Here is a 57,671-nt window from a genome sequence, read left to right as displayed (position 1 = left end):
CGGTATTCTTAGTCATTATCATGTCGATTATTGTGATGCCGTTGGGTGTGATTGCGGCCATTTATCTACACGAATACGCGAAAAATAACGCATTGACTCGAATCATCCGCATTGCAGTGATAAACCTTGCGGGGGTGCCGTCAATTGTTTATGGCGTATTTGGTTTGGGCTTTTTTGTTTACACGATCGGTGCGTCAATCGACAATGTTTTCTATGCGGAACGCTTACCTGCGCCGACATTTGGTACGCCAGGTTTATTGTGGTCAGCATTAACGCTTGCGGTATTAACATTACCTGTTGTGATTGTGACGACAGAGGAAGGCTTAACTCGTATTCCAAGCTCCGTGCGACATGGCTCTTTGGCGTTGGGAGCGACACAGTTTGAAACCCTCTGGCGGGTGGTATTGCCGATGGCAACCCCAGCCATCATTACCGGTTTAATTTTGGCGATAGCGCGTGCTGCAGGAGAGGTTGCGCCATTGATGCTGGTAGGCGTGGTAAAATTGGCGTCAAGTTTGCCGGTTGACGGACAATTTCCTTACGTGCATTTAGACAGAAAGTTTATGCATTTAGGCTTTCATATTTATGATGTCGGCTTTCAGACATCGAATATCGAGGCCGCGAGACCCTTGGTTTACGCAACGTCTTTCTTACTCGTGACCGTCATTGTCGGACTAAACTTAACAGCAATCAGTATTCGAAATAATCTGCGCGAGAAATACAGAACATTAGGACAAGATTAAGCATGTTTAACTTTGATAATACATTGGGTTACGAGCCGCCATTAGATGTGCACAACCTAACGAATGAACAAACGGCGATCTCGATTGAGAATCTTAATCTTTTCTATGGTCAGACACAGGCATTGTTCGATATTTCCATGCGTATTCCTAAAGGCAGGGTGACTGCATTTATCGGTCCGTCGGGTTGTGGTAAATCGACATTGCTACGCTGCATAAATCGTATGAACGACTTAGTGGAGGGGTGTAAAGTTACGGGGAAGGTGCGTTTGCATGGCCAGAACGTTTACGATCCAAGTGTCGATGTGGCAACCCTAAGGCGCCGCGTTGGAATGGTATTCCAGAGACCCAATCCTTTTCCTAAGTCTATCTATGAAAATGTCGTGTATGGTTTACGCTTACAAGGCGTAAAAAATAGGCGAACCTTAGACGATGCAGTAGAACGTTCGTTACGCGCAGCGGCACTTTGGGATGAGGTAAAAGATCGTCTACATGAAAATGCCTTTGGCTTATCAGGGGGTCAACAGCAACGTTTGGTGATTGCACGAGCAATTGCGATCGAGCCAGAAGTGTTATTGTTAGATGAGCCGACATCGGCTTTGGATCCGATATCAACTTTGACCATTGAGGAGCTTATCAATGAGCTCAAGACCCAATATACTGTCGTGATCGTTACCCATAACATGCAACAGGCAGCAAGAGTTAGTGACCATACCGCTTTTATTCATATGGGAAAATTGATTGAATATTCCGATGCGGATTCGATCTTTACGTCACCAATGAAGAAACAAACCGAAGATTACATTACCGGTCGTTATGGTTAAGTCTCGACCTTGCGCAAAATAAAGGACAAACATGCATTTTGGACGCCATATTTCTGGGCAATTTAACGTAGAACTAGAGTCGATTCGTACCCATGTATTAACCATGGGGGGCTTGGTTGAGCAGCAACTATCGTATGCCATTCAAGCTTTGAATAAGGAAGATGTCGAACTGGCGCGTAAAGTGGTGCGTGATGATCACAAAGTGAATGCTATGGAAGTGTCCATTGATGATGCCTGCACGCGTATCATTGCTAAGCGACAACCGACGGCGAAAGATTTACGTTTGATTATGGCAATCATTAAGACCATTACTGACTTAGAACGCATTGGTGATGTGGCGACTCGTATTGCCAGAGTGGCGATTGAGAGCCCAGCCTCAAAAGAACGCCAATTTCAAGTATCACTAGAACCATTATGCCGTCAAGCGATTCAGATGCTACACCAAGTGCTCGATGCGTTTGCACGTATGGATGTGGAAGCGGCTGCGGAAGTGCATAAATTGGATGACAAGCTGGATGCCGAATATGAAGCGGTAGTTCGTCAATTGATGACTTATATGATGGAAGACCCGAAAAATATTCCACACATTCTGCAAGTTATGTGGTCTGCACGCGCTATCGAACGTGTTGGCGATCGATGCCAGAATATTTGTGAGTACATTATTTACTTTGTGAAAGGTAAAGATGTGCGCCATCTTGGCGATCAAAGCATTGATGATGCATTAAAATAGTATTAAACACAGCGTTTGACATTTTAGTATTACAGACGAAGACCAAAACCCACAGAGAACTGTACGGCAGTGTCGGTAAAGGTGTGGGTTTTATCGTCTTTAAAGATATCGAGATCTGCACCAGCTCTTACCGAGAGAATCGAATTGACTTGATACACATACGCGCCACCAATACTCAATCCTGTCGTATCTCTTTGTTCCTCCCTGTATTTTCCATCATAAACCGCAGTGCCTATACTGGCTTGAAACCCCATCAGAGGTCGATGATCAAACCAATGTTGAAAGCCGACGCGGTATGCATCAATGGTTTCATCAAAGTTACCGCTTTTATAAGTGACTTGTGAGTAGTCAAAGTACAAGGCATCAAAACCCGCGATATCATTGGTTCCGAGTTGGATACCTGCCCCACGAAATGAGCCAATTTTGACTTCTGGCGATATAAATAATCCAGCAGAGTGAGCGGAAATGGGCGCGAGAATAAGCGTGAGTAAAGAGAGAGTGTGTTTCATATATCTACCTAGATTACGCCATCCTTGGCAGTGGACTTCTTTATTAGACTCTTATTTGAATGTGAATTGTACACCGACACCGCCAGCCATTTCAGACGATGAATATTTACCAGAAGACTCGTAATGGAACGTGCCAGATAAGCTCACTTGATCGGTTAAGCCATACGCACCACCTAAAGCTACCGCTTCTTTACTGCCTGCGAAACCAATGCCAGCGCCAATAGCGAGTTCACCATTTGTCGCATACGGGCGAGCATTGGTAACCGCATGCAAACTTGCACGAATCCCATCCATTTGCTCGGCTTGTTGATTCAAACGGTAATCGTACTCCACTGCTAGATTTTCAAGATTGTGTAAGCGATCGTCCGTAGGATTGTTCTCAATTGGGTTTGATGGCAACTGAGGGGTTGGGCGATCCGGAATACTCGGAATACCGTTATCTTTTTCCGGCAGTGTTGGTTGCTCTGGGGCCGCTTCGACTGGTGGCGTTGGTGGCATGTCTGGACGTGGACGATCAGGCACTCCAGGAACACCGTTGTCAACCTCAGGAAGAACAGGTTGTTCAGGTACCCCTTGAATAGGATTTGTTGGGATACCTGGATTCGGGCGGTCAGGAATAACCGCAGAAAACGAACCAAATGAAGCAAGTAGGGTGCAAGCCGCGGTTAACTTAGCAATCTTGTTTGTCATGTCTGATCTCTCAATAAGTAAACGAGGAACAGCATCCATACTGTAAGCAATCGCTTTTCTATCTCCCTTTTGAAGTAGGGCTATCTTATTGAAAAGTTTGATTTATGGCTAAGTGGCAATTGTTATCTTGGTGATAATTAAATCTTATCAGTTTGTAGTTGTAGACCTTGCTGAATAAGCTCTGCTAACCACTTTACAAGAGGATTGTTGCGGTTTCGAACGTGCATGTGGCAATGCACAGACTTCGTTTGTAATTGATCATCGATAATTACGTCTAACGCTCTTAAACCAGGAAATTGATCGATTGGAAATAAGTTGGAGTGGGGCAAATACATGTCGGTATGTTTGATTACATCAATGATTGCCATAACGAACTCTGAGCGAAAACCAACCGTATGCTCTATATCCATTTGAGTGAGTAGGTGAGAAGCATAGCTGAACTTGTCGTTCCATCCTGGAGAAATTAACGACGCGATGGGATAGCCAGTTAAGTCTTTAGGTTCGACGTGTGACTTGGTGATTGGGTGACCTTCACGAACAAAAATTCGTCCTTTCAAATCGAGTATTTTAGGCGCATAAATTTCTTTGTTAGTAAGGAGTAACTCGTAGTTTACTCCCATGAGGGTTTCCCCCTTTAAGATTTCATCCACAGTGCTGTTTGACCAGCCGACCAGTTCAAGTTGGGCATTTGGGGCGAGGGTTCGCATCTGTTCGAAGAGAAAGCCGGGCAGGCAAGTCATCGTAATAGGGGCTAGTGCGATACGGATTTTATTATCGACTTCTGCTGGTTCAAACTGATGAGAACGGTTAACCGCCGCCGCTAAACCATCAATATGAGGGGTAATAGTATTCGCAAGAGATTCTGCAAAAGAGGTTGGCTCAAGACCTGTTTTTACTTTCACAAACAGCTCGTCATCGAAGTGATTACGCAGTTTTTGTAATGCTTGACTGATCGCGGGTTGAGAGACGAACAGACGCTGCGAAGCTTTACGCATATTTCGTTCTTGCATTAATACCAAAAAGGTTTTGAGTAGATTTAGGTCAAGGTTAATAAACAGGTCTTTTGCCATGGTTAATCTCTAATATTTATCCGGAACAAGCATCTGATCCCCGATAGGTGCTCTAATGTAACCTTCTTTATTTAATTCTGGTAACTCTATCTGAGAGTATTTGATTTCTTGGTAATCAATTTGACTGAGTAAATGACTGATGCAGTTTAATCGAGCTTTCTTTTTATCGTCAGAGGGAACGACCCACCAAGGGCTGTTTTTGGTGTCTGTGTAAGCAAACATTCTGTCTTTGGCTTCGGAGTATTCCGCCCAGCGGTTACGAGATTCTAAGTCCATTGGGCTGAACTTCCAGCGCTTGATCGGGGTATGAATGCGTTCTAAGAAGCGTTTTTCCTGCTCTTCATCTGATACTGAGAACCAATATTTTATGAGGATGATGCCAGAGCGTAACAACATGCGCTCAAACTCAGGACAAGAGCGGAGAAATTCTTCGTATTGATCGTGAGTACAAAAACCCATGACTTTCTCTACTCCAGCACGGTTGTACCAACTGCGGTCAAATAGCACGATTTCACCTGCCGCAGGCAAATGGGCGACATAGCGCTGAAAGTACCACTGTGTTTTTTCTTTTTCTGTGGGGGCGGGCAGTGCAGCAATGCGGCAAACACGAGGGTTAAGTTTCTCAGTAATGCGTTTAATGACACCACCTTTGCCTGCAGCATCTCGCCCTTCGAATAGAACCACGACTTTGAGTCCTTTGTGTTTGACCCACTCTTGCAGTTTCACCAGTTCAATTTGCAGCGCTTCGAGTTCTTCTTCGTATTCCTTTTTCTTTAGCTTTGGCATAGTCCCTCCCGTCCTTAGTTATCAATATGTTAGCATTCGATAACTAAAAACGGGATTTGAACGCCTTTAATTGAGAGCGGTTACCGTTTTTGCGATAGCTTCAGTGCTGGTAATTGGAATCGTAAAGTCATCCATATCAGCAGCGCCCATCTTGCTTTGTTCGGCGATAAAGATCATGTGGCTTGGTCGTGTTGTTTTTCCGGAAAGATGGATTTCACCCACGCCAGTTTGCTTAATTAATGAAGTAACATTATTGGCATTGACACCCGCACCGGCCATGATCGCAATGCGCCCTTGTGCTTGTGTAACCAGCGCTTGGATAATCTTAACACCCTGCGGCGCAGAAGGTGCTAAACCAGAAGTCAGAATGCGTTCACAGCCTAAGCTAATCACTTTTTCTAAAGCTTTTTCAGCGTCACGACACTGGTCAAAGGCACGATGGAAGGTCACGCCTAAACCAAGCGCTTGAGCAAATTCACACAGCGCTGTGGCATAAGGCATATGGATATCACCGTCTTGAGTCAACACACCGAGTACGACACCGTTCAAGCCTGCTTGTTTGACGGCTTCAATATCCCAACGCATCATTTCGACTTCTTCCTCACTGTAGAAGAAGTCGCCTTGGCGTGGGCGAATCATCGCGTAAACCGGAATGGTAGAGCGTCTAGCAGCTTGCTGCATAAAGCCGTAGCTTGGGGTTAAGCCACCTAAAGCGAGAGAAGAGCAGAGTTCGATGCGGGTTGCACCGCCAGTAATCGCATTGTGAAGAGATTCAATGTTATCAATACAGACTTCAAGTTGAGTGTTCACGAGGCTGTCCTGAATTGTTGTAATTACAGCAAATACTAGCAGGACGTAAAGGGGGAATCTGCACTGAGACAGAGGGAAATAGAGGTAAAATTTTTGCGTGAGGCTTGCCTCTTTTGCTGTTAAAAAACGCAGATAAAAAGAAAGCCCAGAGCGACTCTGGGCTTTTTTATGACTTTACTTAGACTGATTGGCGTTTGCGATTTTTCCGCGATAGCTTTTGCTTTATATACATCCAACCAACACGCCCGTTGAGCTTGGGCTGTGTAGTCTATTACTTACTTAGGTCGCTTGCGTACTCAGATAGGAACGCTGCAACACCTTCTGGAGATGCGTTCATACCAGCTTTACCTTCTTCCCATTGTGCTGGGCATACTTCGCCGTGCTTCTGGTGGAAGTTTAGTGCATCAACCATGCGTAGCATTTCATCGATGTTACGGCCTAGTGGTAGGTCGTTTACGACTTGATGACGCACAAGACCATCTTCGTCGATTAGGAAAGAACCACGGAAAGCAACGCCTGCTTCTGGGTGCTCAACATCGTATGCTTTACAGATTTCGTGCTTAACGTCAGCAACTAGAGGGTATTGAACTTGACCGATACCGCCATCTTCGATAGCAGTGTTACGCCATGCGTTGTGAGAGAACTGAGAATCGATAGAAATACCGATTACTTCAACACCTTTAGCTTGGAAATCAGCTAGACGGTTGTCGAATGCGATTAGCTCAGATGGGCAAACGAACGTGAAATCTAGTGGGTAGAAGAATACTACTGCTTTCTTACCTTTAGTGAATTCTGCAAAGTTGAAGTTATCAACGATTTCGCCGTTACCTAGAACAGCTGCAGCAGTAAAGTCAGGGGCTTGACGACCTACTAGTACCATTTTTTGCTCCTAAAAATTTTGGTTAGCTTCAAACCTAATTCAGTTATTTAGGTTTAGTCCGTGTTTGTACGGGACAAACTATAGTACAGATTGTACTATTGAAAAAAGCGAAATAAATAGATTAAGTTAATCGAAAAAAGCGATAATAACAAAACTATTACCTCGATCACTGAAACAGCATTAGATACAAATAGAATTATGAATAAATGGCCTAGCTTGAAGCAGTTACACTACTTGGTCACTTTGCATGAAACACGTCATTTTAGCGATGCCGCTGAGCGTTGTTTTGTCAGTCAATCTACGTTGAGTAAAGGGATTCAAAACCTTGAAGAGTTGATTGGTTGCCCGCTATATGAAAAGAAAGACAAAAAAAGCCCACTGGTTTTTACGCAAGCTGGAGAAATGGTGGTTCAGCAAGGTCGAGAGTTATTGGCAAAAGGTCAAGACTTGGTTGAACTGGGGCTTTTATGTCAAGGTGGCGATATGGAGGGGCAACTTAAGGTGGGCTGTATTCCGACTATCGCACCTTTCTTATTGTGCGATCTCGTTCAAGAGGTGAACTACCGTTTCCCACAACTGAACCTTCTATTAAGAGAAGATACGACGACAAACTTATTAAAAGCTCTACGTCATGGTGAATTGGATGTGTTGATTCTTGCGCTTCCTGTCGAAATTGAGGGCATGGAAAGTCGAGTGGTAGGTCAAGACCCATTTCGTATGGTGATCAGTGCGAATCATGTGGATTCGGTTCCTGTGCCGATTAGCTATGCGGACTTGCCCAATGAATCGGTGTTTCTTTTAGAGAAAGAGCACTGCTTAACGGAACACGCGGTTTCTGCGTGTAAGTTGACTGAAAAAGACAAAATTAATCCGTTTACGGCAACCAGCCTTCATACTTTGGTACAAATGGTGGCAAATGGTCTGGGTACAACGTTTATCCCGCAAATGGCCATCGATCACGGTTTGCTTCATAACCAAAATTTGGTGGTGATTGATCCCCCAGGTCAGCAAGCGTATCGCGATATTGGTTTGGTGTGGCGTCCAAGCTCGTCACGAACAAATACTTTCAAGCAATTGGCAGAAGTCGTCTCTGAACTGCTTTAGCTATTAGTATTAGCCTACAATATCCGATTCAATATCTAAAAGTGCACTATAAATAGTGCGTTTTTTAGCATTTTGTTCTGCATGCAAACTTTGACTTGTAAAATTTCACAGACGAACTTTCATGAAGCTTTCATAAAATAGTGAAATTTTACAATGTTCATTTTACACAACTACTTGTATAGCGCGTTTAAGTTGCGTTTCACTTCCTCCTTCTAGCCCTTGTGAATACAAGGATTTTTCTCTCACCTTACTATTCATACGCTTGTTTGAATTCAAAAATAACCTGTAAAATTAATGTAATTAAATTACGTAATAACTTACAAATTAAGTTGAAAAATCAAACGCTTGTTTGATACCGGATAAAACTTTGAATTTAATGTTTTGTTTACTTAAGGGGTTTCGCTTAACCCTTTGTTGAGTTAGCTTAATTAAAGGCTTGTAAGACTTATGTCTAGATTGAAAAAGCAATTCAGGTTGCGCAAGATATAGACACAATGAAGCGAAGTGAACACCAAATCAATGGATGTAATTTGTTGTTCATAACTTACAAATGTAGCTTTAGGCTTGACTGCCAAGATGGATAAAGCACGTTAAGGATGAATGATTATGCTTGCTCAGACAGAACAAAAAACACAACAACTAATGCAAACCCAAGGCATGCTTGAGGTGATTGGAATCGTTGCTCCTGAACATCAAGCAATTTTCCCTGTTGAAGCCCAAACCTTTTTATCTCTACTGTGTGAAAAATTTGCCGGACGTGTTGAACAGTTGCTAGAAGCGCGAGAAGAGAAGCAAGCACGCATCGATGCTGGTGAGCTGCCAGATTTTCTACCGGAGACACAAGACATTCGCGAGGGAAGTTGGAAGATCCTTGGAATCCCGCAAGATCTGCAAGATCGCCGAGTGGAGATTACTGGACCAACCGATCGCAAGATGGTGATTAACGCACTGAATGCGAATGTTAAAGTGTTCATGGCAGACTTCGAAGACTCAATGTCTCCGGCGTGGAGTAAAGTTCTGGATGGACAAATTAACCTGCGTGATGCCGTCAATGGCACCATCAGTTACACCCATCCTAGCAATGGCAAACACTATCAGCTGACAGAAGACCCAGCGGTGTTGATCTGCCGCGTTCGCGGGCTGCATCTAAAGGAAAAACACGTCACGTGGCACGGTCAGATCATTCCAGGTGCGCTATTCGACTTTGCTCTGTACTTCTACAATAACTACAAAGCGCTATTGAAAAAGGGAAGCGGTCCTTATTTCTACATTCCAAAGCTGCAATCGCATCATGAAGCGAAGTGGTGGAGTGAAGTGTTCCATTTCACTGAAGAGTATTTCGGTTTGGATACCGGAACCATTAAAGCTACCGTACTGATTGAAACGTTGCCTGCGGTATTTGAAATGGACGAGATTCTGTTCTCACTCAAAGAGCACATTGTCGGTCTCAACTGCGGTCGTTGGGATTACATCTTTAGCTACATCAAAACACTGAAAAATCATCCAGATCGCGTTCTACCTGATCGCCAAGTGGTGACTATGGATAAGCCATTCCTCAACGCTTACTCAAGATTGTTGGTGCGTACTTGTCATAAGCGCGGTGCATTTGCGATGGGCGGCATGGCAGCCTTTATTCCAGCCAAAGACCCACAAGAAAACCAAAAAGTGCTGGATAAGATTCACAAGGATAAATCACTGGAAGCGAACAACGGACACGACGGTACTTGGGTTGCACACCCTGGTCTGGCGGACACTGCAATGGAAGTGTTTAGCGCAACACTCGGTCAGCGCACCAACCAACTGGATGTGAGCCGCTCGGAAGATGCGCTAATCACCGCCGAAGAGTTGCTTGAACCATGCGAAGGTGAACGCTCAGAAGAAGGCATGCGCCACAACATCCGCGTCGCGTTGCAATACATTGAAGCTTGGATCTCTGGCAATGGATGTGTGCCGATTTACGGACTGATGGAAGACGCAGCAACCGCAGAAATTTCCCGTGCTTCTATTTGGCAGTGGATTCAACACGGTAAGTCGCTCGATAACGGTTTGATAGTCACTAAGGAGCTGCTCGAGTTGTATCTGAAAGAAGAGATTGAAGTCGTGAAGCAAGAAATTGGTGAACAGCGCTACCAAGCAGGTCGATTTGAGGAAGCGGCTGACTTGATGGCAAGGCTCACTACGAGCGATGAACTGACCAACTTTTTAACCATTCCAGGTTACGACTACTTGGATTAACCCAATAATTTCAATAACCAACTTTATTTAACCAATACGTGAAGGATTCGAGGCAGATAAGGATGTACTGCCTGAGAACGGAAAACTCAACGCACATGCACAAGTGCACATTATTAGAGGGATAGATCAATGACTAACTTAACTCGCCGCCAACAAATTGATGCACTGGAAAAAGATTGGGCAACCAACCCACGCTGGAAAAACGTAAAGCGTACTTACACAGCGGAAGAAGTGGTAGAACTACGCGGTTCTATGGTGCCTGCGAACACAATCGCACAACGTGGTGCTGACAAACTTTGGTCACTGGTTAACGGTAGCTCAAAGAAAGGCTACGTAAACTGTCTTGGTGCACTGACGGGAGGTCAAGCCGTACAGCAAGCAAAAGCGGGTATTGAAGCTATTTACCTCTCGGGCTGGCAGGTAGCGGCGGACAACAACACCGCTTCGACTATGTACCCAGACCAATCCCTTTACCCAGTAGACTCTGTACCGTCAGTAGTAAAACGCATCAATAACTCATTCCGTCGCGCAGACCAAATCCAGTGGTCAGCAGGTAAGTCGCCAGAAGACGAAGGTGGTATTGATTACTTCCTACCAATCGTAGCGGATGCAGAAGCAGGTTTTGGTGGCGTTCTTAATGCGTACGAGCTAATGAAATCAATGATCGACGCAGGTGCGGCGGGTGTTCACTTTGAAGACCAGCTGGCATCAGTGAAGAAGTGTGGTCACATGGGCGGTAAAGTATTGGTTCCAACTCAAGAAGCAGTACAGAAACTGGTCGCAGCTCGTCTAGCAGCAGACGTTGCAGGCACTACAACACTCGTAATCGCACGTACCGATGCAAACGCAGCAGACCTGCTAACGTCTGATTGCGACCCATATGACAAGGACTTTATTCAAGGAGAGCGCACACCAGAAGGTTTCTACCGTGTTCGTGCAGGTATCGACCAAGCAATCTCTCGTGGTCTAGCTTACGCACCATACGCGGATTTGATCTGGTGTGAGACGGCAACGCCATGTCTAGAAGAAGCGCGTAAGTTTGCAGAAGCGATTCACGCAGAGTACCCAGACCAACTGTTGGCATATAACTGTTCGCCTTCATTCAACTGGGAGAAGAACCTAGACGCTGAAACCATTGCTAAGTTTCAACAAGAGCTGGCTGATATGGGCTACAAATATCAGTTCATCACGCTAGCGGGTATCCACAACATGTGGTTCAATATGTTCGAACTGGCACATGCTTACGCACAAGGCGAAGGTATGCGCCATTACGTTGAGAAAGTACAGCGTCCTGAGTTTGAAGCGGCAGAAAAAGGTTACACTTTTGTGGCGCATCAACAAGAAGTTGGTACGGGCTACTTTGATAGAATGACCAATACCATTCAAGGTGGTAACTCATCAGTGACAGCACTGACTGGTTCTACCGAAGAAGATCAATTCTAACAAACGTAGAGTCCACAATTACGACGAGAGTCATGACATCTTTGAGCGGCGATTGGGCCGCTCTTTTTTTGTTTGTGCCATTGGTTGAGCAAAATGACCACATATCCAGAAAGGTTTAGTCTTCTGACTCTATTTCCTCGGGCTCAACCTCTTCTTGCAGTTCCAGTAAGTTAATTGCGATCGTGACAAAATCTGAATCAGTGATAATGCCGACTAAATGACCGTGGTTCACCACTGGCAAGCAACCTACTTTATGCTTCTGCATATAGATAGCACTTTCTTTTAATCCAGCCCTTGGTTCCGCCGTCATGATGTTAGTGTGCATCATTTTATGAAGTGGCGTATCGAAAGTGAAAGATTGTTCAGTCTCATCAGGGTGCAAACTGGATTCTTGAGCAGCAAGAATATCTCGATGTGTCACTAAACCTTGTAGATGGTCATTGGCATCTACAACCGGAATATGTCTAATATCGAGCGCTTCCATCATGTCTCGAGCCTCACGCAATGTGTTGCTACTAAAAAGGGTATGAGGATTGCGAGTCATCATGTCTTCAACTTTGATCATAGAGACCTCCAAAGGCGTTGTCCTTTTCCTAAATATAGAGAATATTTTGCCCTTTATCTGGGAGCTAACTCGTTTTTCACTAATAAATTAATGCAATTAGATGAAGATCAATCAGGGGAGGGAATAGGTTGGTCATTTACATAAAGCCGTCTACTAAAAGAGAAGGTGATCCTGCATTGTAAGATGGGAGTGAAACATGTAAGCGCTATCATGAATGACCAAAGCTAAGGCAGTATAGCCTTAGCTTTGGTTACTCTTAACTTTGTCTATAATGGACACAGATCAGACCATATGCTTTGGCATCAACACAGCTACCAATGTAACTTTTATTAGGCAGATTAACTGCGCACAAGTGCGGTACTTGCTTCAGCTTACATGCATCTTGTAACGTTTTTAACGTCTCTTGTTCAGAGCTTGCTAACGTATTAGCAGAAAAAGAAATAATGGCGGCGCTGAATAGCGTAATTAACATCTTCATACTTACCTCAAAAGTTCGAACATAGAGCAAGTTGCTCATTGTCAATATAGTCTAAAAGTGAACTTATTGAGTGATTTGATAATAACGAAGCATGCCGATGTATATCTATACGTCGTGGAACAATACGCTCTTCATGTCTTATTACATTCTTAGTGGACGCTTTTGCCATCAATCGAAAGGGATTTGCTTGCTATTGCAGCATGTAAACATATACTAGTCTGCTGCGAAAAACTCGTCGCAATTTTATCGTCGTCTTTGACGTGATTTGACCAATATATAAGACAAGTAACATGCAAGTATCAGATTTCCATTTCGACCTTCCAGATGAACTCATCGCTCGTTACCCTCAGCCAGAGCGTACCGCTAGCCGACTACTGCAAATGGACGGTAATACTGGCGAGCTAGTGGATGGCACATTTACCGATGTGTTGGACCATGTTCAAGCCGGTGACCTCGTGGTTTTCAATAATACCCGCGTTATCCCTGCCCGTATGTTTGGTCGTAAAGAATCAGGCGGTAAGTTAGAAGTACTAGTGGAGCGCATGCTCGACGACAAGAGCATTTTGGCTCACGTACGCTGCTCAAAATCGCCAAAACCAGGCTCCACCGTTATTGTTGGCGAAAATGATGAATACTCAGCAGAGATGGTGGCTCGTCATGATGCATTGTTTGAGCTGAAATTTAATTCTGATAAGACGGTGCTAGAAATTCTGGAACAGATCGGTCATATGCCACTTCCACCCTATATTGACCGCCCAGATGAAGACGCAGATAAAGAGCGTTACCAAACGGTTTACAGCCAAAAACCGGGTGCGGTAGCCGCGCCAACCGCAGGCTTACATTTTGATGATGTTCTGCTAGAGAAAATCAAAGCGAAAGGCGCCGAATTTGCTTATGTGACGCTGCACGTCGGTGCGGGTACATTTCAACCGGTAAAAGTGGATGATATTAACGATCACCACATGCACGCGGAATACGTTGAAGTGCCACAAGACGTGGTTGACGCTATTCATGCCACCAAGGCCCGTGGCGGTAGAATCATTGCCGTTGGTACAACATCGGTTCGTTCACTGGAAAGTGCAGCGCAAGACGCGTTGAAGAAAGGCACAGAATTGGTTCCATTCTTTGGCGATACCGAAATCTTTATCTACCCTGGTTACGAGTACCAGTTGGTGGACTGCTTGATCACCAACTTCCACTTGCCAGAATCAACACTGATTATGTTGGTGAGTGCGTTTGCAGGTTATGAGAACACCATGAATGCATACCAGCATGCGGTTGAGAACAACTACCGTTTTTTCTCTTATGGTGATTCAATGTTCATCAAGAAGAAAACGGCATAAACCCCTCCCTAACCCTCCTCTTAAAAAGGTGAGGGAATAAAAGCGCTGAGGCGTGGGTTTCTCCCCCCTTTCTAAGGGAGAGGCTAGGAGGGGGCAACGATTTACGAGTGCTAGCAGTAAGCTAGGAAACAGAGCAGAACCACTGCTTTGTCTCTCGCACGGAAAGCGACCACTCCTTAAAGTGGGGGTTACCCCTAAAAAACATTGTCAGACTGTTTCTCTGACACTCGGAGGCATCGTGAAATTATCATTCGATCTTAAGAAGAAAAACGGCAATGCGCGTCGTGGTCAATTGACCTTCGAACGTGGCACTGTTCAAACGCCAGCGTTCATGCCGGTAGGTACTTACGGTACCGTTAAAGGCATGACACCAGAAGAAGTAAAAGGCACGGGCGCAGAAATCCTGCTCGGTAACACTTTCCACCTATGGCTGCGTCCAGGCCAAGAAGTGATGAAAATGCACGGTGACCTGCACGACTTCATGAACTGGCATGGTCCGATCCTTACCGATTCAGGCGGTTTCCAAGTATTCAGCCTGGGTAAAATGCGTACTATTACAGAGCAAGGTGTACATTTCCGCAACCCAGTAAACGGTGACAAAATTTTCATGGACGCAGAGAAGTCGATGGAAATCCAAAAAGACTTAGGCTCTGACATCGTTATGATTTTCGACGAGTGTACGCCATACCCAGCGACACACGATGAAGCGAAAAAATCGATGGAAATGTCACTACGTTGGGCGCAGCGCTCGCGTGATCACTTCGATAAACTAGAAAACCCGAACAACCTATTTGGTATCGTTCAAGGTGGTGTATACGAAGACCTACGAGATGTATCGGTAAAAGGTCTAACTGACATTGGCTTTGACGGTTATGCGGTGGGTGGTCTTGCCGTCGGTGAACCGAAAGAAGACATGCATCGCATTCTTGAGCACACGTGCCCACAACTTCCAGAAGATAAACCACGTTACTTGATGGGTGTTGGCAAGCCAGAAGACTTGGTCGAAGGTGTTCGCCGTGGTATCGACATGTTTGACTGTGTAATGCCAACCCGTAACGCGCGTAACGGCCACCTATTTGTGACTGGTGGTGTGATCAAGATCCGTAATGCGAAACACAAAACGGATACAACACCGTTAGATCCGCACTGTGACTGTTACACTTGTCAGAACTACAGCAAGTCGTACCTTCACCACCTAGAGCGTTGTAACGAAATCCTAGGTGCGCGCCTGAATACTATCCATAACCTACGTTACTACCAACGTTTGATGGAAAGCATTCGTAAGGCGATTGATGAAGATCGTTTCGATGAGTTTGTTCAAGAGTTTTACGCTCGTCGTGACCGCGAAGTGCCACCACTAGGTAAAGCATAAAAAATTAAAGCCTTTGGCATGTCGCCAGAGGCTTTTGCTAATAAAGTAGGCAAAAGCATATTATTTTTGAGAGAGTGATCTCTATTAGTCACATTCAGACTTGAATCTAAATTGCGAAAGCCCAACTTTTTGGATTATTAATAAAATATAATGAGGATGTTTTAATGTTTATTTCTCAAGCTCACGCAGCAGCAGAAGGCGCACCAGCAGGTGGCGGTTTTGAAATGCTAATCATGCTAGGCATGTTCGCAGTGATCTTCTACTTCATGATCTATCGCCCACAAGCAAAGCGTGTAAAAGAACACAAGAGCCTGATGTCTTCGATGGGCAAAGGTGACGAAGTACTAACAAGCGGTGGTCTAGTAGGTAAAATCACTAAGATCAGTGAAGAGAACGACTACATTTCAATTGAGCTAAATGCAAACAATGAAGTTGTGATCAAGAAAGACTTCGTAACGGCAGTGCTACCAAAAGGTACGCTTAAGTCTCTATAAAACAGCTAAAGGATCCTCGCTGTGCTAAACCGTTATCCGTTATGGAAGTATTTGATGGTATTCTTCGCCATCATCACCGCTGCGTTGTACGCACTTCCAAATATCTACGGTGAAGATCCGGCTGTTCAAATTACAGGGGCGCGTGGCGCCTCTGTTGATATGTCAACGCTGGATGCTGTCACTAACGCTCTTGATAAAGAGCACCTTTCTTATAAAACCATTGCTCTCGAAAATGGTTCAATCCTTGTTCGTTTCAATGATACTGATACTCAGATCAGTGCGCGCGATATTATCAGCGAAGCGCTTGGCAAAGATAAAATTGTCGCTCTCAACCTAGCGCCATCTACGCCAGACTGGCTAGAAGCCATTGGTGCGTCACCACTTAAACTGGGTCTTGACCTGCGTGGTGGTGTTCACTTCTTGATGGAAGTGGATATGGACGCGGCAATGGAAAAGCTAGTTGGTCAACAAGAAGAAGCGTTCCGTAGTGAGCTTCGTGAAGCCAAAGTTCGCTACCGTGCAATTCGTCCTTCTGGTAAAGAGGGAGTCGAAGTATTGCTACGTAATGAAGAACAACTGGCGGAAGCGAAGGCGACGCTAGAGAAGAATCACCCTGACATGAACTTTGTCGACTCTGATTCGAATGGCCGTTACGCTTTGATTGCCACCTTTACTGAGCAACGTTTACAAGAGATCCGTAACTACGCTGTAGAACAAAACATCACGATTCTACGTAACCGTGTAAACGAGCTGGGTGTTGCTGAACCATTGGTGCAACGTCAAGGTGCTAGTCGCATCGTCGTTGAGCTTCCCGGTGTTCAAGATACCGCTCGTGCGAAGGAAATCCTAGGTGCAACGGCAACGCTAGAGTTCCGCGAAGTCGATGATAAAGCGGACCTATCAGCCGCGGCAAGTGGTCGTGCGCCAGCAGGTAGCGAAATCAAGATGGATCGTGATGGTCGCCCTGTTGTATTGAAGAAGCGCGTTATTCTTGGTGGTCAAAGTATCACGGATGCAAGCTCAAGTGTTGATGAATACGGTCGTCCGCAAGTGAACATCTCGCTAGACAGCGAGGGTGGTAACAAGATGTCAGCGTTCTCTAAAAAGAACATCGGCAAGCTAATGGCAACCGTGTTTGCAGAATACAAAGACAGTGGTCGTCGTACGCCAGAAGGCAAAGTGATCCTTGATAAACACGAAGAAGTCATTAACCAAGCAACGATTCAATCGGCTCTTGGCCGTAACTTCCGTATCACAGGTATCGACTCTGCGGCAGAAGCGCACAACCTAGCACTTCTACTACGTGCTGGTGCACTTATCGCCCCTATCTCTATCGTTGAAGAGCGTACCATTGGTCCATCAATGGGTCAGCAAAACATCGATATGGGTATTCAAGCATGTATCTGGGGTATGGTAGCAGTAATGATCTTTACTCTGCTTTACTACCGTGGTTTTGGTCTGATCGCGAACGTTGCACTGATGGCAAACTTAGTGCTTATCATCGGTATTATGTCGATGATTCCAGGTGCAACCATGACGCTTCCGGGTATCGCTGGTATCGTTTTGACAGTGGGTATGGCAGTCGATGCGAACGTACTGATATTCGAACGTATCCGTGAAGAGCTTCGCGATGGCCGCAGTCCACAACAAGCGATTCATCAAGGTTACGCTAATGCATTTAGCACCATTGCCGATGCGAACATCACCACCCTTATCACAGCAATCATTCTGTTTGCTGTTGGTACAGGTGCAGTGAAAGGCTTCGCGGTAACGCTATCTATCGGTATCTTGACCTCTATGTTCACCGCAATCATAGGTACACGTTGTATCGTGAACTTGGTGTACGGTGGCAAGCGCGTTAAGAAATTGTCGATCTAAGGCTGGGAATTATTATGTTTCAAATTCTAAAAGCAGAAAACACGATCGGCTTTATGCGTTGGTCGAAAGTCGCGTTCGTATTCTCTATCTTTATGATCGCTGCTTCTATCTTCACGCTATCAACCAAGTGGTTGAACTGGGGTCTAGACTTTACTGGTGGTACGCTCATCGAGGTAGGTTTTGAACAACCAGCAAACCTTGAAGAAATTCGTGCAGCTCTAGATTCACAAGGCTTCGGCGATGCGACGGTACAAAACTTCGGTAGCGCTCGTGATGTAATGGTTCGTCTTCGTCCACGTGACGATATGTCTGGTGAAACGCTAGGTAACCAAATCATTGGTGCTATTAAAGAAGGCACGGGTGAAAGCGTAGAAATGCGGCGTATCGAATTCGTAGGTCCAAACGTTGGTGATGAACTAACGGAAGCAGGCGGCCTAGCGATTCTTGTGTCGCTAATCTGTATCCTGATCTACGTATCGATCCGATTCGAATGGCGTCTAGCAGCAGGTGCGGTAATGGCACTGGCACACGATATCATCATCACGCTGGGTGTCTTCTCGTTCCTACAAATCGAAGTTGACCTAACCATCGTAGCGGCACTACTAACGGTAGTTGGTTACTCGCTCAACGATACCATTGTTGTATTCGACCGGATTCGTGAAAACTTCCGTAAGATGCGTAAGGGTGAGCCTTCAGACATCATGGACGCTTCAATTACTCAAACATTGAGCCGTACTTTGATTACGTCTGGTACGACGTTGTTCGTAGTAATTGCACTGTTCACTCAAGGTGGTGCGATGATTCACGGTTTCGCGACCGCACTTCTACTAGGTATCACAGTAGGTACGTACTCTTCTATCTACGTAGCATCAGCACTAGCGCTAAAACTGGGTATCCAGAAGGAGCACTTGATGCCACCTCAAGTAGAAAAAGAAGGTGCAGAGTTCGACGAGATGCCATAAGGCAGATTGAGAACCGAAACCGAAAGCAAAAACCGCTGAGTAATCGGCGGTTTTTTTGTATCTGAGTTGTGTCGCTGAAGAGCCTCGCACATCATTCGTCCTCAATGTGTAGACACATTTTAGAACGAGACTGACAGATGTAAAAAAGCCCCGCTCAGAGAGCGAGGCTTTTTGAAAGTCATCAGCGTGGCGGGCTTAGTATGCCGCCATCATCTTACTTAAGGATCGCGCTGTTACCGTTTTCACGAATGTGCTTAAGGATAGATTTTACGCCACGAGCACTTGAAGCAACGATGTTGCCAGACTTCATGTAATCAGTTCCGCCAGCAAAGTCAGTTAGGATAGCACCAGCTTCACGAGCAATCAGCTCACCAGCCGCCATATCCCATGGCTTCAGACCTAGCTCGAAGTAACCATCTACGCGACCTGCAGCGACATAACATAGATCAAGAGCTGAAGAGCCAGAACGACGGAAATCGGCACATTCAGTAAATAGAGAGCCAATGATCTTGATGTAAGATTCAGAGTGTTGCTTCTGTTTGAATGGGAAACCAGTCGCAAGAACAGTACCGTGTAGGTCTTTAAGCGGAGTAACACGGATACGAGCGTTGTTTAGTTGAGCGCCAGCACCGCGTTGTGCAGTGAATAGCTCGTTTTGCATTGGATCGTATACACAAGCCACTTCAGTTTTACCTTTGAAGCGAACTGCGATAGATACTGCGAAAGTTGGGTAACCTTTTACAAAGTTATTAGTGCCATCCAGTGGGTCGATGATCCATTGTACGTCTTTATCTTTACCTTCGATAAGACCAGCTTCTTCAGCAACGATACAGTGCTCTGGGTAAGAGTGCTTGATAGTATCGATGATGATAGCTTCTGCTTCTTTGTCTACATTAGTAACAAAGTCATTAGTGCCTTTTAGCGTAGATTCAATTTTATCTGTGTTTTCTAATGATTTAGCAATGTGATTGCCTGCCTTTCGCGCAGCGCGAATAGCAATGTTTAGCATTGGATGCATACGAATTTCCCAACGGATGTTAAAGAACAAATGAAAGCGGCCGCGAGTATACCAGAGTTAAAACAAAAAGGAAGTGGTTATTTTTTGTCCTCCGTTCTAGTGCGTAGTGGTCCATGTATCGTGATGAAGTGCACCAATTGATGAGAATGCCAGTAGAAAGCGGCTTCTCTATAGGGCGTGTTAAAAAAATATGGTAACATTCTGCGGTTTTAAACTAGGTAGCAAACACAGATGTTGGATCAAGTAAAAATCGTACTCGTCGGAACTTCTCATTCAGGCAACATTGGCTCGGCTGCACGCGCAATGAAAGTCATGGGTTTAAGCCAACTTGTATTGGTTGATCCGCAATGTGAAGTGGATGACCAAACTCTTGCTCTTGCCGCTGGTGCTGGTGATATTGCTCAAAACGCAACAGTCGTAAGTACGCTAGAGGAAGCCATTGAAGATTGTGGTCTTGTCGTCGGCTCTAGTGCTCGTTCACGCACACTTGAATGGCCAATGCTTGAGCCACGCGAATGTGGTGAGAAATTTGCCGTTGAAGGCCAAAAGCACCCTGTTGCATTGGTCTTTGGCCGTGAGAGAACTGGCCTAACTAATGACGAATTGCAGAAGTGTCATTACCACGTTTGCATTCCAGCTAATCCTGAATACAGTTCACTTAACTTAGCGATGGCGGTACAAACGCTGAGCTATGAAGTTCGCGTTGCACACCTCAACCTAGAGCAAAGCCAATACGTGCCAAGTGAGCCTGAAGAGTACCCACGCCATAAAGAGCTAGAAATGTTCTTTGAGCACCTTGAAAAGGTGATGGTTGATACCCAATTTATCAACAAAGAACAGCCAGGTCAGGTGATGAACAAACTTCGTCGCTTGTACTCACGTGCACGACCAGAGGCTCAAGAATTGAATATTCTGCGTGGTGTTTTGACAGCGATCGAAAAGAAACTCTGAATAAACAATAACCACTTTAGATGTAAGGGTGAATACCTGACTAAAATAGTCAAATAAATACTTGACCATTTTAGTCGGGTATGGAAGAATCATAATCATTACAAACCATGTGGATACGGTGTGGTATGAAACTTACATCTAAAGGAAGATATGCGGTGACAGCCATGCTGGATGTGGCACTGCACTCGCAACAAACCCCGGTACCTCTTGCAGACATCTCCGAGCGCCAGGGGATCTCGCTCTCTTATTTAGAGCAGCTGTTTTCGAAATTGCGTAAAGCAGGCTTAGTCACTAGCGTTCGTGGTCCTGGTGGTGGTTACCGACTGGGTGCCGATGCACACAGTATCGCTATCGGTACCGTAATTGCTGCTGTTGATGAGTCAGTCGATGCAACCAAATGCCAAGGCAAGGGAGGTTGTCAAGGTGGGACTCGTTGCCTAACTCACACACTATGGCGTGACTTAAGCTCTCGTATCAGCGACTTCCTGAATAACATCACGCTCGGTGAGCTGATGACAGACAACGAAGTAATAGAAATTTCTGATCGTCAGGACATTGATCTGGCGGTGACTCATGGGCTATCAAACAAAAATACAACCGCCGCGCCCATCGGTGTAAACGTCCGCTCTTAGCGGTCAGCTTTTTACATTGGAGTAGAGAATGAAACTGCCGATTTATCTAGATTATTCCGCTACGTGTCCAGTTGATCCACGTGTTGCTGAAAAAATGGTTCAGTACATGACAATGGATGGGACATTTGGCAACCCAGCTTCACGTTCGCACCGTTATGGCTGGCAGGCAGAAGAAGCTGTAGATACTGCCCGTGAGCAAATTGCTGACCTTCTAAATGCAGATCCACGCGAAATTGTCTTCACCTCTGGTGCGACTGAATCTGACAACCTTGCAATCAAAGGTGCCGCTCATTTTTACTCTAAAAAGGGTAAACATATCATCACTTGTAAAACAGAGCATAAAGCGGTTCTTGACCCATGTCGTCAACTAGAGCGCGAAGGCTTTGAAGTGACTTACTTAGAGCCAGAATCAAACGGCCTGATTGACCTAAACAAACTTCAAGCAGCAATGCGTGAAGATACTGTTCTCGTATCAATCATGCACGTAAACAATGAGATTGGTGTTATTCAAGACATCGCAGCAATCGGCGAGTTATGTCGTGAACGTAAGATAGTGTTCCACGTAGATGCTGCACAATCTGCGGGCAAACTGCCAATCGATGTTCAAGAGTTGAAAGTAGACCTAATTTCACTGTCAGCACACAAAATCTATGGCCCTAAAGGTATTGGCGCACTTTACGTACGTCGTAAACCTCGTATTCGCCTAGAAGCGCAAATGCATGGTGGTGGTCACGAACGTGGTTTCCGCTCTGGTACGCTACCGACTCACCAGATCGTAGGTATGGGTGAAGCGTTCCGCATCGCCAAAGAAGACATGCAGAAAGATTACGATCACGCATTAGCACTTCGTAACCGTCTTCTAGATGGTGTGAAAGATCTTGAAGCGGTAACGGTGAATGGTGATTTAGAACAGCGTGTACCACACAACTTAAACGTGAGCTTTGCATTTGTTGAAGGCGAATCACTCCTGATGTCACTGAAAGATCTCGCAGTATCATCAGGTAGTGCATGTACTTCAGCGAGTCTAGAGCCATCTTATGTGCTTCGTGCGCTAGGTCTTGACGACGAACTGGCTCACAGCTCTGTACGTTTCTCATTTGGCCGTTTCACGACTGAAGAAGAAATTGATTACGCAATTGAACAAATCCGCGTTGCAGTGACTAAGCTACGCGACATGTCTCCTCTATGGGATATGTACAAGGAAGGGGTTGATCTGAGCACGGTTGAATGGGCTCATCATTAATCTCACGGACTGAATAGAGGATTCGAGGTAATTTATCATGGCATACAGCGAAAAAGTAATTGATCACTATGAGAACCCACGTAACGTAGGTTCATTCGATAAAGAAGATCCATCAGTAGGTAGCGGCATGGTTGGCGCACCAGCTTGTGGTGACGTAATGAAGCTTCAAATTAAAGTGACACCAGAAGGCATCATTGAAGACGCGAAATTTAAAACTTACGGTTGTGGTAGCGCAATCGCATCAAGTTCACTAGTGACAGAGTGGGTGAAAGGTAAGTCGATCGATGAAGCGGCTGCTATCAAAAACTCTGAGATTGCAGAAGAGTTGGAGCTTCCTCCCGTGAAAGTGCACTGCTCAATCCTAGCGGAAGATGCAATTAAAGCAGCGGTTGCTGACTACAAGAAAAAACACCAAGAATAAGTATTCCGTATATAATGGGAGCCTGTAACGCTCCCATTTCAATCGTAATTTAGACAGACGTAAGGTGCAGTATGGCCATCACAATGACAGAAACAGCGGCGAGTCGCGTAAAAGCATTCCTAGATAACCGAGGCAAAGGTATCGGTTTGCGTCTTGGAGTGAAGACGACAGGCTGTTCCGGTATGGCTTATGTGCTTGAGTTTGTTGATGAGCTTAATGAAGACGAAGATGAAGTATTCGACCACTCGGGTGTCAAGATCATCATCGACAAAAAAAGCTTGGTGTACTTAGACGGCACTGAACTGGATTACGTGAAGGAAGGCTTGAACGAAGGCTTTGAATTCAACAACCCGAATGCGAAAAGTGAATGTGGTTGTGGTGAAAGCTTCAACGTCTAATTGATTGGCCTTTTGGGCAACCGAGTCCAGAGGGCTTTACTAGGACCCGAACTTAATGAATCACTTTGAATTATTTGGGCTACCAAGTCAGTTTACGCTGGATGGTAGCCTTCTTTCTTCTCAGTTCTTAGAACTGCAAAAACGCTTTCATCCAGATAATTTTGCCACAGCGTCTGAGCGCGACCGTTTAATGGCTGTTCAAAAAGCAGCGCAAATTAATGATGCTTACCAAGTTTTGAAACAGCCAATCTCACGTGCAGAATACATCTTGGCAGAAAATGGCATTGAAATCCACGGTGAACAGCAAACCATGCAAGACCCAATGTTCCTAATGGAACAGATGGAGCTGCGTGAAGAATTAGAAGAAATTGCTGACAGCTCTGATCCTGAATCAGCGCTTTTTGACTTTGATGCTAAGGTCAGCAAAATGTACAAACAGCATTTGGCGAATGTAGAACAAGAACTTGATAATGGTCTTTGGGCAGAAGCTGCAGACCGCGTTCGTAAACTTAAATTCATAGCCAAACTAAAGAACGAAATTGAACTGGTCGAAGACAAGCTCCTCGGCTAGTTAGCGTGACAAGGACTCATCATGGCACTACTTCAAATCGCAGAACCGGGCCAAAGCTCGGCACCTCATCAGCATAAGTTAGCAGCGGGTATCGACTTAGGTACCACGAACTCTTTGGTTGCTTCTGTACGCAGTGGCAATGCCACGACTTTAACGGATGAGCAGGGACGTAGTATTCTGCCGTCGGTTGTAAACTATGCGCAAGAATCGGCGATGGTTGGTTATGACGCGAAAGCAAAAGCAGAGCTAGAGCCTGAAAATACCATTATTTCGGTAAAGCGTTTGATTGGCCGCTCATTGAAAGACATTCAATCTCGTTACCCATCTTTGCCTTACCAGTTTAAAGAGAGCGATAATGGTCTTCCTATTCTGAAAACGGCTCAAGGTGATAAGAACCCGATTGAAGTTTCTGCAGACATTCTAAAAGCACTCGGAAAACGTGCAGAAGAGACGCTTGGCGGGGAACTTGCTGGTGTCGTGATTACCGTTCCAGCTTACTTCGATGACGCTCAACGTGCCGGTACTAAAGATGCGGCAAAATTGGCAGGTCTTCATGTACTACGTCTGCTTAACGAGCCAACTGCAGCAGCTATCGCTTACGGTTTGGATTCTGGTCAAGAAGGTGTGATTGCGGTTTACGATTTAGGTGGCGGTACTTTTGATATCTCTATCTTACGTCTGTCAAAAGGCGTATTTGAAGTCTTGGCGACGGGTGGTGATTCAGCGTTAGGTGGCGATGACTTTGACCATCTTCTTGCTGACTATCTGATGGAGCAAGCGGGGCTAGAAGCGCCACTTTCTGCAGAGAAAAACCGTGTACTGTTAAACATTGCCACTGCAACTAAGATTGCTTTCTCTGAGCATGACAGCGTGGATGTTGATGTTTTTGGCTGGAAAGGCTCAGTCACTCGCGAACAGTTCGAAGAGTTGATTCGCCCATTGGTGAAGAAAACCTTGATGTCTTGCCGTCGCGCGCTTAAAGATGCTGACGTTGATACCGAAGACGTGCTTGAAGCCGTGATGGTTGGTGGCTCTACTCGTACTCTACTGGTACGTGAAATGGTGGGTGAGTTCTTTGGTCGCACACCACTAACAAGCATTAACCCAGATGAAGTGGTTGCGATTGGTGCTGGCATCCAAGCGGACATTCTAGCGGGTAACAAACCTGATTCAGAAATGCTGCTGCTTGATGTTATCCCATTATCACTTGGCATTGAAACCATGGGCGGCTTGGTAGAGAAGATCATTCCTCGTAACACCACCATTCCTGTTGCTCGTGCGCAAGAATTTACCACGTTCAAAGATGGTCAAACGGCGATGAGCGTACACGTGGTACAAGGTGAGCGTGAGATGGTCGATGACTGTCGTTCACTGGCACGTTTCTCGCTGAAAGGTATTCCGCCAATGGCGGCAGGTGCAGCGCACATTCGTGTGACTTATCAAGTGGATGCTGATGGTCTTTTATCTGTGACGGCAATGGAGAAGAGCACTGGCGTTCAATCTGAGATTCAAGTGAAGCCTTCTTACGGTTTGAGCGACAACGAAGTTGCGAACATGTTACGTGATTCGATGGCCTACGCGAAAGAAGACATGCAAGCACGTGCGCTTGCAGAACAACGTGTTGAAGCAGACCGTGTGATTGAAGGTTTGATTGCAGCGATGCAAGCGGATGGTGATGAGCTACTATCAGAGCAAGAGAAACAAGCGTTGTTAAATGTGATTGAAGCACTGATTGAGCTTCGCAATGGTGAAGATGCGGATGCGATTGAGCAAGGCATTAAAGACACCGACAAAGCAAGCCAAGATTTTGCATCGCGCCGTATGGATAAATCGATTCGAGCTGCACTGTCAGGTCAATCAGTAGATGATATATAAGAGATAAGTAGTTATGCCTAAGATTATTGTATTACCGCACGAAGATTTATGCCCAGAAGGTGCAGTGTTGGAAGCAAAAACTGGTGAAACCGTTCTGGACGTGGCACTGAAAAACGGTATCGGTATTGAGCATGCCTGTGAAAAATCATGTGCATGCACCACATGTCACGTGATCATTCGTGAAGGTTTTGATTCACTAGAAGAAAGTGAAGAGCTTGAAGACGACATGCTAGATAAAGCGTGGGGGCTAGAGCCTGAATCTCGTCTTGGTTGCCAAGCAAAAGTGACAGATGAAGACTTGGTTGTTGAGATCCCAAAATACACGTTGAATCACGCGTCAGAAGATCACTAATACGATCTCCCTGTGATAGGGAAAACGAAAAGGAAGATGAGCAATGAAATGGACAGATTCTCGCGACATCGCGATAGAGCTTTGTGACAAGTTTCCGGGTGTGGATCCTAAGACGGTACGTTTTACCGATCTCCATCAATGGATCATGGAGTTAGATGAGTTCGATGATGAACCAAACCATTGTAACGAAAAGATCCTCGAAGCGGTGATCTTATGCTGGATGGATGAAGCAGACTAACGCTCAAATCGGCGGCAAAACGCAGCCGAGTTAACAATTCTTACTAAAAAAAGCGGACCTCTCGGTCCGTTTTTTTATCCAATTGACATTTTTTCCCTACATAGTGCTAACATCCGTTAGTTATTAAAAAAGAAGAGGCGTAGGTAACGCCGTTATAAGACAAGGAGAAACCATGTCTACACAGATGTCTGTATTTCTAAGCCAAGAACCAGCGGCACCACATTGGGGCGACAAAGCACAGCTTTCTTTCGCTGAGAATAGCGCAACCATTCACCTAGATGAAGGTCACGATCTTGGTGCGATTCAACGTGCAGCGCGTCAACTCGATGGCCAAGGAATTCGTTTTGTTCTACTTGCGGGTGACAACTGGGACTTAGAGAGCATTTGGGCTTTCCACCAAGGATACCGTAACCCTAAGAAACACGGCGCACTAGAGTGGGTTGCACTGCCAGAAGCGGATCAAGCAGAGCTTCATGCTCGTATTACCGCGACTGACTTTACCCGCGATATCATCAATAAAACCGCAGAAGAAGTCGCACCGCGTCAATTGGCGACGATGGCGGCAGAATTTATCAAGTCAGTTGCGCCTCAAGGTACCGTGACGACTCGCATCGTAAAAGACAAAGACCTGCTTTCAGAAGGCTGGGAAGGTATCTACGCTGTAGGCCGGGGATCAGAGCGCACATCTGCAATGTTACAGCTAGATTACAACCCAACCGGTGATGAAAACGCACCAGTATTTGCGTGCCTAGTGGGTAAAGGTATTACCTTTGACTCTGGCGGTTACAGCTTGAAGCCATCAAACTTTATGACAGCAATGAAAGCGGACATGGGCGGTTCTGGCACCATCACCGGTGGCCTTGGTTTAGCGATTCAGCGTGGTTTGAACAAGCGCGTGAAGCTGATCCTTTGCTGTGCTGAGAATATGGTGTCAGGTCGTGCACTTAAGCTTGGCGACATCATCACCTACAAAAATGGCAAAACCGTTGAGATCATGAATACCGATGCTGAAGGGCGCTTGGTGCTTGCTGATGGTCTTATCTACGCAAGTGAGCAAAACCCAGAGCTAATTATTGATTGTGCAACACTCACAGGCGCGGCGAAGAATGCGCTCGGTAATGATTACCATGCACTGATGAGTTTTGATGATGAGCTTTCTCACCACGCTCTAACGGCGGCGAACCAAGAGAAAGAAGGTTTATGGCCACTCCCTCTTGCTGATTTCCACCGTGAGATGTTGCCTTCAAACTTTGCGGATCTGTCCAATATCAGCTCTGGTGATTACTCTCCAGGTGCGAGCACTGCAGCGGCTTTCTTGTCCTACTTTGTAGAAGATTACAAGAAAGGTTGGTTGCATTTTGACTGTGCGGGCACCTATCGCAAGTCGGCATCGGATAAGTGGTCTGCAGGGGCAACAGGTATGGGCGTTCGTACACTTGCTCGTTTCCTGAACGAACAAGCCGCAAAATAAGACTTTTACCAGTGCAGACATCACGTCTGTGCTGGTATAACTAAGAGAGACGCAAGTCACTTATATAAAACTATTATTACAAGTACAAAAAGGAAACTTTATGGCTCTAGAAAGAACGTTTTCAATTGTTAAGCCCGACGCTGTAGAACGCAATTTGATTGGTGAAATTTACCACCGTATCGAAAACGCAGGACTACGTATCGTTGCTGCGAAAATGGTTCACCTGACAGAAGAGCAGGCGAGCGGTTTTTACGCAGAACATGAAGGCAAACCTTTTTTCCCTGCACTGAAAGAGTTCATGACATCTGGCCCTATCATGGTTCAGGTACTTGAAGGCGAAGGCGCTATCGCGCGTTACCGTGAACTGATGGGTAAAACCAACCCAGAAGAAGCGGCATGCGGTACGATCCGTGCGGATTACGCACTGAGCATGCGCCATAACTCCGTTCACGGTTCAGACAGCCCAGAGTCGGCGGCGCGTGAAATCGAGTTCTTCTTCCCAGAATCAGAGATTTGTCCTCGCTAATCTTGTCCTCGTTTGAATTTTAGGCCTCGGATTTTTCTGGGGCTTTTTATTATCTGTAGATGAGGAAGAATGGGTGAGTAGCGCTGTTTAAAATTTAATCACTATGATTTTAATGCCTTAACAAACACAAGGTCTTACAGCCCTTGTTGTAGCTGCATAAAGGCTGTACAATTCGCGCCCTTATTCTTGTTTCAGTCATTGAGAGGCAACATGACCACTGAAAAAATCAATCTACTCGACTTTGATCGCAAAGGCATGCGTCAATTTTTCGCGGAAGAACTAGGCGAAAAAGCGTTCCGCGCCGATCAGGTTATGAAGTGGATCTACCATTTCGGTGTTGATGACTTCGACAATATGACGAACATCAACAAGAAACTGCGTGAAAAGCTTCAGCACAAGTGTGAGATTAAAGCTCCTGTCGTTTCTGAAGCGCAGCACTCATCGGATGGTACGATCAAGTGGGCAATGCGTGTTGGCGATCAAGATGTCGAAACGGTGTACATCCCAGAGGATGATCGTGCGACTTTGTGTGTTTCTTCTCAAGTTGGCTGCGCACTGGAATGTAAGTTCTGCTCAACCGCTCAGCAAGGCTTTAACCGTAACTTGAAAGTTTCTGAAATCATCGGTCAAGTATGGCGTGCTGCTCGTGAAGTGGGCCTACAGAAAGAAACTGGTCGTCGCCCAATTACCAACGTGGTAATGATGGGAATGGGTGAGCCGCTGCTTAACATGAAGAATTTGATCCCAGCACTAGAAATCATGCTGGATGATCTTGGTTTTGGCTTGTCTAAGCGTCGCGTAACTGTATCAACATCGGGTGTTGTATCTGGTCTTGATCAGATGACAGGTAAAATCGACGTGGCACTGGCGATCTCACTGCACGCACCAAACGATAAGTTGCGCAGCGAAATCATGCCAATCAACGACCGTTGGGATATCCAAGAATTCTTGGCATCGGTTCGTCGTTACCTAGCATCTTCAAACGCGAACCGCGGTAAAGTAACCGTTGAGTACGTACTGCTAGACCATGTGAACGATGACATGGATCACGCTCGTGAGCTGGCTGAGCTGATGAAAGGTACGCCATGTAAGATTAACCTGATCCCATTTAACCCGTACCCAGGTTCACCATACAAGAAACCAAGTAATTCACGTATCGATCGCTTCCAGAAAACGTTGATGCAGTATGAGCACACGGTGACGATCCGTAAGACCCGTGGTGATGACATCGATGCGGCCTGTGGCCAACTTGTTGGTGATGTTATCGACCGCACGAAGCGTACCGCAATGCTCAAAGCAACCCGTGGTGCAGATACCATCGAAGTGAAAGCGGTATAAATTGCCAGAATAAAGAAATAGCCAGAGCTTATGCTCTGGCTATTTTGTTTGGCATCTCGAAACGGCAACCGGAGTAATGGCTTGTTATTGCGATCAATTGAGGGTAGCCATGTCAATTTTTGGACAAAAACTTGAGCTATCTGTTAATTTGAGAGTAAAGAGTTTTTGTCTTTGTTATACATTCGCTTATCATGGTGAGTAAAATATAACTATGACACTGACAATTTGCAGTATTTTCTTAAAACGCTTTGCAGCTTCTTGCAACGCGAGCATTCAAACAACAAGTGCTGTAAGTTTCTAAAAGATTATTTTGGTTAACGCGTTTAGGCTAGCTATCTTTAAGTGAGTCTGAAGAACAAAAACGAAAATAGATAATGTGTTAGCCACCCAACAGATTAAATACCATAATTATGACAGAACACGAAAACACCACTGAAGTGCCACTTTCTCTAGAAGCAGGCACACTACTAAAAAATAAACGCGAATCATTGGGGATGACGCAAAAGCATGTTGCTAATCGCCTGAGGCTTCGCGTTTCTGTTATTCAAAATATTGAAAACAATCGATTTGAACCGCAGCAGGTCGCGACCTTTACACGTGGCTATCTTCGTTCGTATGCGAAACTCGTTGGCCTTGATGAAAAGACCGTTTTGGCAGCTTTAGAGCAAACATCTGAGGCCCATGTTCAGCCACAAGAAACCGAGATGCAGAGCTTTTCGCGTAAAACGAAACACGAAAAACACAATAGCCGTATCATGCTGCTTACTTGGGTGATTGCTATTGTTATTATCGGCATTTCGGGTGCTTGGTGGTGGCAAAACCAACAAGAGGATAGCTTGGCTCAAGTCGTTACAGAGGCCAATTTAGATGTAGAACCGAGTGCTGCTGAGATTGCCGATATAGACCAACTTAGCGCTGATGAGTTAATTGCTAGCACTCCTGCTGAGATTGCCGAGATAGACCAACTTAGTGCTGATAAGTTAATGGCTAGCTCTCGTGATGAGATAGCGTCAACAGACATTAAGCCAGCGATTGAAGGCGTAACGCTAGCGGCTTCTGATGGCGATGCACTAGAGACAACGACCCCCGAACTTGCAGTGAATGAAGACGAGGTTTCTGAAATTATACCTGATGCTCCAGTGGCGATTATTGAAGCGGCAGATGAAGAGCAAGAGCCTAAGCTCGTTGTGCCAGAAGGAATGACGCGACTGACGATGAAATTTAAAGCGGATTGCTGGATTCAAGTAAAAGACGTGAATGGCAAAACGCTCGTCAGTGGTACTCGTAAGCCTGGTCAAGATGTAGAACTTGCCGGAAAAGCGCCTTTTAAAGTGATATTAGGCGCACCTGAAGGCGTAACCATGACATTTGCAAGTGAACCTGTCGACCTTTCTGGGTATACTTCAGGCAAAGTAGCTCGATTCACTCTACCGTTATAAAGAATTATGCAATACGAATCTCCAATTGTTCGTCGTAAATCGACGCGTATTTATGTGGGTGATGTGCCAATTGGTGATGGTGCACCGATTGCCGTACAGTCAATGACCAACACTCGCACGACTGATGTACAAGCCACAGTCGCTCAAATCCGAGCATTAGAAAAAGTGGGCGCAGACATTGTCCGTGTTTCTGTCCCTACCATGGATGCCGCGGAAGCCTTTAAATTAATAAAGCAGCAAGTCTCTGTTCCATTGGTTGCCGACATTCACTTTGACTACCGTATCGCACTAAAAGTGGCGGAATACGGTGTTGACTGTTTGCGTATCAACCCTGGCAACATCGGCAGCGAAGAGCGTATTCGCTCCGTTGTGGATTGTGCCCGTGACAAAAATATCCCAATCCGTATTGGTGTTAACGGTGGTTCTTTAGAAAAAGACCTGCAACTTAAGTACGGTGAGCCAACGCCTGAAGCCTTGGTAGAATCAGCGATGCGTCATGTCGATCATCTCGATCGCCTTAACTTTGATCAATTCAAAGTGAGTGTGAAGGCGTCTGATGTTTTCCTTGCCGTAGACTCATACCGTTTATTGGCGAAGAAAATTGATCAACCGCTTCATCTCGGCATTACTGAAGCTGGTGGTGCGCGAGCAGGGGCGGTCAAATCTTCAGTTGGTCTTGGCATGCTGTTGGCAGAGGGCATTGGTGATACTCTGCGCATCTCTTTGGCTGCAGACCCTGTAGAAGAGATCAAAGTTGGTTTTGATATCCTTAAATCATTGCGTATACGCTCTCGTGGCATTAACTTTATTGCTTGTCCGAGCTGTTCACGTCAGGAGTTCGACGTTATTGGAACGGTGAACGCACTAGAAGAGCGTTTAGAAGATATCATCACACCAATGGATGTATCGATTATCGGCTGTGTGGTAAATGGCCCTGGTGAAGCTGAGGTTTCACATTTAGGTCTAGCAGGAAGTAACAAGAAGAGTGCGTTCTATGAAGATGGCAAGCGCCAGAAAGAACGCTTCGACAATGATGACCTTGTTAATCAGCTGGAAGCTAAAATCCGTGCGAAAGCGTCTGTAATGGACGAAGAAAATCGCATCGAAGTTAAAGTTCAAGATTAATCTCAACGAGTATTACGGTAAGTATTGTGGCAAAACCAATCCAAGCAATCCGAGGCATGAACGACTGCCTCCCAACTCAATCTCCGCTGTGGCAGAAACTTGAAAACACAGTGAAAAATGTAGTTAGCGCATACGGTTACAACGAAGTGCGCATGCCAATCGTTGAGATGACGCATCTATTCAGCCGTGCAATCGGTGAGGTCACCGACGTGGTTGAGAAAGAAATGTACACGTTCGAAGATCGTAACGGCGATAGCCTAACACTTCGTCCTGAAGGTACCGCCGGCTGTGTTCGTGCTGGTATCGAAAACGGTCTGCTGTACAACCAAGAACAGCGTCTATGGTACATGGGTCCTATGTTCCGTCACGAGCGCCCACAAAAAGGTCGCTACCGTCAGTTCCACCAGTGTGGTGTGGAAGTATTTGGCCTAAATGGTCCCGATGTTGACGCAGAACTGATTATGATGACGGCGCGTCTATGGCGTGAGCTAGGCATCGACAAACACGTGCGTTTAGAGTTGAACTCAATCGGCTCTCTTGAAGCGCGTGCTAATTACCGCACGGCACTGATCGCATTCCTAGAGCAGCATATGGATGTTCTAGATGAAGATTGTAAGCGTCGTTTGCATACCAACCCGCTACGTGTTCTAGATACTAAGAACCCTGACGTTCAAGCGATTTTAGGTGATGCACCTCGTCTTTCTGGCTACTTAGATGATGAATCTAAACAACATTTTGCAGGTCTGTGTGAACTTCTTGATGCTGCTGGTATCGAATACTCAGTAAACGAGCGTCTGGTTCGCGGTCTGGATTACTACAACCGTACCGTATTTGAGTGGATTACTGAAAGCCTAGGTTCCCAGGGCACAGTATGTGGCGGCGGTCGTTATGACGGTCTTGTTGAACAACTTGGCGGCAAACCGACACCATCAGTTGGTTTTGCTATGGGTCTAGAGCGTCTAGTACTCATGTTAGAAACCCTAGAATTGACAGATGTACGTCGCAGCGTTGATGTTTACGTCGTTACCGCGGGTGAAGGCACGATGATGGCGGGTATGAAGCTAGCAGAGCAGCTTCGTGAAGCTATCCCAGGTGTTCGCGTGATGAATCATTTCGGTGGTGGTAACTTCAAGAAACAGTTTAAACGTGCAGATAAAGTTGGTGCTGTTGTAGCATTGGTACTGGGCGAAAACGAAGTGGCGGATAATACCGTTGTACTTAAAGACTTAGCGGGCGGTGAGCAAGAAACTTACAACCAAGCAGAAGTTGCTGAGAAGATCGCAGCACTGATTTAAGTCTTTTAATAAGCTAAAGATTAAAATCTAATTCGCAATGATAAGGCTCCCAAGATAGGAGCCTTTCGACGAAATAGAAACAATGGCAGCCCTTGCTGCCATTTACATGTTTTAAGAGGACAGGAAGTGGAACTTTACGATACTGAAGAGCAACAAGTTGAAGCCATTAAAGACTGGTGGAAGGAAAACGGCAAAGCCGTCATCATCGGTGCAGTTGTTGGTTTAGGTGGTCTATTTGGTTGGCGTTACTACCAAGATTCTGTAGTTCAGGCGAGTGAAGCCGCTTCTCAAAGCTACACGACAGCGATGAATGCGCTACAAGCAAAGGGCACTGATGCTCAAACTGACATTCAAGCTTTCATCGACTCAAATAAAGTGAAAGAGTACTCAGTGCTGGCGGCCCTTCAATTGGCTAAAGTGCAAGTGGATGCAAACGAACTTTCTGCAGCACTAGAGCAATTGAAGTGGGCACAAAGCAATACTAAAGATGCAGCGCTATCCCCACTTATCAGCTACCGTATCGCGCGCATTGAAGCTGAGATGGGTAACTTTGACGCCGCAAACGCTGAATTGGGCAAAGTGACTGACGCAGCATGGACGGGTCGTATTGCAGAGCTTCGTGGTGACATCGCGCTTCGTCAAGGTGACAAAGAGGCGGCTTACACCGCGTACACAGAAGCTCAACAAGCCGCTGATGCAAGCCCAACGCTACAAATGAAATTGGATGACTTGGCCAAATAAGGACCGTATTGGATGAAGAGAGTCTTTAAGAAAGCCTTGTTAGGGGCGTTAACAGTGGGAATCCTAGCTGGTTGTGCTAGTGAAGAAGATACCATTGTTATGGCTCCATTACCTCAGGTTGACAGCCAGTTCACGCCAAACAGTGAATGGAGCACTTCGATTGGTGATGGCGTTGGTCATTACTTTTCAAAGCTGTCACCTGTGTTCGATAATGGCACTCTGTTTGTTGCCAGCCGTGATGGTCTAGTGAAAGCTCTGGATCCAAAAAATGGTAAACAGAAGTGGCAAATCGACTTAGAAGAAGATGTGATGGCCCGTCTTTCTGGTGGGATCACTGCGGCTTACGAACACCTGTACATCGGCTCTGAAAATGGTGAAGTGATTGCACTTGACCAAGAAACCGGAGAGGTGATTTGGCGTATTGAAGTTGGTGGTGAGGTACTAGCGAAGCCTGTAGCAGACTCAGGCTTGATCATCGTAAATACGAGTCGAGGCACATTGGTTGCTTTGGATGAGAGTACGGGTGAACAGCGCTGGGCTCTAAGTACAGAGGTACCAAACCTAACTTTGCGTGGTGATAGTACACCAACGGCGATTGGTGGTGGGGTATTCTGGGGAACGGCAAACGGTCGATTAGCGGCAGCAATCGTTGAGCGCGGTCAATTAATTTGGCAACAACCCGTTGGCACACCAAAAGGTGCAACCGAGATTGATCGTCTAGTTGACGTAGACGCTTCACCTATCGTACTTGGTGGCACTCTTTTCACTATAGGCTACAACGGTCAGCTCATCGCGATTGATTTGCGTTCGGCAAATCCAATTTGGAAGCGCAACTACTCATCAGCAAATGATATGGCGACGGATGGCAGTCGTGTGTTCGTGATCACTGAAAAAGATCATGTGGTGGCGGTAGACGCACGTAGTGGTACTGAGCTATGGGAAAACAGCAAGTTGGAACATCGCCAATTGACTGCGCCGGTACTCGTAGATAACTATCTGGTTGTTGGTGACACATTAGGTTACTTACACTGGATGGATCGTTCAACGGGCGAGTTCGTTGCTCAACAGTATGTGGATGACAGTGGTTTTGCTGTTGGTCCAACCTTGTTGTCCGATGGTTATGTGATTACAACTCGCAACGGCGATGTAAAGAAACTGACCATTAACGAATAATATCGTGATATAATTCACATTCGGCTCCTGGCTGGTAACAGTTAGGAGCCGTTTTGTTGTTTGGAATTTTTATTTATTAACAGTTAACCCTGACGTGGTTATAGGTAAAAAGCTGGTTTGATTTGGCATTAGACTAGTCGTTACCTATAACTACAGAAGAAAGATTATTGTAGAGGTTATTATGGTACCTGTTGTTGCTCTTGTAGGGCGTCCTAACGTAGGTAAGTCTACGCTATTTAACCGACTGACTCGTACTCGTGACGCGTTGGTTGCGGACTTCCCAGGCCTAACGCGAGACCGTAAGTATGGCCAAGCGCGCCTTGACGAAGAACATGAGTTCATCGTGATTGATACCGGTGGTATTGATGGCACGGAAGAAGGTGTAGAGACCAAAATGGCACAGCAGTCATTGGCTGCAATTGATGAAGCTGACGTTGTGCTATTCCTTGTTGATGGCCGTGCAGGTCTAACACCAGCAGATGAGGCTATCGCTTCGCACCTGCGTAAAATTGAAAAACCAGCCATGCTGGTTGTTAACAAAATTGACGGTATCGATGCAGATGCTGCATGCGCTGATTTCTGGCAACTTGGTGTGGATGACATGTACCAAATCGCCGCAGCACACGGTCGTGGTGTTACCGCACTTCTAGAACGTGCGCTTGCGCCATTCTTTGATGATCTGCTAGCAAGTGAAGCGCAAGATGGTGAGATTGAAGATCTGACCGAGTTTGAAGACGCTGACTTTGAACCTGAAGAGATCACCGAAGAAGAAGCGGAAGCGGAACTACAACGTCTGCAAGATCAGCCGATTAAGTTGGCGATCATTGGTCGTCCGAACGTTGGTAAATCAACGCTGACTAACCGTATTCTGGGTGAAGAGCGTGTTGTGGTATACGACATGCCTGGAACGACTCGTGACTCGATCTACATTCCTATGGAACGTGATGGTCGTGAATACGTTCTCATTGATACGGCTGGTGTACGCCGTCGTGGTCGTATCAATGAAACGGTTGAGAAGTTCTCTGTGGTGAAAACATTGAAAGCAGTAGAAGACGCTAACGTGGTTCTGCTGGTAATTGATGCACGAGAAAATATCTCAGATCAAGACTTGAGCCTACTGGGCTTTGCACTTAATGCCGGTCGCTCGATCGTCTTAGCAGTCAATAAATGGGATGGTCTGGATAACGATGTTAAAGAGAGAGTGAAAAAAGAACTCGATCGTCGTTTAGGTTTTGTCGACTTCGCTCGTATTCACTTTATCTCAGCGCTACACGGTACTGGCGTTGGCCACTTGTTTGAATCTATCCAAGAAGCATACAAGTCAGCAACGACGCGTGTCGGTACTTCTGTGTTGACCCGTATTATGAAGATGGCGACAGATGATCACCAACCACCAATGGTTCGTGGCCGCCGCATCAAGCTGAAATACGCGCACGCGGGTGGTTACAACCCACCTATCGTGGTGATTCACGGTAACATGGTTCGTGAGTTGCCAGATTCGTACAAACGTTACTTGATGAACTACTTCCGCAAGTCTCTGGAGATTATGGGTACGCCAATTCGCATTAATTTCCAGAACAGTGAGAACCCATTCGAGAACCAGGGAAATAAGCTGACCTTGTCTCAAGAGCGTAAGCGCAAACGTATGATGTCTATGGTTAAAAACCGTAATAAATAATCGACATGATCTTTTTGAATACCCAAGTTTCGGCTTGGGTATTTTTTTATATGAAGCTTTTTATTAGAAGTAATGGCAAACATGAGAATCACAGCAACGAAAACACGTTTCTGTCATCAAACATGGCAGTTGGAAGCACAAATACAGCTCGTTCAACATAACACTGAAGCCACGTATCTGGTAACAGATATGACACCGTTTCACCCTGTCAGTCACATTTGGCCTGATCATCCAGCCGATAAAGGGCGTTTGAAAGCCAGTGGAGCAACGTTTGAAGTTATCGACTGCCAAGTGGGTGCGATAGAACTTTCGACTGGAGAACTATATGTTGGAACGGCAATCCCTGTAAAACGCGATGCAGAGGGCTGGGTATTTGTTGTCGTGCATGTATTGTCACCCACAGAAGCTATTAAGGTTGGAGAGTCAATCTTATTAGAAGTAGACAAAGAATATCAGCTTTCACTTAGCCGCGGTCATAGTGCTGGTCACCTTGCATTCCTTGCGCTCAACAAAGTGCTGTCAGAAAGGTATTGGCGTAAAGATGCAGATCGCAAAGACGCACATGGGAACTACGACTTTAACAGTTATGCCCAAGAAACCAGTTTTATCACACCGGATAAATGCCTGGATACCTATCGCTTAGGCAAAACACTCCGTAAAAGAGGCCTAAACAGCGCAGATATGCTGTCTGATCTCAAAATTATCGAGCAACAGGTGAATGTTCTGTTGGCTGATTGGCTGAAACGAGACGTTGTGATCACGATGGACTGCCATGGAGAACATCTAACTGATTCACGTTACTGGATGTGTGATTTAGGGGAAGGGAAAATGGCAGTGATCCCTTGTGGCGGCACGCATGCAAGCCGTTTGAGTGAGTTTGGATCTATTCAGGTACAGCTACTGGAAATCGATGCTCAAATAATTGAAATGCACACCAATGTTACTCGTTAACGCCATTAATTGATCGTTTTATTAAATTCTAATTTATTATTTTTATCATGCATCTTTCAGGGTTTAATTCTAATTTAAATTGAAATGCAGAATATGTAACTTATGCTTTCGGTATGTGGTCATATAAATATTCTTTTTAGGGGTGATCGCTGATCAAAAGGTTAATATAAGAAGATCAGAGTATGATCTTTAGGCTTGTTTATGATTTACTAAGTATTGAGTGTGATCGGGATCAAGGTCATTGAAGCTAAAGTCATCAATACTAAAAGTCGTTGAAAAGAAGGACGGAGAAAAGCATGCAGGCAAATATCTGCCCAAATTGTGACGTAGAATTGGAATGGACAGGCCAGTACCATTGTAACCAGTGTAAGTCTGATTTCAAAAAGATCGGGTTTTGTCCCGATTGCGAAGCGGAACTAGAGAAGCTACAAGCATGTGGTGCTGCTAATTATTTTTGCAATAGCTGCAATGAACTTAAATCAAAATCTCGCGTTCGATTTGAGTTTCAGAAAATTTAGGGCAAAGCGCTAGTTTACGGTCGAGCGAAGTTCACCATTAGCCAAACGGGTGACCAGTATGTCGCCCGTTTTTGCATCTGAGGCTTGAGTAATCACCTGACCTTGTTCGGTTTGAGTGATCGAATAACCTCGTTTTAGCGTTGCTAGTGGGCTGACGGTATCTAGTTTTTCCGCTGCAATAGCCAGTTTATGGCGCATGGTCAGCAGTTTACGATCCATCGCGTCCATGAGCTTTTGCTCCACTCGGTCAAGTTTGGATTTTTGCACAGCAAGGCGCTTAATAGGAGAGTTCAGTTGTAGGCGATACTGTTTACGTTCTACCGCTTGCTGATGAGAAGCAATAAATCGCTGCATTGCACGCTGCAAGCGTATATCCAAGTCATCCAGTTGTTGAGACTGGCGCTGTAGCTGGTAGCTTGGATGTTGGTGCTCAAGGCGGTGCATCAATTGCGTTGATTGTTGTTTTTGCTGCGCTAAGTAATAACGTATCGCACTCGTGAGCTTATGCTGGCGAGTCACCAAAGCTTGATCTTTATGGCTGTTGTCGCGGCTTACCAATTCAGCAGCAGCTGATGGGGTTGGTGCGCGCATATCAGCGACAAAGTCTGCGATCGTCACATCCACTTCGTGACCAACAGCACTGATGATCGGGATCTGGCTTGCTGCAATGGTACGAGCAAGGATCTCGTTGTTAAAACACCATAGATCTTCTAACGAGCCGCCGCCACGACCAACAATCAGCACATCACACTCATCACGGCTGTTGGCACGACCAATTGCTTGAGCAATTTGAATCGCGGCTTCTTCACCTTGCACCATGGTTGGATAAATCACAACAGGTAGGGAAGGGTCACGGCGTTTTAATACGTCTAAGATGTCGTACAGTGCGGCACCAGTTTTCGAGGTGATCACACCAACACGTTTGGGATGCTCTGGTAATGGGTGCTTATTGGTTTGCGCAAACAAACCTTCCGCCGCCAATTTCATCTTAAGCGCTTCGAACTCTTGTTGCAGGCGACCATCACCTTCTGGCTGCATGCTTTCGATGACCAATTGGTAGTCACCACGCGGCTCGTACAAAGACAGGCGCGCTTTGACTAGCACTTGATTGCCGTTAGCAGGTTTGAAAGTGACGCGACGATTGTTACCACGGAACATGGCACATTTTACTTGAGCGCGAGAATCTTTAAGAGTGAGATACCAGTGACCAGAGACGGGAGCTGAGAAGTTAGATATCTCTCCGACAAGCCAAACGATCCCCATTTCGTTTTCGAGCAGCAGACGCACTTCGGCATTGAGACGAGAAACCGTGAAGATGTTTTGATTGGTCTGGGAGGACACAGCTAATTCCGTAGACGTGAATATGGAAGTTAGCGGCAATATAATACATAGCAAGGGGGTAAATGCAAGAAAAAAATTAAAAAATTTGTAGTCAAGCGATTGCGTTGGACGTATAATCCCTTCGCAATATCTAATCCAAATGTAGCCAACTACCTAAAACGGGTTACCCTCATTATGCGAAACGATGAGATTGGATTGTTCTTTTTACTCCTCTACTTGTGAGATATTGCAAATGCTAAGAATTGCCAAAGAAGCGCTGACATTCGATGATGTACTACTCGTGCCAGCTCACTCCACCGTTCTCCCAAACACAGCTGATCTTCGCACTCAGTTGACTAAGAACATCACCCTAAACATCCCAATGATTTCAGCGTCTATGGACACTGTTACTGAAGCTCGTCTAGCTATTGCGCTAGCGCAAGAGGGTGGCATTGGCTTTATCCACAAAAACATGTCTATTGAGCAGCAAGCTGCTGAAGTTCGTAAAGTTAAGAAGTTTGAAGCAGGTGTGGTTACTGATCCAGTAACGGTTAATCCAGATGCAACGATTGCAGATGTGGTCGCACTAACTGAAAAACACGGATTTGCTGGCTTCCCTGTTGTGACAGAGAGCAATGAGCTTGTAGGCATTATCACTGGTCGTGATGTTCGTTTTGTTACTGATCTTTCTAAGAAAGTTTCTTCCGTAATGACGCCAAAAGAAAGCCTAGCAGCAGTCAAAGAAGGGGCAACTCGTGAAGAAGTGCAAGAGAAAATGCATGAAGCACGTGTTGAAAAAGTACTGGTAGTGAACGACGAGTTCCAACTAACTGGTATGATCACTGCCAAAGACTTCCATAAAGCAGAACGTAAACCAAACGCTTGTAAAGATGGCCGTGGTCGTCTACGTGTTGGCGCCGCTGTTGGTGCTGGTGCTGGTAACGAAGAGCGTGTTGCTGCATTGGTTGAAGCGGGCGTTGACGTTCTTCTTATCGATTCCTCACACGGTCACTCTGAAGGCGTGCTAAATCGTATCCGTGAAACTCGCACTGCATACCCAGATCTCGATATTATCGGTGGCAATGTAGCAACGGGTGCAGGTGCACTAGCACTGATTGAAGCTGGCGTAAGCGCAGTAAAAGTCGGCATCGGCCCTGGCTCTATCTGTACAACTCGTATCGTTACAGGCGTTGGTGTTCCTCAAGTAACAGCAATCGCAGACGCTGCTGAAGTCGCAAACCAATACGGCATTCCTGTTATTGCTGACGGCGGTATCCGTTTCTCTGGCGACATCTGTAAAGCTATCGTAGCAGGTGCATCTTGTGTAATGGTTGGTTCGATGTTTGCGGGTACTGAAGAAGCCCCTGGCGAAGTTATCCTATACAACGGCCGTTCATACAAAGCTTACCGTGGCATGGGCTCTCTTGGCGCTATGTCTCAAGGTTCATCTGACCGTTACTTCCAGTCTGACAACGCAGCAGACAAGCTAGTACCAGAAGGCATCGAAGGTCGTATCGCATACAAAGGTCGTCTAAAAGAAATCGTACACCAACAAATGGGTGGTCTACGTTCAAGCATGGGTCTTACTGGCTCTGCAACGATTGAAGATATGCGTACTAAAGCTGAATTTGTTCGTATCTCAGGTGCGGGCATGGCTGAATCACACGTACACGACGTTCAAATTACTAAGGAAGCACCAAACTACCGTCGCGGTTAATTTTTTACTGGGAATTTCGTTTAACAGCAGCATCGAAAGTACTTATTTACGGCTATAAACCGCGCGCTTTCTCCGTTAATTCGGCAATGGCTCCTAAGCGAAATACCGACGTAAAAATAAAACCTATACATTTGACGGAAACGTTTGCCTTTTTCCTTGAAGCATTAATAAGAGGCGAGTAAACTCGCCTCCGTTTTAATAACCTAGCTTATAAGACTGCCCAAAATGACTAAAAATATTCATGACCAACGTATTCTGATCTTGGACTTCGGTTCTCAGTACACTCAGCTCGTAGCGCGACGTGTACGTGAAATCGGTGTTTACTGTGAACTGTGGAGTTGGGATGTTGAAGAAGCGGATATTCGTGAATTCAATCCAGATGGTATCATCCTATCTGGTGGCCCAGAAAGCGTAACGGAAGAGAACTCTCCACGCGCTCCTCAATACGTATTTGACTCTGGTGTGCCAGTTCTAGGTGTATGTTACGGCATGCAAACTATGGCTGAACAGCTAGGTGGTCGAGTAGCAGGCTCTACCGAGCGTGAATTCGGCTACGCACAAGTTAAAGTTTCTGGTGAATCTGCAATCTTCAAAGATCTTGAAGCAACGCAAGATGTATGGATGAGCCACGGCGATAAAGTGGTAGAAATTCCAGTTGACTTCGTCAAAGTGGGTGAGACAGACACTTGTCCTTACGCAGCAATGGCCAACGAAGAGAAGAAATACTACGGCGTTCAGTTCCACCCAGAAGTAACGCACACGAAAGGCGGTCTACAAATGCTAGAGAACTTCGTTCTTGGCGTATGCGGTTGTGAGCGTCTATGGACTTCTGAATCTATCATCGAAGATGCAGTCGCTCGCATTAAAGAGCAAGTGGGTGATGACGAAGTTATCCTAGGCTTGTCTGGTGGTGTTGATTCCTCGGTAGTAGCAATGTTGGTTCACCGCGCAATCGGCGACAAACTGACGTGTGTATTCGTAGATAACGGTCTACTTCGTCTAAACGAAGGCCAGCAAGTCATGGACATGTTTGGCGATAAATTTGGCCTAAACATCATCAAAGTTGACGCTGAAGATCGTTTCCTAAACGCACTTGAAGGCAAATCTGATCCAGAAGAGAAGCGTAAGACAATCGGTCACGTATTCGTAGACGTATTCGATGAAGAGTCTAAGAAACTGAAAAACGCGAAATGGCTAGCTCAAGGTACGATTTACCCAGACGTAATCGAATCGGCGGCCTCTAAGACTGGTAAAGCGCACGTGATCAAATCTCACCATAACGTTGGCGGTTTGCCAGATGATATGGAAATGGGTTTAGTTGAGCCTCTACGTGAGTTGTTTAAAGATGAGGTTCGTAAGATCGGCCTAGAACTAGGTTTACCTTACAACATGCTTTACCGCCACCCATTCCCGGGTCCTGGTTTAGGTGTTCGTGTTCTTGGCGAAATCAAGAAAGAGTACTGTGACTTGCTACGTCGTGCAGACGCTATCTTCATTGAAGAGCTTCACGCTGCGGATCTTTACAACAAAGTATCACAAGCATTTACCGTGTTCTTACCCGTTCGTTCTGTAGGTGTAATGGGTGACGGTCGTAAATATGATTGGGTTGTATCACTGCGTGCGGTAGAAACGATCGACTTTATGACAGCGCATTGGGCACACCTGCCATACGACTTCTTAGGTAAGGTTTCTAACCGTATTATCAATGAAGTTGATGGTATTTCTCGCGTGGTTTACGACATCTCTGGTAAGCCGCCAGCGACGATCGAGTGGGAATAATTTCCTGATAGATCAACCAATTCGAAACCAGCCTTCGGGCTGGTTTTTTTTGTGCTCTGTGATAGGGGATTAAGTGTACATATCATGCAAGCAAGTTTTGAGTCGATATAACATATTTGATGTGAATGGATGTGTAATAGTATTTATTTATAAAATTTGCGTCGCAGAATGAATGTACTTCACTCGGTGTTTTTCTTCATGATCCGCTATGTGTCTAGTTATTCCTTGTGGATTGTATTGTTAAATACGGAGAGAAGGTATCTTCTGTGGCGTAAGTGCAATCTACTTTGCAATGGCTCAAGTTTTAAATAACGAATTTGGTCGCGTGGTTCTACCCGTTGGTGAAAAACGCATTAAGCCAATCGTTGCTGCTGAGCAAGCCGCCGCGTCATTAATCTAGCATTCAATACAAAAGAAAAGGGTTAGCGATTTGCTAACCCTTTTAAACTCCGCTTTCCGGACCACTGTTTTTTCTTATTTACCCGCCCACTCATTGGGGGAGGATGTAAGCTGAAGCATTAGGTAGATGGTTGTTCTACCGTTTCTGTTATATCGCTCGTTGCGGTTGGCGCTTTGCCTGTCCTACGTTTGTACTTCTCTTCCCAGTAATCGGCACCCTTAATGCCGAGTGCGACAGGGTTGAAAGTGTACTCTGTCACACCGCGTTTTTGTTGCTCTTCGTAATCTGCCAATGCTTTTAGCGCAGGCTTCGACATAAAGAAGATGATCAAGATGCCGATGATGTTCAACCATGCCATTAAGCCTACACCTACATCACCCATTGCCCAAGCAAGGTTTGCCGTCTTAACGGTACCGTAGAATACGGCCGTGATAAGAGTGATCTTCAGGAAGAACATCAGACCGTTCACTTTGAACGTACGACGGATGTAAGCAATGTTCGTTTCTGCAATGTAGTAGTACGCCAGAATCGTAGTGAAAGCGAAGAAGAATAGGGCAATCGCGATGAATGGCTTACCAACGCCTGGTAGGGCGCTTTCAATCGCCATCTGCGTAAATACAGGACCATTCGCACCGATATCCGCTGGAAGGTTTTGTACCAGAAACGCACCTTCTACCGCGCCCTGTACGTTGTATGCGCCAGTGATAAGAATCATGAATGCCGTCGCTGAACATACTAGCAGTGTATCAATGTAGATAGAGAATGACTGCACGAGACCTTGTTGAGCGGGGTGATCAACATTTGCAGCCGCTGCTGCATGAGGGCCAGTACCTTGGCCTGCTTCGTTTGAGTAAACTCCTCGTTTCACACCCCAACCGATAGCAGCACCAATACCCGCCATTGGAGTAAACGCATCACCCAGAATCATAGCGAAGATTCGTGGCACCTCACTGATGTTGAGAAGAATGATAATAAACGCTGTGATGATGTAAGCCAGCGCCATGAAAGGAACGACAACTTGTGTAAAGTTTGCAATTCGTTTTACGCCACCAAAGATGATGAAGGCAAGAATGACACAAACAAACGTACCAGTGAAAATTTTAGCGAAACTGAAGGTACCAATAGCGGTTTCAATCATGTCACCTGAGCCGAAAGCGGCTTCTACTGCATTACCAATACTGTTCGACTGAACACCTGGAAGTAGAACACCACATGCAAAGATGGTTGCGATCGCGAAGATCCACGCGTACCACTTCTGACCCATCGCTTTCTCGATGTAGTAAGCCGGGCCGCCACGGAACTCGCCTTCATCTTCTTCTTTATAGATTTGTGCCAGTGTCGATTCAGCGTATGCGGTTGCAGCGCCAAAGAAGGCAACGACCCACATCCAGAATACTGCACCTGGACCACCAAAACCGATAGCCGCAGCAACACCAGCGATATTACCTGTACCTACACGGCCAGATAGTGAGACAGCAAGTGCCTGAAATGATGAAATCCCTTTTTCTGAGCTTTTGCCTGAAAGCAGTAAGCGCCACATTTCGAAGAAGTGACGAATTTGCACAAAACGTGTCATGATCGAGTAGAACAAACCAGCGCCAAGACACAGATAGATCAGTACCGGGCTCCAGATAATTCCATTCAGAAAATCAACTAATGACTGCATGAGTATTTTCCCTGTTTGTTGTGTTTGTGGTTGTTTTGCGCACGCAACAATACCCTTTCTGTAAATCAAATGTTAATTTTTTTGACTGGGAATTCTTGGTAGCGTGATGGTGGACACAGAATGGAAAAGTATCATTAAAATCGGGTTATTGGTACGTATTTGAGAGTTTTCTCATTGATATGGCCGACTGTTGACTGAATATTCAGAGCTTCATGATGAAGGAGTATAGTGGCAATTGAAAGTTGTATGTTTGGCTTACAATGAAACTGATGGAGTAATAAACTTTATTCTAAGCATTGAGCGTTTAGGCATAGCGGCTCAAATTCAATTCTGCATGATTCGCTATCTTGGCTTTCGCCCCAATCATGATGTCGGCAAGTATCTGGCCCGAACCACAAGCCATGGTCCATCCTAAGGTGCCATGCCCAGTGTTAGTGAATAAATTGCAGTATGGCGTTGAGCCAATGATAGGTGTCCCATCTGGCGTCATTGGACGAAAACCGGTCCAAAACTCTGCTTGGGTGAAATCACCACTTTGCGGGAATAGGTCTCGAATGACCATCTCAATGGTGTTCTTTCTCTTCTGTGGCAAGGATGGATCAAAGCCGGCAAGTTCGGCGGTTCCAGCGACGCGAATGCGATCATCAAAACGCGTCATCGCGACTTTGTAGGTTTCATCCATCACGGTAGAGCGAGGTGAAAATTGCGGGCTTTCAATCGGCACCGTTAAGGAATAGCCCTTTACTGGGTAGACAGGGATATGAATATCAAGCTGCTTGAGAAGAGCGGTTGAATAGCTACCTGAAGCGAGAACAAATTGGTCAGCTTTAAACAAACCACGGTTCGTTTGGACACCCATGATCTTTTTGCCTACAGTAACCCAATTACTTACCTCGGTATTGAACTCAAACCCTACCCCGTGAGCTTTTGCGAGCGCTGTCAGCTGCTGGCAGAACAGGAAGCAGTCACCCGTTTCGTCGTTTGGTAGAGACAATCCGCCAACCAGTTTTTCTTTCACCAACGCTAAGCCCGGCTCTTGTTGGATGCACTCTTCGACATTCATCAATTGAAAGTGAGTACCACTTTGTTCAAGTAATTTAAGGTCTTTGTCTATGCCGTCGAGTTGTTGCTGAGAGCGAAAAACTTGCAGAGTCCCGAGCTGACGACCTTGATATTCGATAGCGTGCTCGCGACGCAGTTGCTCCAAACAAACGCGGCTATGATTGGCGATCGATAACATACGCGCTTTGTTGGTTTGATAACGAGACAGGGTGCAGTTGGACACCATTTGAGTTGCCCAACGAATAAGCTCAGGACTTAGCGATGGCTTAATTTTTAGTGGCGCGTGCTCTTCCGTTAGCCACTTGATCGCTTTGAGTGGAATACCCGGCGCAGCCCAAGGCGAGGAGTAACCGTAAGATATTTGCCCGGCGTTGGCGAAACTGGTTTCCATCGCGCTATCAGGTTGGCGGTCGATCACGGTGACTTGATAGCCGACTTGAGTTAAATACCAAGCCGAAGTCAAACCGATAACACCACTACCCAATACGATGACTTCCATTGATATGCTCCACACATTTTCGATGTGGCGCAGTTTGTCTTCTTTACCTTTTATTAACAATCGATATAAATTACAGCCAGCGTTTAGAAAAACTATAGGCTAAAAGATGAAAAGCAGTGTTGTAAGCGGATTATGGCTGTTTAGCCAAGTGGCGGAACATAGCAGTTTTACCCGTGCAGCCAAGGCATTGCACTTAACCACTGGTGCGATAAGCCAACAAATCATTCAGTTAGAAGAGTTGCTTGGTTTTACTTTGTTTGAACGCCACTCACGTGGTATTACGCTCACAACAAAGGGAGGGCTGCTATTTCAAACGGCACAATTTCACTTTTCTGAACTGAAGAATACGTTGGAAGAGTTGCAAACTGAAACGCTCAACAACGAAATTCGTCTTAAGTTGACGCCATCCTTCGCCTTTAAATGGCTCGTGCCGAGGCTAGAAAGCTTCCACCTTGAAAACCCCGATTTGCAGATACAAATCTTTGCGGAATGGGCGCTCGTGAACAGTGCTCAGAAAGACTACGATGTGGCGATAGATTACGGTCTTCATCCATACCGAGATAAGAGTGCGGAGTTGATCCTCGACGAACAGCTTCTGCCTGTTATGAGCCCCAAATACCTTGAAGATCATGGCTGGCTAAATGCGTCCAAAGTGAAGGTGGAACGGTGGCAGGAAATCACGCTCTTACATGATGCTATGCCGTGGGATAAAGCGGCGCGAGATTATGAATGGCTGTATTGGGCATCCGTGATGGGACTGGATATTAAAACCGACGTAGGGCACTTTTTTAATCGAACCGATATGGCGATGTCGGCGGCTGAGGCAGGGGTTGGGATCGCCATGGCACGAATGGCGCTGGTGGAAGATGAGCTAGAAACTGGCCGTTTAGTTTCGCCTTTTAAACCTATCGAAGCTAACGCTGGTTACTATCTGATCATCAACACAGAAAGTGAGCCTACGGAACGTTTTAGACGCTGGTTAGTGCAGCAAATCGTACCTAAATAAAAACCGCCTCAGCTGAGACGGTTTTGGGCAGAGATGAGTTTAGCGCTGATAAACGGTTTCACGCACCGCTTTGGTTAGTGAGATAAAGTCTGTGCGAGGGTGTCCAAGCACATAATCGGCGTGCCAATCTCCCCAATAGAATGTGTGTATTGGGAACAGTGAAGGAAAGATACCGAGTTCAGCGAAACGATCGATTTGATCTTGGCAAATAGTTTGGCCTGAATTAAGACAGGGCGCCGGTCTCTTTTACCGAGTCTCTTATTCGCATTTTCTACGGCATCAATAAATTGCCCAATCGCAGCATCGCCATTTGAATGGGTGAGCACTTGCCAGTCATTTTTGAATGCGGCCTCTACGTATTGATATGCTCTATTAAGGGGTTGATAAGTCTTAATTTAGCTCATATTGGCAAGTTATCATCTACATTGGTGAAAAGTTTCAGTTAACGCTGGGTGAAAATCTCGCTTTTAGTACTCAAAATCGGATTACCCCCCTATGTTCTCTTTTTGAACCCAAACGGACTGTGACCGGTAGCAATTTTCTTTGCTGAAAAAATCGGCAATATAAAGGATAACCATTCACTTAAGTTTGTTCAGGGAAGACACATGAAAGACGAAACACTCTCAATTCATTTTGGTTACGAAACGGATCCCACGACGAAATCTGTCGCCACCCCAATTTATCAGACGGTTGCTTATGAGTTTGATAATGCTCAGCATGGTGCTGATCTTTTTAACTTGGAAGTGCCAGGTAATATCTACACTCGTATCATGAACCCGACCAATGATGTATTGGAAAAGCGCATGGCAGCGTTAGAAGGCGGTATAGCGGGTTTGGTCGTGAGTGCGGGCAGTGCTGCGATTAACTATGCGATTTTAACGTTAGCTCAAGTGGGCGACAACATTGTGTCTACCCCTCAGTTGTACGGTGGTACCTACACTTTATTTGCTCATATGTTGCCAAACCAAGGCATTGAAGTGCGCTTCGCGAAGGACGATAAGCCGGAGAGCTTGGCTGAGCTTATCGATGAGAATACCAAAGCGGTATACTGCGAAAGTATCGGTAATCCAGCAGGAAATATTATCGATTTAGAGCGTGTAGCGGAACTTGCACATGCGCAAGGTGTCCCTGTGATAGTTGATAATACCGTGGCGACGCCAGTGTTGTGTAAACCGATCGAGTTTGGTGCAGATATCGTCGTTCATTCACTGACTAAGTATGTCGGTGGTCATGGCACCACATTGGGGGGCATCATCATTGATTCGGGTAAATTCCCATGGTCAGAGCATAAAACTCGCTTCCCGGTATTTAACCAACCTGAGCCTTCATACCACGGTGTGATCTATACCGAAGCATTTGGTGACGCGGCGTTTATTGGTCGCGCGAGAACGGTACCACTACGCAATACTGGTTCAGCATTATCGCCAATGAATGCATTTATGTTGATGCAAGGGCTAGAAACCCTATCACTCCGTATGGAGCGTCACACAGAAAACGCACTAAAAGTTGCCCAGTATTTGAGCCAGCATGAAAAAGTAAGTTGGGTGAGCTATGCTGGTTTACCTACCTCTGAGCATTACCCTCTCGCAGAAAAATACATGCAAGGCAAACCCTCGGCGATTCTCTCGTTTGGCTTGAAAGATGGCTATGAAGCATGCGTGCGTTTTTATGATGCACTGAAGATCTTTAAGCGCTTAGTCAATATTGGAGATGCGAAGTCGTTGGCTTGCCATCCTGCCTCCACGACTCATCGTCAGTTAAATGAAGCCGAACAGAAACAAGCAGGGGTCTCACCAGAGATGATTCGCTTGTCGGTAGGGATCGAGCATATCGACGATATTTTAGCCGACTTAGAACAGGCGCTGAGCGCTTAATATCAAAGACAAATTCGCTTTTGGTCACCCATAGGCTAATTGCAATTGCGTCTGTATGGTCTTGACTTACTTTGTTTATTGCTTTTGGGGTTGCCATGTTCCAAATGCGTTTGATGATTTGCTGATCATATCTTATGAAAAACTACCGTCTTCCTGACTATGCTTACAAAATAGTCAGGAGGGAGGAGTGCGCATGTCGTATGTGTTTCATCGTCATTGCCACGCACAGTTGCCAATCATCGATCGTGGGGAAGGCGTTTACCTGTTTGATAAGCAAGGAAGAGCCTATTTGGATGCTTGCGGTGGAGCCGCGGTATCAAACCTTGGTCACAGTCATCAGGCGGTTAAGCAAGCGATGTTGGCTCAAATTGAGCGTGTGCCTTTTGCTCATACGGGATTTTTTACCTGTGAGAATAGTGAGCGACTGGCCGAACTGATATGCAGGCGAATGTCAGACCAATTCAATCATGTTTATTTGGTCAGTGGGGGCTCAGAAGCGGTGGAATCCGCGTTGAAGATGGCACGTCAGTACTTTGTCGAGCGAGGTCTGTCAGAAAAAAGCCAGTTTATTGCACGCCAGCAAAGTTACCACGGCAATACCCTAGGTGCCTTGGCGGTGGGTGGCAATAAATGGCGGCGTGAACCATTCAAAAACATCTTACAACCGAGCCACCACATTGCACCTTGTTATGCTTATCGTCATCAACAAAGTAGTGAATCGGAATGGGAATATTCACTGCGCGCAGCCAATGAGTTAGAAGCGAAAATCTTAGAGCTAGGCGCTGAGAATGTGATGGCATTTGTTGTAGAGCCGATCGTAGGAGCGACAGCTGGGGCAGTGCCGGCTACTCAAGGCTATTTCCGACGTATTCGAGAAATTTGCGACAAATACGATGTGCTACTGATCATGGATGAAGTGATGTGCGGCGTCGGGCGAAGCGGGCATTTTTTTGCTTTTGAACAAGAGGAAGCGGAACCTGATTTAGTTTGCATGGCGAAAGGGTTGGGGGCGGGCTATCAACCGATAGGCGCAGTCGTTGCGAATGACAAGGTGTACCAAGCGATAGAATCGGGAAGTGGCTTCTTTCAACATGGTCACACATTTATGGCTCACCCGGTTGCTTGTGCCGCGGCCGTTGCGACCATCGAAACCATTGAGCAGCAAGCGTTGCTTCAGGCCGTGCGTCAACAAGGTGCGAGGTTACGTCAAGATCTTGAATACGCATTAACGGGTTTGCCGTTCGTCGGTGACATTCGCGGTAAAGGATTATTTATTGGCATTGAGCTGGTGGCGGACAAAGAGAGCAAAGCACCGCTGAAGGTATCAACATTGGCAGACAAAAAACTGAAACAGCAGGCGATGGAAAACGGCTTAATGTGTTACCCCATGGCAGGCACGATTGATGGCGTGAACGGGCATCATGTTTTGCTTGCTCCTCCTTTTATCATCCAACCTAATCACATTGATGAGTTAGTCACAAAGCTTGCTCGCACCCTTAAGGAGGTTTCGAGAGAATGGTAATGGAGCGCAAATTCGATCGAGAGCGTATCGCGATAATTGTCGCCCCGAATGGCGCTAGGAAAACCAAGCAAGACCATCCCCACTTGCCAATGACCATTGAAGAAATGGTGACAGAGGCACTCGAATGCCTATCCGCAGGGGCTGCCATGATCCATTTGCATGCTAGGGATTCTAAGGGGAATCACACTCTTGAAATTGAAGATAACCTCAACATATATCACACAGTAAAAAAGTCGGTAGGAGATAAGATGCTGGTGCAACTTACTACTGAAGCGGTGGGGATGTATACGGCACAACAGCAAATGGCACTCATTAAGGTTGTAAAGCCAGAGGCGGCATCTTTTGCTTTGCGGGAGCTTATCCCCGAAACAGACAGCGAATCACAAGGCGCTGAGTTCTTTCATTGGGTGGCAGAGCAAGGAATATTGAGCCAAATCATTCTTTATGATCAGGCCGATATCGAGCGTTTCTTCCTACTGCGTGAAAAAGGTGTACTACCCAAATACCATCAACATGGACTCGTTGTATTGGGTCGATATCACAAAGCGCAGCAGTCCTCGCCTTGGGATTTACGATCGTTAAAGTTGGAACGCTTTGTTGAAGAGAAAATACGTTGCGCGGTGTGTGCGTTTGGCGCAAAAGAGCAGGATTGCTTAACCAGTGCGATGCTGCTTGGCTTGGATGTCAGAATTGGATTTGAGAACAATCATTTAAGTGCAAATGGTGAGGTAGCAAAGAACAATGCTGCTCAAGTGCAGAGATTGAGGACGATCAGTGAAATGCTCAATATTCCGTTGTGTGATGCGAGCGCGCTTTGGGAAGCGATTGAAGCGCCCTAAACGAAGAAAGGCTCCAATCGGAGCCTTTTAAATTTCAGCAATTAATTTTCTATTTGCGGTGCTGGTTGACGTGCTGGGTGCTTGATAAACACCGCCACAATCGCTGCAATTGCAAGCGCAAAACAGTAGTAAGAGTTTGCGACGACTTCAAGCGGAGATAGGTTAAATACTGAGCCTAGCAGTAGCACCTGTGCGCCGTAAGGCAAAACACCTTGAATGACACATGAGAAAATATCCAACAAGCTTGCAGAGCGACGTGGTGATACGTTGTTCTCTTCTGCCAGTTGGCGAGCCACACTGCCAGAAACAATGATGGCGACCGTGTTGTTTGCCGTACAGGTGTTTACCATCGACACGAGACCTGCAATGCCCAGTTCACTTGCGCGGCCGTTTGCTTCTTTAGAGTGACTTGAGCCAAATGAGCGGATAATGCTGCTTACCAAGTTCGTTAGGAAGGCGAGACCACCTTGACGACGCATTAGCTCACTCAAACCACCAATCAGCATTGATAGTAAAAAGATCTCCTGCATGCTACCAAAGCCTGAATAAATATCTTGAGCAAAGTTGGTTAGGCCATAGTTATCAATAGAAGACAAACTTACGCCGCCGGCAAGAACGATACCAATTGTCAGAACCACAAATACGTTCATCCCCGATACCGCTAGGATAAGAATCGTTATGTACGGCAGTACTTTTAGCCACTCAATAGGACCCGTTTCCGGAACTTGAGTTGCTGTACTGTTGAAAGCGAAGATCACTAGTGCACCTAATGCAGCAGGTAAAGCAATGCGGATGTTCTCTTTAAATTTATCCTTCATTTGACAGCCTTGTGAACGCGTAGCCGCGATCGTCGTATCAGAGATGATGGAGAGGTTATCACCAAACATCGCCCCACTCAGAACCACGCCTGCGGTTAAAGGAAGACTCATGCCTGCAGATTGTGCGATGCCTAGCGCAACAGGTGCTACCGCCGCAATTGTACCCATTGAAGTACCCATCGCCGTCGCAATGAATGCCGAAATCAGGAATATACCCGGCAAGATCATGCTAGTTGGTATTGCAGACAGGCCAAGGTTTACGGTTGCATCCACACCGCCAGAGGCTTTTGCCACTGCGGCAAAAGCGCCAGCAAGCAGGTAGATCATACACATGGCGATGATGTCTTGATTACCTACGCCACGCATAAAATGTTCGATTGAGCGATTGAGTTTGTCTTTGCTTAACAGGATGGCAAGGACGATAGCAGGTAAGGCTGCTATTGGGGCCGGTAACTGATAAAACGCGAAGTCAACCCCTTGCAAAGACAGGTAAGTGCCTACCCCGATAAATAGCGCGAGGAAGACGACTAAAGGTAGAAGTGCGACTGCCGATGGTGCAATTGCTTTATTCGTATTTTTGGAACCAGACATGGAACGACAACATAATCAATAATAAAGGCAAGCAGACTAATCGGACACTAGCTACTTGTCAATGTATAGACGTCTAAATGGCTAGGTGTTTTTGGTCGGCAAAATCAGTTCAACGGCCCACTAAAACATTTTATTTGAGTCAGGGGCCGTCATTATTGTTGTTATGTTAAAGCGGGTTAAGATTTTTTACGCTTTAATACAGCAATAAGCATCAGTGAGAACAGAAGTGCTGCAATTACCCAAACGACATATCGGTGCTCTGCATAAAAATGTGTGATCAGACCCAAGTGCTCAAATGCCACATTAATGAGTAAACTGAACGTGGCAACCCAAATGGTGCTAGCAAGCGCATTACCGAGTAAGAACTCTTTACGGGACATTTTGGCTATACCACAAGCGAGCGGCATAAACTGCTTCATCCCCTCGATAAATCGGCTCACCACCAAGCATATGGGACCGTAATGTATGATTGCGGATTGAAGCTTTTGCATTTTTGGCCCTGAGATATAGCCTTTTTTATCTAACCAACCTTCGAAATAATAACCGATCAGGTAACCACAGGTATTCCCCAAAAAGCAACTGAGCCAAGAGATTGTCATCACCAGACTTAGGTTCATGGCGTGCTCTGAAGAGAGAATAGAAGCCGCAATCATTAATGATTGACCAGGCATTGGAATGCCAATCCCCTCAAGAAAGATACTGACGATAAGTGCGAGGTAACCGTACTGCTCTAGCACCGGTTTCATCGAGAGAAGCAGGTCGTTAATATGTTCCAAAAGCTTTCCCCAGTTAAAGATGGAGCGAAATTGGAGTGATACTCCTGTTATTTTTGAGGGTCAATCCTTGCAGTTTAGCTAAGGAAAAACCTAGCACTACCTTGATAAATGTGGTGATAAAGTATTCAAAGGAAAGAATAGCTGTTGGTTTTGACTCAAGCCAGCGGCGTTCTTGTAATTCTTTCGACGACAGGTTAACAGAGCCGTCATTTGCAATTCCGGTAATGGTACGAGAACTAAACTTATGATGGTTATCGAGCGTTATGAAACTGAGGAAAAGGGCTTGATAATAGGGAGCTGTGTCCATCATACCAAACGCGTTAGTTTTGCAGACTTTGCAGGAGATAAAGGGGAAGCTCCTTGTTTGTTGGTCGTTTTCAGTGATCTTTTTATTTCACAATGAGCTGAAACTAGGTATCTGTTTTTTTTTTTGGGGGGGGGGGGGGGGCAGAAAAGCTAAAAACACATTTTTTTAATGTGTAGGCTCGTATGTGAAGTACCGTTTTTCAGTACAAACAGCCCAATAAGCGATTGGATAAATACAAAAAGGCCGCTAACTCGAGAGTTAGCGGCCTTTCCAAACGTTGCTGGTGTAAGTTGAATCTGTGTTTTATGTCATTGTTATTGTTTAATTAATGTCGATTTGATTTTTTGTTGTGTACCTGCTGGTGTACCCATTGGTTTTTGTTACCTCGATTTTTCTCATTTTTAAGCGTTTTTCTGAGCGTCCCTCACTTTCACGGTAAGATTGCACAAACAACTTTTAGGTTGTTAAAAGATGCCTTGACAACTTAAAAGTTGTTATCGGACTTATATACAACTAATATGTTGTTACTGGCATTTGGTACAACTCTTTGGTTGTCTGGTGGGAAGAATGAAAAGCTTAGAAGAAATCTCAACCGTGCTCACTGAGCAGCGCAGAAAACTCGGTATTGAGCAAAAAGACATGTACATGCGAATCGGCATGAAGCAGCAACAGTATCAGCGCATAGAAGCGGGGAGCGACGTGAAGTTATCGACCTTGCTTAGAGTGTTGGAAGGACTTGATTTGGAACTTTCTATCTCGTCGAAGCAAAGCAAAGGGCATACCGTTCCAACAGAGCGTGCTTTTGAAAGTCAGAGTCAAGAACCTAAAGGTGAGTCGCTGCACGACGATGAGGATGATCTTGGGTTTTGGTTTGGTTCTGAGGATAAATGATGAGTAAGCAGATAGAAAAGGTGGAAGGCCTTAAGATTCAGCTTCATGGTATCGATGTTGCTGTGATAGCCCATTATGCTGGTGGCAAAAATATACTGACCTTCAACCCTGACTTTGCCGCAATGCCTGATGAACTGCGCCCAGTTTTTACTCTGAGGCAGATGCTTGACCCTACTTATTTGAACAAGCCGCAGATTAGAACCGATAAGATCCCTCCAGTCCTTTCCAATCTATTACCTGAGGGAGTATTAAGAGAACTGACGGCGAAAGCGCTTCGTTGCCACATCAACAATGAGTTTTCAATTCTTGCCTATCTTGGCTCCAACTTGCCGGGGGCAGTCATTGCCAAGCCGATTAAAGCGGGCGATGTACCCGTTTGGGCATTGGAGCAGCGTTTGTCGACAGAGCCCCAGCAAATAGATGTTAAACATGCTAACACCAAGTTCTCTCTAGCTGGCGTACAGATGAAGTTCTCGTCATCTCATGTGGATGGTCGTTACCATATTGATCAGGAAATATCTGAAGACATGTGGATTATCAAGACGCCGTCAACCGTCCACAAAGGTGTACCTGTTAATGAGTATAGCTGCATGAAATTGGCGGCGGCGGCGGGGGCTGACATTCCTGAAGTGCGATTAATTGAGCTTAGTGAACTAGAGGGCTTGCCGAGTATTAGGTTGCCAGATGAGCAGTATGCCTACGGTATTAAACGGTTTGATCGCAGTAGTTCCGGTCGTATTCATACCGAAGACTTTGCTCAGGTCTTTGGCCTCTATCCTGCAGACAAGTACCAACGAGTCAATTATGAACAACTCGGCAACGTGCTGTATCGAACCAGTGCAGAGCGGTTGAAGGACATTCAACAAATGGCAAGAAGGCTGCTTATCAATATCTTGCTCGGTAACGGTGATGCTCATTTAAAAAACTGGACGCTCATTTATAGCGATAGGCAATCTCCACGCTTGTCTCCGCTTTATGATGTGGTGTTTACCACACCCTATATCGAACACGATAGCCTTGCTCTTAACATGTCGGGTACTAAACAGTGGTTTGAAATTACGATGGAGCACTTTAAAACGTGGTCAGAGAAAGTGGGGGTGTCATGGGTTGCTATTAAGCCTCATTTACTGGATGTGATGAGCAAAGCTCGAGAGCAGTGGCCTCACTTGTTGGAAGACCTTCCGATGATTGATGAACACCAAGAAGCCTTAAAGCAGCATTGGCAGCAATTGCATGACGACTTCGCAATTTAACTAGGTGGTCTGTGAGCCTTTGACGGAACTGCTAATCATGGTGCTGACATCATGATGAAATTACACCTGTTGATTCAGCTTTATTGGAATGAAAGATTAATATTTGATGAGTAAGTTATTAAAGTTAAAGAAATTTTTTACGCTGGAAGAAGCGGCGCGACATCTCAGTAGTTCACTAGAGGAAGAAGTGACAAAGGTGGACATTTATAACCTTGCTCTGGAGGGGCACCTTACTGTGTCTGTGCGTTTTCAGGGTGTGTTTGTAATGTCACCAGGTAGAGTTTTTGAAGATGCCGCAGAAGATGCATCTCCTGAAATAACTATTTGTAAGGGGATGGCTGTCGGTGAAGACCTGCAAGAACCATACACCGTATCTAAAATGTCAGGCTATCCCATGTCACTTAGAGTGAATAGCCACCAAATCAGTAGACACTCTTTAACTTGATTTCATATTGCTTTTCATACTCTACTGGCGACAACTGAT

The 57,671-nt window shown here is 45.7% G+C and carries 54 protein-coding genes and 3 pseudogenes (1 of these 57 running past the window's edge); 41 read left to right on the top strand and 16 right to left on the bottom strand.

Going from position 1 to position 57,671, the window contains the following annotated elements:
- From pstA to phoU, 3 genes and pseudogenes are all read left to right on the top strand, one after another.
- Positions 1-743: pseudogene (pstA, locus tag ACVA54_RS15535) on the top strand (phosphate ABC transporter permease PstA) (its annotated part extends 190 nt beyond the left edge of the window); the annotation flags it as partial.
- Between the two features lie 2 nt (positions 744-745).
- A complete protein-coding gene (gene pstB, locus ACVA54_RS15530; RefSeq protein WP_099080639.1) occupies positions 746-1,564 on the top strand; it encodes a phosphate ABC transporter ATP-binding protein PstB in 819 nt (272 codons plus the stop codon).
- 31 nt (positions 1,565-1,595) lie between these two features.
- Positions 1,596-2,294, top strand: coding sequence for a phosphate signaling complex protein PhoU (gene phoU / locus ACVA54_RS15525; protein WP_446619504.1), 699 nt, complete (start codon positions 1,596-1,598; stop codon positions 2,292-2,294).
- Between the two features lie 29 nt (positions 2,295-2,323).
- Here the strand turns inward: phoU and ACVA54_RS15520 are convergent, their stop codons facing one another.
- The 6 genes from ACVA54_RS15520 to ACVA54_RS15495 form a co-directional block, all read right to left on the bottom strand.
- Positions 2,324-2,803 (bottom strand): hypothetical protein, encoded by a 480-nt coding sequence (locus tag ACVA54_RS15520; protein WP_099080637.1) that lies wholly within the window; start codon positions 2,801-2,803, stop codon positions 2,324-2,326.
- A 51-nt stretch (positions 2,804-2,854) separates the two neighbouring features.
- Positions 2,855-3,493 (bottom strand): YadA C-terminal domain-containing protein, encoded by a 639-nt coding sequence (locus ACVA54_RS15515; protein ID WP_099080653.1) that lies wholly within the window; start codon positions 3,491-3,493, stop codon positions 2,855-2,857.
- A 137-nt stretch (positions 3,494-3,630) separates the two neighbouring features.
- Positions 3,631-4,563 carry a LysR family transcriptional regulator gene (locus ACVA54_RS15510; protein ID WP_099080636.1) on the bottom strand — a complete coding sequence of 311 codons (933 nt, stop codon included), beginning with the start codon at positions 4,561-4,563 and terminating at the stop codon, positions 3,631-3,633.
- Positions 4,564-4,572: 9 nt separating this feature from the next.
- Entirely contained in the window at positions 4,573-5,349 is a 777-nt protein-coding gene (gene ppk2 / locus ACVA54_RS15505) for a polyphosphate kinase 2 (protein WP_119464582.1), read from the bottom strand.
- A gap of 66 nt (positions 5,350-5,415) precedes the next feature.
- Positions 5,416-6,159 carry a copper homeostasis protein CutC gene (locus tag ACVA54_RS15500; RefSeq protein WP_119464583.1) on the bottom strand — a complete coding sequence of 248 codons (744 nt, stop codon included), beginning with the start codon at positions 6,157-6,159 and terminating at the stop codon, positions 5,416-5,418.
- 271 nt (positions 6,160-6,430) lie between these two features.
- A complete protein-coding gene (locus ACVA54_RS15495; protein WP_099080633.1) occupies positions 6,431-7,039 on the bottom strand; it encodes a peroxiredoxin C in 609 nt (202 codons plus the stop codon).
- Between the two features lie 198 nt (positions 7,040-7,237).
- Here ACVA54_RS15495 and ACVA54_RS15490 point away from each other — a divergent pair, with 198 nt between their 5' ends.
- The 3 genes from ACVA54_RS15490 (at position 7,238) to aceA (ending at position 11,821) form a co-directional block, all read left to right on the top strand.
- Positions 7,238-8,143 (top strand): hydrogen peroxide-inducible genes activator, encoded by a 906-nt coding sequence (locus ACVA54_RS15490; RefSeq protein ID WP_099080632.1) that lies wholly within the window; start codon positions 7,238-7,240, stop codon positions 8,141-8,143.
- A gap of 606 nt (positions 8,144-8,749) precedes the next feature.
- Positions 8,750-10,378: a malate synthase A gene (aceB, locus tag ACVA54_RS15485; protein ID WP_172438176.1), complete on the top strand. Its 1,629-nt coding sequence runs from the start codon at positions 8,750-8,752 to the stop codon at positions 10,376-10,378.
- A gap of 129 nt (positions 10,379-10,507) precedes the next feature.
- The gene (aceA, locus tag ACVA54_RS15480) at positions 10,508-11,821 is read left to right on the top strand and encodes an isocitrate lyase (RefSeq protein WP_099080630.1); all 1,314 of its coding nucleotides are present in this window, start codon (positions 10,508-10,510) and stop codon (positions 11,819-11,821) included.
- A 115-nt stretch (positions 11,822-11,936) separates the two neighbouring features.
- Here the strand turns inward: aceA and ACVA54_RS15475 are convergent, their stop codons facing one another.
- A complete protein-coding gene (locus tag ACVA54_RS15475; RefSeq protein WP_099080629.1) occupies positions 11,937-12,386 on the bottom strand; it encodes a CBS domain-containing protein in 450 nt (149 codons plus the stop codon).
- Between the two features lie 256 nt (positions 12,387-12,642).
- Positions 12,643-12,864 carry a hypothetical protein gene (locus tag ACVA54_RS15470; RefSeq protein ID WP_099080628.1) on the bottom strand — a complete coding sequence of 74 codons (222 nt, stop codon included), beginning with the start codon at positions 12,862-12,864 and terminating at the stop codon, positions 12,643-12,645.
- Positions 12,865-13,154: 290 nt separating this feature from the next.
- On the opposite strand from ACVA54_RS15470, the gene queA reads away from it, so the two are divergent.
- The 5 genes from queA (at position 13,155) to secF (ending at position 18,913) form a co-directional block, all read left to right on the top strand.
- A complete protein-coding gene (gene queA / locus ACVA54_RS15465; protein WP_099080627.1) occupies positions 13,155-14,207 on the top strand; it encodes a tRNA preQ1(34) S-adenosylmethionine ribosyltransferase-isomerase QueA in 1,053 nt (350 codons plus the stop codon).
- A 238-nt stretch (positions 14,208-14,445) separates the two neighbouring features.
- On the top strand, positions 14,446-15,579 hold the full coding sequence (gene tgt / locus ACVA54_RS15460; protein ID WP_099080626.1) for a tRNA guanosine(34) transglycosylase Tgt: 1,134 nt from the start codon (positions 14,446-14,448) through the stop codon (positions 15,577-15,579).
- A 164-nt stretch (positions 15,580-15,743) separates the two neighbouring features.
- A complete protein-coding gene (yajC, locus tag ACVA54_RS15455; RefSeq protein ID WP_099080625.1) occupies positions 15,744-16,073 on the top strand; it encodes a preprotein translocase subunit YajC in 330 nt (109 codons plus the stop codon).
- 21 nt (positions 16,074-16,094) lie between these two features.
- Entirely contained in the window at positions 16,095-17,951 is a 1,857-nt protein-coding gene (gene secD, locus ACVA54_RS15450) for a protein translocase subunit SecD (RefSeq protein ID WP_099080624.1), read from the top strand.
- A 14-nt stretch (positions 17,952-17,965) separates the two neighbouring features.
- On the top strand, positions 17,966-18,913 hold the full coding sequence (gene secF, locus ACVA54_RS15445; protein WP_099080623.1) for a protein translocase subunit SecF: 948 nt from the start codon (positions 17,966-17,968) through the stop codon (positions 18,911-18,913).
- A gap of 214 nt (positions 18,914-19,127) precedes the next feature.
- Here secF and suhB read toward each other — a convergent pair whose 3' ends face one another.
- Positions 19,128-19,931 (bottom strand): inositol-1-monophosphatase, encoded by an 804-nt coding sequence (suhB, locus tag ACVA54_RS15440; RefSeq protein WP_099080622.1) that lies wholly within the window; start codon positions 19,929-19,931, stop codon positions 19,128-19,130.
- Positions 19,932-20,162: 231 nt separating this feature from the next.
- Between suhB and trmJ the strand changes: the two genes are divergently transcribed.
- The 20 genes from trmJ to ACVA54_RS15340 all read left to right on the top strand — a co-directional run bounded on the left by trmJ (position 20,163) and on the right by ACVA54_RS15340 (position 38,867).
- Complete coding sequence (gene trmJ / locus ACVA54_RS15435) at positions 20,163-20,882, top strand: tRNA (cytosine(32)/uridine(32)-2'-O)-methyltransferase TrmJ (protein WP_099080621.1); 720 nt, start codon at positions 20,163-20,165, stop codon at positions 20,880-20,882.
- Positions 20,883-21,007: 125 nt separating this feature from the next.
- Positions 21,008-21,514, top strand: a complete 507-nt coding sequence (gene iscR, locus ACVA54_RS15430) for a Fe-S cluster assembly transcriptional regulator IscR (protein ID WP_099080620.1) — start codon at positions 21,008-21,010, stop codon at positions 21,512-21,514.
- Between the two features lie 28 nt (positions 21,515-21,542).
- Positions 21,543-22,757 (top strand): IscS subfamily cysteine desulfurase, encoded by a 1,215-nt coding sequence (locus tag ACVA54_RS15425; protein ID WP_099080619.1) that lies wholly within the window; start codon positions 21,543-21,545, stop codon positions 22,755-22,757.
- A gap of 37 nt (positions 22,758-22,794) precedes the next feature.
- A complete protein-coding gene (iscU, locus tag ACVA54_RS15420) occupies positions 22,795-23,178 on the top strand; it encodes a Fe-S cluster assembly scaffold IscU (RefSeq protein WP_005483070.1) in 384 nt (127 codons plus the stop codon).
- A gap of 71 nt (positions 23,179-23,249) precedes the next feature.
- Positions 23,250-23,576 carry an iron-sulfur cluster assembly protein IscA gene (gene iscA, locus ACVA54_RS15415; protein ID WP_099080618.1) on the top strand — a complete coding sequence of 109 codons (327 nt, stop codon included), beginning with the start codon at positions 23,250-23,252 and terminating at the stop codon, positions 23,574-23,576.
- 55 nt (positions 23,577-23,631) lie between these two features.
- A complete protein-coding gene (gene hscB, locus ACVA54_RS15410) occupies positions 23,632-24,147 on the top strand; it encodes a co-chaperone HscB (RefSeq protein WP_099080617.1) in 516 nt (171 codons plus the stop codon).
- 21 nt (positions 24,148-24,168) lie between these two features.
- Positions 24,169-26,022 carry a Fe-S protein assembly chaperone HscA gene (gene hscA, locus ACVA54_RS15405; RefSeq protein ID WP_446649731.1) on the top strand — a complete coding sequence of 618 codons (1,854 nt, stop codon included), beginning with the start codon at positions 24,169-24,171 and terminating at the stop codon, positions 26,020-26,022.
- A gap of 13 nt (positions 26,023-26,035) precedes the next feature.
- Positions 26,036-26,374: an ISC system 2Fe-2S type ferredoxin gene (gene fdx, locus ACVA54_RS15400; protein WP_228066765.1), complete on the top strand. Its 339-nt coding sequence runs from the start codon at positions 26,036-26,038 to the stop codon at positions 26,372-26,374.
- A gap of 43 nt (positions 26,375-26,417) precedes the next feature.
- Positions 26,418-26,612 carry a Fe-S cluster assembly protein IscX gene (iscX, locus tag ACVA54_RS15395; protein WP_099080615.1) on the top strand — a complete coding sequence of 65 codons (195 nt, stop codon included), beginning with the start codon at positions 26,418-26,420 and terminating at the stop codon, positions 26,610-26,612.
- A 172-nt stretch (positions 26,613-26,784) separates the two neighbouring features.
- A complete protein-coding gene (gene pepB / locus ACVA54_RS15390; protein WP_099080614.1) occupies positions 26,785-28,083 on the top strand; it encodes an aminopeptidase PepB in 1,299 nt (432 codons plus the stop codon).
- A 100-nt stretch (positions 28,084-28,183) separates the two neighbouring features.
- On the top strand, positions 28,184-28,609 hold the full coding sequence (ndk, locus tag ACVA54_RS15385) for a nucleoside-diphosphate kinase (protein ID WP_099080613.1): 426 nt from the start codon (positions 28,184-28,186) through the stop codon (positions 28,607-28,609).
- 210 nt (positions 28,610-28,819) lie between these two features.
- Positions 28,820-29,947, top strand: a complete 1,128-nt coding sequence (locus tag ACVA54_RS15380; RefSeq protein ID WP_099080612.1) for a bifunctional tRNA (adenosine(37)-C2)-methyltransferase TrmG/ribosomal RNA large subunit methyltransferase RlmN — start codon at positions 28,820-28,822, stop codon at positions 29,945-29,947.
- A 410-nt stretch (positions 29,948-30,357) separates the two neighbouring features.
- Positions 30,358-31,386, top strand: coding sequence for a cytoskeleton protein RodZ (rodZ, locus tag ACVA54_RS15375; RefSeq protein WP_099080611.1), 1,029 nt, complete (start codon positions 30,358-30,360; stop codon positions 31,384-31,386).
- 6 nt (positions 31,387-31,392) lie between these two features.
- Positions 31,393-32,511 carry a flavodoxin-dependent (E)-4-hydroxy-3-methylbut-2-enyl-diphosphate synthase gene (gene ispG, locus ACVA54_RS15370; protein ID WP_099080610.1) on the top strand — a complete coding sequence of 373 codons (1,119 nt, stop codon included), beginning with the start codon at positions 31,393-31,395 and terminating at the stop codon, positions 32,509-32,511.
- A 26-nt stretch (positions 32,512-32,537) separates the two neighbouring features.
- Positions 32,538-33,806, top strand: coding sequence for a histidine--tRNA ligase (gene hisS, locus ACVA54_RS15365; protein ID WP_099080609.1), 1,269 nt, complete (start codon positions 32,538-32,540; stop codon positions 33,804-33,806).
- Between the two features lie 126 nt (positions 33,807-33,932).
- The gene (locus ACVA54_RS15360) at positions 33,933-34,547 is read left to right on the top strand and encodes a YfgM family protein (RefSeq protein ID WP_119464584.1); all 615 of its coding nucleotides are present in this window, start codon (positions 33,933-33,935) and stop codon (positions 34,545-34,547) included.
- Between the two features lie 12 nt (positions 34,548-34,559).
- Positions 34,560-35,720 carry an outer membrane protein assembly factor BamB gene (gene bamB, locus ACVA54_RS15355; protein ID WP_099080607.1) on the top strand — a complete coding sequence of 387 codons (1,161 nt, stop codon included), beginning with the start codon at positions 34,560-34,562 and terminating at the stop codon, positions 35,718-35,720.
- Positions 35,721-35,901: 181 nt separating this feature from the next.
- The gene (gene der, locus ACVA54_RS15350; RefSeq protein ID WP_099080606.1) at positions 35,902-37,398 is read left to right on the top strand and encodes a ribosome biogenesis GTPase Der; all 1,497 of its coding nucleotides are present in this window, start codon (positions 35,902-35,904) and stop codon (positions 37,396-37,398) included.
- Between the two features lie 81 nt (positions 37,399-37,479).
- On the top strand, positions 37,480-38,349 hold the full coding sequence (locus ACVA54_RS15345; RefSeq protein ID WP_446649730.1) for an alanyl-tRNA editing protein: 870 nt from the start codon (positions 37,480-37,482) through the stop codon (positions 38,347-38,349).
- Between the two features lie 296 nt (positions 38,350-38,645).
- Entirely contained in the window at positions 38,646-38,867 is a 222-nt protein-coding gene (locus tag ACVA54_RS15340; RefSeq protein WP_446599292.1) for a zinc ribbon domain-containing protein, read from the top strand.
- Between the two features lie 9 nt (positions 38,868-38,876).
- Here the strand turns inward: ACVA54_RS15340 and xseA are convergent, their stop codons facing one another.
- Positions 38,877-40,208, bottom strand: a complete 1,332-nt coding sequence (gene xseA / locus ACVA54_RS15335; RefSeq protein WP_446649729.1) for an exodeoxyribonuclease VII large subunit — start codon at positions 40,206-40,208, stop codon at positions 38,877-38,879.
- A gap of 232 nt (positions 40,209-40,440) precedes the next feature.
- Here xseA and guaB point away from each other — a divergent pair, with 232 nt between their 5' ends.
- The 3 genes and pseudogenes from guaB to ACVA54_RS15320 form a co-directional block, all read left to right on the top strand.
- Positions 40,441-41,904, top strand: a complete 1,464-nt coding sequence (gene guaB, locus ACVA54_RS15330; protein ID WP_446649728.1) for an IMP dehydrogenase — start codon at positions 40,441-40,443, stop codon at positions 41,902-41,904.
- A gap of 225 nt (positions 41,905-42,129) precedes the next feature.
- Positions 42,130-43,683, top strand: coding sequence for a glutamine-hydrolyzing GMP synthase (guaA, locus tag ACVA54_RS15325; protein ID WP_446649727.1), 1,554 nt, complete (start codon positions 42,130-42,132; stop codon positions 43,681-43,683).
- Between the two features lie 253 nt (positions 43,684-43,936).
- Positions 43,937-44,083: pseudogene (locus tag ACVA54_RS15320) on the top strand (acetate uptake transporter); the annotation flags it as partial.
- Between the two features lie 118 nt (positions 44,084-44,201).
- On the opposite strand, the gene ACVA54_RS15315 reads toward ACVA54_RS15320, so the two are convergent.
- Both ACVA54_RS15315 and ACVA54_RS15310 read right to left on the bottom strand, forming a co-directional pair.
- Entirely contained in the window at positions 44,202-45,749 is a 1,548-nt protein-coding gene (locus ACVA54_RS15315) for an alanine/glycine:cation symporter family protein (protein ID WP_099080601.1), read from the bottom strand.
- A gap of 304 nt (positions 45,750-46,053) precedes the next feature.
- Entirely contained in the window at positions 46,054-47,310 is a 1,257-nt protein-coding gene (locus tag ACVA54_RS15310) for a D-amino acid dehydrogenase (RefSeq protein ID WP_446649726.1), read from the bottom strand.
- A 106-nt stretch (positions 47,311-47,416) separates the two neighbouring features.
- Here ACVA54_RS15310 and ACVA54_RS15305 point away from each other — a divergent pair, with 106 nt between their 5' ends.
- The gene (locus ACVA54_RS15305) at positions 47,417-48,316 is read left to right on the top strand and encodes a LysR substrate-binding domain-containing protein (protein ID WP_446617614.1); all 900 of its coding nucleotides are present in this window, start codon (positions 47,417-47,419) and stop codon (positions 48,314-48,316) included.
- 57 nt (positions 48,317-48,373) lie between these two features.
- Here the strand turns inward: ACVA54_RS15305 and ACVA54_RS15300 are convergent.
- Positions 48,374-48,687 (bottom strand): annotated as a pseudogene (locus ACVA54_RS15300) (amidohydrolase family protein); the annotation flags it as partial.
- 234 nt (positions 48,688-48,921) lie between these two features.
- Here ACVA54_RS15300 and ACVA54_RS15295 point away from each other — a divergent pair.
- The 3 genes from ACVA54_RS15295 (at position 48,922) to ACVA54_RS15285 (ending at position 52,551) form a co-directional block, all read left to right on the top strand.
- The gene (locus ACVA54_RS15295) at positions 48,922-50,190 is read left to right on the top strand and encodes an O-acetylhomoserine aminocarboxypropyltransferase/cysteine synthase family protein (RefSeq protein ID WP_446649725.1); all 1,269 of its coding nucleotides are present in this window, start codon (positions 48,922-48,924) and stop codon (positions 50,188-50,190) included.
- Between the two features lie 193 nt (positions 50,191-50,383).
- Entirely contained in the window at positions 50,384-51,712 is a 1,329-nt protein-coding gene (locus ACVA54_RS15290) for an aspartate aminotransferase family protein (RefSeq protein ID WP_446617612.1), read from the top strand.
- Entirely contained in the window at positions 51,706-52,551 is an 846-nt protein-coding gene (locus ACVA54_RS15285; RefSeq protein WP_099080596.1) for a 3-keto-5-aminohexanoate cleavage protein, read from the top strand. The genes ACVA54_RS15290 and ACVA54_RS15285 overlap by 7 nt, the downstream gene beginning before the upstream one ends.
- A 41-nt stretch (positions 52,552-52,592) precedes the next feature.
- Here the strand turns inward: ACVA54_RS15285 and ACVA54_RS15280 are convergent, their stop codons facing one another.
- The 3 genes from ACVA54_RS15280 to ACVA54_RS15270 form a co-directional block, all read right to left on the bottom strand.
- Entirely contained in the window at positions 52,593-53,960 is a 1,368-nt protein-coding gene (locus ACVA54_RS15280) for a Na+/H+ antiporter NhaC family protein (protein WP_099080595.1), read from the bottom strand.
- Positions 53,961-54,136: 176 nt separating this feature from the next.
- Complete coding sequence (locus ACVA54_RS15275) at positions 54,137-54,736, bottom strand: DedA family protein (RefSeq protein ID WP_446581364.1); 600 nt, start codon at positions 54,734-54,736, stop codon at positions 54,137-54,139.
- 13 nt (positions 54,737-54,749) lie between these two features.
- Positions 54,750-55,046: a hypothetical protein gene (locus tag ACVA54_RS15270; protein WP_119464590.1), complete on the bottom strand. Its 297-nt coding sequence runs from the start codon at positions 55,044-55,046 to the stop codon at positions 54,750-54,752.
- Between the two features lie 564 nt (positions 55,047-55,610).
- On the opposite strand from ACVA54_RS15270, the gene ACVA54_RS15265 reads away from it, so the two are divergent.
- From ACVA54_RS15265 to ACVA54_RS15255, 3 genes are all read left to right on the top strand, one after another.
- Complete coding sequence (locus ACVA54_RS15265) at positions 55,611-55,934, top strand: helix-turn-helix domain-containing protein (protein ID WP_446640150.1); 324 nt, start codon at positions 55,611-55,613, stop codon at positions 55,932-55,934.
- Positions 55,934-57,187, top strand: coding sequence for a type II toxin-antitoxin system HipA family toxin (locus ACVA54_RS15260; RefSeq protein WP_446640149.1), 1,254 nt, complete (start codon positions 55,934-55,936; stop codon positions 57,185-57,187). Before ACVA54_RS15265 ends, ACVA54_RS15260 begins: the two co-directional genes overlap by 1 nt.
- A gap of 106 nt (positions 57,188-57,293) precedes the next feature.
- Complete coding sequence (locus ACVA54_RS15255; RefSeq protein WP_446649724.1) at positions 57,294-57,632, top strand: hypothetical protein; 339 nt, start codon at positions 57,294-57,296, stop codon at positions 57,630-57,632.
- Positions 57,633-57,671: the final 39 nt, after the last annotated feature.

It is taken from the genome of Vibrio sp. PNB23_22_6 (assembly GCF_052877535.1).
The sequence above is the reverse complement of the archived record's forward strand: the minus strand, read 5'-3'. Positions and strand labels throughout refer to the sequence as shown.

What these genes read in the sequence shown, in the direction of transcription:
- pstB (WP_099080639.1), top strand. Translation starts at nt 746, where the DNA reads ATGTTTAACTTTGATAATACATTGGGTTACGAGCCGCCATTAGATGTG.
- phoU (WP_446619504.1), top strand. Translation starts at nt 1,596, where the DNA reads ATGCATTTTGGACGCCATATTTCTGGGCAATTTAACGTAGAACTAGAG.
- ACVA54_RS15520 (WP_099080637.1), bottom strand. Translation starts at nt 2,803, where the DNA reads ATGAAACACACTCTCTCTTTACTCACGCTTATTCTCGCGCCCATTTCC.
- ACVA54_RS15515 (WP_099080653.1), bottom strand. Translation starts at nt 3,493, where the DNA reads ATGACAAACAAGATTGCTAAGTTAACCGCGGCTTGCACCCTACTTGCT.
- ACVA54_RS15510 (WP_099080636.1), bottom strand. Translation starts at nt 4,563, where the DNA reads ATGGCAAAAGACCTGTTTATTAACCTTGACCTAAATCTACTCAAAACC.
- ppk2 (WP_119464582.1), bottom strand. Translation starts at nt 5,349, where the DNA reads ATGCCAAAGCTAAAGAAAAAGGAATACGAAGAAGAACTCGAAGCGCTG.
- ACVA54_RS15495 (WP_099080633.1), bottom strand. Translation starts at nt 7,039, where the DNA reads ATGGTACTAGTAGGTCGTCAAGCCCCTGACTTTACTGCTGCAGCTGTT.
- ACVA54_RS15490 (WP_099080632.1), top strand. Translation starts at nt 7,238, where the DNA reads ATGAATAAATGGCCTAGCTTGAAGCAGTTACACTACTTGGTCACTTTG.
- aceB (WP_172438176.1), top strand. Translation starts at nt 8,750, where the DNA reads ATGCTTGCTCAGACAGAACAAAAAACACAACAACTAATGCAAACCCAA.
- aceA (WP_099080630.1), top strand. Translation starts at nt 10,508, where the DNA reads ATGACTAACTTAACTCGCCGCCAACAAATTGATGCACTGGAAAAAGAT.
- ACVA54_RS15475 (WP_099080629.1), bottom strand. Translation starts at nt 12,386, where the DNA reads ATGATCAAAGTTGAAGACATGATGACTCGCAATCCTCATACCCTTTTT.
- ACVA54_RS15470 (WP_099080628.1), bottom strand. Translation starts at nt 12,864, where the DNA reads ATGAAGATGTTAATTACGCTATTCAGCGCCGCCATTATTTCTTTTTCT.
- queA (WP_099080627.1), top strand. Translation starts at nt 13,155, where the DNA reads ATGCAAGTATCAGATTTCCATTTCGACCTTCCAGATGAACTCATCGCT.
- yajC (WP_099080625.1), top strand. Translation starts at nt 15,744, where the DNA reads ATGTTTATTTCTCAAGCTCACGCAGCAGCAGAAGGCGCACCAGCAGGT.
- secF (WP_099080623.1), top strand. Translation starts at nt 17,966, where the DNA reads ATGTTTCAAATTCTAAAAGCAGAAAACACGATCGGCTTTATGCGTTGG.
- suhB (WP_099080622.1), bottom strand. Translation starts at nt 19,931, where the DNA reads ATGCATCCAATGCTAAACATTGCTATTCGCGCTGCGCGAAAGGCAGGC.
- trmJ (WP_099080621.1), top strand. Translation starts at nt 20,163, where the DNA reads ATGTTGGATCAAGTAAAAATCGTACTCGTCGGAACTTCTCATTCAGGC.
- iscR (WP_099080620.1), top strand. Translation starts at nt 21,008, where the DNA reads ATGAAACTTACATCTAAAGGAAGATATGCGGTGACAGCCATGCTGGAT.
- ACVA54_RS15425 (WP_099080619.1), top strand. Translation starts at nt 21,543, where the DNA reads ATGAAACTGCCGATTTATCTAGATTATTCCGCTACGTGTCCAGTTGAT.
- iscU (WP_005483070.1), top strand. Translation starts at nt 22,795, where the DNA reads ATGGCATACAGCGAAAAAGTAATTGATCACTATGAGAACCCACGTAAC.
- iscA (WP_099080618.1), top strand. Translation starts at nt 23,250, where the DNA reads ATGGCCATCACAATGACAGAAACAGCGGCGAGTCGCGTAAAAGCATTC.
- hscB (WP_099080617.1), top strand. Translation starts at nt 23,632, where the DNA reads ATGAATCACTTTGAATTATTTGGGCTACCAAGTCAGTTTACGCTGGAT.
- hscA (WP_446649731.1), top strand. Translation starts at nt 24,169, where the DNA reads ATGGCACTACTTCAAATCGCAGAACCGGGCCAAAGCTCGGCACCTCAT.
- fdx (WP_228066765.1), top strand. Translation starts at nt 26,036, where the DNA reads ATGCCTAAGATTATTGTATTACCGCACGAAGATTTATGCCCAGAAGGT.
- iscX (WP_099080615.1), top strand. Translation starts at nt 26,418, where the DNA reads ATGAAATGGACAGATTCTCGCGACATCGCGATAGAGCTTTGTGACAAG.
- pepB (WP_099080614.1), top strand. Translation starts at nt 26,785, where the DNA reads ATGTCTACACAGATGTCTGTATTTCTAAGCCAAGAACCAGCGGCACCA.
- ndk (WP_099080613.1), top strand. Translation starts at nt 28,184, where the DNA reads ATGGCTCTAGAAAGAACGTTTTCAATTGTTAAGCCCGACGCTGTAGAA.
- ACVA54_RS15380 (WP_099080612.1), top strand. Translation starts at nt 28,820, where the DNA reads ATGACCACTGAAAAAATCAATCTACTCGACTTTGATCGCAAAGGCATG.
- rodZ (WP_099080611.1), top strand. Translation starts at nt 30,358, where the DNA reads ATGACAGAACACGAAAACACCACTGAAGTGCCACTTTCTCTAGAAGCA.
- ispG (WP_099080610.1), top strand. Translation starts at nt 31,393, where the DNA reads ATGCAATACGAATCTCCAATTGTTCGTCGTAAATCGACGCGTATTTAT.
- bamB (WP_099080607.1), top strand. Translation starts at nt 34,560, where the DNA reads ATGAAGAGAGTCTTTAAGAAAGCCTTGTTAGGGGCGTTAACAGTGGGA.
- der (WP_099080606.1), top strand. Translation starts at nt 35,902, where the DNA reads ATGGTACCTGTTGTTGCTCTTGTAGGGCGTCCTAACGTAGGTAAGTCT.
- ACVA54_RS15345 (WP_446649730.1), top strand. Translation starts at nt 37,480, where the DNA reads ATGAGAATCACAGCAACGAAAACACGTTTCTGTCATCAAACATGGCAG.
- ACVA54_RS15340 (WP_446599292.1), top strand. Translation starts at nt 38,646, where the DNA reads ATGCAGGCAAATATCTGCCCAAATTGTGACGTAGAATTGGAATGGACA.
- guaB (WP_446649728.1), top strand. Translation starts at nt 40,441, where the DNA reads ATGCTAAGAATTGCCAAAGAAGCGCTGACATTCGATGATGTACTACTC.
- guaA (WP_446649727.1), top strand. Translation starts at nt 42,130, where the DNA reads ATGACTAAAAATATTCATGACCAACGTATTCTGATCTTGGACTTCGGT.
- ACVA54_RS15315 (WP_099080601.1), bottom strand. Translation starts at nt 45,749, where the DNA reads ATGCAGTCATTAGTTGATTTTCTGAATGGAATTATCTGGAGCCCGGTA.
- ACVA54_RS15310 (WP_446649726.1), bottom strand. Translation starts at nt 47,310, where the DNA reads ATGGAAGTCATCGTATTGGGTAGTGGTGTTATCGGTTTGACTTCGGCT.
- ACVA54_RS15305 (WP_446617614.1), top strand. Translation starts at nt 47,417, where the DNA reads ATGAAAAGCAGTGTTGTAAGCGGATTATGGCTGTTTAGCCAAGTGGCG.
- ACVA54_RS15295 (WP_446649725.1), top strand. Translation starts at nt 48,922, where the DNA reads ATGAAAGACGAAACACTCTCAATTCATTTTGGTTACGAAACGGATCCC.
- ACVA54_RS15290 (WP_446617612.1), top strand. Translation starts at nt 50,384, where the DNA reads ATGTCGTATGTGTTTCATCGTCATTGCCACGCACAGTTGCCAATCATC.
- ACVA54_RS15285 (WP_099080596.1), top strand. Translation starts at nt 51,706, where the DNA reads ATGGTAATGGAGCGCAAATTCGATCGAGAGCGTATCGCGATAATTGTC.
- ACVA54_RS15280 (WP_099080595.1), bottom strand. Translation starts at nt 53,960, where the DNA reads ATGTCTGGTTCCAAAAATACGAATAAAGCAATTGCACCATCGGCAGTC.
- ACVA54_RS15270 (WP_119464590.1), bottom strand. Translation starts at nt 55,046, where the DNA reads ATGATGGACACAGCTCCCTATTATCAAGCCCTTTTCCTCAGTTTCATA.
- ACVA54_RS15265 (WP_446640150.1), top strand. Translation starts at nt 55,611, where the DNA reads ATGAAAAGCTTAGAAGAAATCTCAACCGTGCTCACTGAGCAGCGCAGA.
- ACVA54_RS15260 (WP_446640149.1), top strand. Translation starts at nt 55,934, where the DNA reads ATGAGTAAGCAGATAGAAAAGGTGGAAGGCCTTAAGATTCAGCTTCAT.
- ACVA54_RS15255 (WP_446649724.1), top strand. Translation starts at nt 57,294, where the DNA reads ATGAGTAAGTTATTAAAGTTAAAGAAATTTTTTACGCTGGAAGAAGCG.